We start from the raw sequence: 55,929 nt of genomic DNA, 5'->3' as shown, positions 1-55,929 counted from the left end.
CATCGCTGCCGACTTCGACGAGCTGTTCCAGCGGATGAACCAGCTGCTGGGAGGCGCGGCCGCTCCGGGCGAGCCGGCGTGGTCCCCCGCGGCCGACATGCGGGAGACCGACGACGCCTGTGTGCTCGAGGCCGATCTGCCCGGGATCAAGCGGGACGACATCGGCATCGAGATGAGCGAGCGGAAACTGCGCCTCACCGGGGAGTACAAGGAGCGGGAGCGTGAAGGCGTCCTGCGCCGCAGCACCCGCCGCACCGGCCGTTTCGAATACCAGGCCCTCCTCCCCGCCGATGTCAGGTCCGAGGAGGTCAGCGCGACCCTGCACGACGGCGTGCTGACCGTCACCGTGCCCAAGACACAGGCCACCAGGCCGCGGCACATCCAGATCACGGAGTCCTGACCCGGCTCGATACGCGCCGCGAATCCGTCGCCCGGCAGAGTCCGTCGTGCACGCGCGGCTCTGCTGTGCGACGGTGATGTGCCGGTGCGGGGAGCTGTGGACACGAAGATGTTGATGCCCACGTCAGGACGGTCGCCGCATTACTTCGTGCCTACCGGTCCGCATGGGCCCCTCTGCTACGGGATCCGGTGAGCCCGCTCATCTGTCGTCGGCTTGACGACGCTGTTTACACGCCCTGCGTCCTCATGGGACAACGCAACGCCGCCGAGCCGCGGCACAGGCGGAGCGCCTTCTGGCCCGGTCCTCCGCCCCCGTGGCAACGTACCGGACACGGGGGAAATCACCGCCTCCCGCGGAACCGATGCACTCCGGCAGTCGGAACTCGGAACGACCGCTGGGCGTCTTCTCCCGCCAGATCGTGCCGGCCGACACGCTGGACACCGAGAACATCAAGGCCGACTACGACGCCGCTGCTCGACCTGCACATCCCGATCGCCGAGCGCGCCAAGCCCCGCAAGATCGCCATCGGCGGGGGTACATCCCGCAAGGAGATCTCCGGCTGACGCCGGCGGCAGAGGCCGATCAGCGGCGGAGGACAGACGAAGCACCTGCAGCGGGTGCTCTTCCACATCGGGCGTCATCGAGCTCGCCGAATGCCTCCGCCGCACCATGGATGTGACTGCTGGTCAGAGAGTAGCGCTCCAGCCTCTGAACGTTCATCCGATCGCGCGAGGAGTAGTTCGTCGAACCCGTGCTTGCGATCCGCATGTTGATTCCTGAGCTGCGACCGCGGCGCGAACCGAGCTGTACCGCGGCGTCGCCAGCCTCTTCCTTCTCTGGCGTCGCGCGACGAGACTGACGGGCCCGTCATGTGCGTGACGGTGGTCGCGGAGGGACTCGGTAGATGGGGACCAACTCCCTTCCTTGTCGGGATGCGTCGGTCGTTGAACTGCTGGAACACCACGAGACTGCAGCTCGCCGACCCGTGGACGAGCTGCGGGCGGAGGCAGACCGGGCCCAGGCCGAGCCGACCACGGCCGAACCGGAGTGCCGAAAGCGGATGATCATCCGCAAGCCAGCAGATACGATGCCGGTTCGCCTCACCAACCGGCTCTGCCCAGCGCGGCGGACAGTTGAGGAGCGATCAGATCCGTTTCGGCCAGGGCGCCGATGTGGTCCTGGCCGTCGAGTTCGATGATCTCGAAGCCGAGGGCACGCAGTTCACCGGCGTGCTCGGAGATTCGGCGTGCGATGGCGGCGCCGCCGACGTAGTCATACACGCGGCATTCCCCAGTAGGCGTTGCCCGCGAGCAGCGGGAGACCGCCTGCCATCAGGCCCTTCGCGCGCTCCGTGAACGGAACGAGGGAACCGGCCATCGCAGCCATGCCGGAGTACCCGGCCAGGACGAAGTCGCCGACGCCCGCCGCATCCGCGACGGTGTGCAGGTCGGCGACTTCCCTGTCGATCGGGTAACTGGTCCAGGAGGCCGCGTCCCACCGGCCGCCCGCCTGGCCCTCCGGGCCCGCTGCCACATCCTCCTCCGACTCCGTCAACCCCACCGCGCGGCGCGGCAGGTAGCGGACGACGCGGCATTGACCAACCCAGGCACTGCTCGCCACCAAAGTCGACGGTGCCCGGGGCAGGGGTTCCACCCGGCCGGAGGAGCGGGCAAGATGAGGCGGCCATGACATGCCCGTACGGTGCTGCCCCGAAGGGAACCGCCTCGTGCTCCGTAAGCCAAGCGCCCTGCTCGCCGCCTCCGCCCTGCTCTCCCTCGGCACCGCGACGCAGGCCGCGGCCGACACGCCGCCCCCTGCCGCGCAGTCGGCCGCCTGCACCTACACGCCGGCCGTTCCCGCAGACAACTTCAAGGGGATACCGGTCTTCGACCCGGTGCAGGCCGCCAAGCCGTACAGCGCGACGCTGCGCACCAGCCAGGGCGCGATCACCTTTCGGGCACTGACCGACAAGGCTCCCTGCACCACGTACTCCTTCAAGTTCCTCGCCCAGCGCGCCTACTTCGACCGCTCGCACTGCCACCGGCTCACCACCGCGCACATCTACGTGCTTCAGTGCGGCGACCCGACCGGCACCGGGAGCGGCGGACCCGGTTACTCCTTCCCCGACGAGAACCTGACCGGGGCGACCTATCCTGCCGGGACGGTGGCGATGGCCAACGCCGGGCCCAACACCAACGGAAGCCAGTTCTTCTTCGTCTGGAAGGACACCAAACTCGCGCCCGCCTACACGCCGTTCGGCGAAGTCACCGCGGGCCTCGACGTGCTCCAGAAGATCGCGATGGGCGGCGAGGACGACCAGAACGGGCCGGGAGACGGCTTTCCGACGCTACCGGTGAACATCAAGCGCGTACAGATCAAGAACAGGTAGTACGGTCCTGCCCCGGCTCCGTCCTGTCGGCGACCTGATGGGTGGCGAGCAGGGTGATCTCGCAGGTCGGGCGGGGCATGCCTCTTCGGCCCCGAAATCATTCCTGACCTGTGAGAACGCATGCTGCCGCTCAGTGGATCTCACACTCGTGGATACGGACGGCCACGAGCCCGGTATGGGCAGGGCCATGAACGCGACTCCGGAGGAGAGCGCCGGTGCCTGCTGCACCGACGCTGCCGGGATCGGCACGCAGGCGCGCACACCGGGCTCTTTCGGGGCGCGCTCTGACGGCCGCCGGCCTGGTGAACTGCCCGACGAAGTGGTGGCACTGGTCTTTTGGCGACCGCTACTGGGCCTTGATCACAGAAGCGGCAGCGCCTGTTACGGGCCGAGCCAGCAGGACACGCACGAATGACGTTCTCGGCAGCGCGGCGATGACCCGTCAGGCTGTCGTAGTGAGGGGCGTCCGCCACGCACGGCGGCGGAACCTGACCAACGCGCGACTCACCCTTGCACCGGGTCCTCGCGAGCCGGGGCCGGTGCCTTGGCGAGCGCGCGGATGCCGCGCACCAGTGGGGCGAAGAAGTGGGGCAGTCTGCCCATGTTTCCGCTCGGCAATGGCGGGCCGGCCTCCACCGCCGACGACTGGCCGGCCGTCTGCCGAATGCTGCTGGCCGACGGGCTGTCGGCGGGCACCACTGCGGCGCACGTGATCCCAGCAACGAGTGCGATCACCATCCTGTTGACCCAGGTCGCAGCGATGGGTCCGGTACCCGCCCCAGTGATCAGGGAGTTCTGGCGGCACGCGGCTGACGCCTGATACACGCATCTCAGGCCCGTACCCTCACGGCGTGGGCCCAGCCGGTGGAGGCGCTGGTGGCTGAGTGCCGCCCCGACCGGCTGGTACCGCCGATGGCCGGTACCGCCGTGATCGGGGCGGTTGTGCAGCTGCCGGCCACCGCCATCGAGGAGAGCCGGGGCCCGTCCTCGATGAACGGCGTGCCGGCCGGCACCGCCTGCCGTCCACCGGCCCAGCGAAGGGGCCGGCCCGCGGCTAGCGCAAATGCCGGGCGAAGAACCCGGCCGCGTCCTCCCCTGCGAACTGCGGGACGCCCGTGTGCCCGCCCATATGGGCGTGCAGCGCCTTCTCCTTGGAGCCGAAGGCGTCGAACAGGTCCAGGGCCGCCTGCCGGTCGTTGCCTTCGTCGTCCCACTGCAGCAGGACGTGCAGCGGAATGGTGACCCGGCGGGCCTCCTCGAACATGACGGCGGGCACGAGACTCCCGGCGAACAAGCCCGCGGCCGCGATGCGCGGCTCGACCCCCGCCAACCGGATGCCGATGGAGATCACTCCCCCCGAGTACCCGACCGGGCCGCCGATCTCGGGCAGCGAGAGAAGGGCGTCCAGGGCGGCCTGCCATTCCGGCACCGACTTCTCGACGAGCGGGAGGACGAGGGCGTCGATGAGCTCGTCACCGACCGGCTCGCCGGCCTCCACGGCCCGGCGCAGGTCGGCGCGGGCCTGCTCGACGGCGGCCCACCGGGGCCGGTCACCGCTCCCGGGGAGCTCGATGGTGGCCGCGGCGAAGCCCGCCGCCGCGGCGTGCCGGGCCCGCCCCGCCAGCCGGGGGTACATCGTGCGCAGGCCGAGCGGGGGGTGGCCGAGCAGGATCAGCGGGACCGGTGCGGATACGGATGCGGGCGTCCACAGGATGCCAGGGATCTCGCCGAGCATGAACTCGCGTTCGCAGATGCCGTCGTCGAGGAGCTGTTCGGAAGTGAACTGCATGGTCGTGCCTTTCGGGAGTGCACACAACGGCGCTCCCGGACGACCTATCGCCCGACCGTGACCCTGGAGGAGAGCACCCACGTTGATACGTTCACGGGTACCACCTCCTCAATCTCTCGCACGGCCTCCGGAAGACTAGCAGTGGTCACCGTGCCCCGCCCAACGGGTTTCCGCGAAGGCTCCGCGGCGCTGCGGAAAGAGACATCGCCCACGGTGTGAGCGTTGATGAGGCGCATGGGCTTCATGCAACTGGTCTCACCGAAGAGGCGGCGGCCGGCCCCGACCGCCTGCTCCGAGCGATGACGGCCGGCAGTCCGAAGATGCAGGTGAGGACACGGGCGAGCTCGTGGCCGATGAAGTCGTGGATGTCCAGTGGCGGGCGCCGCATCCGTCGAACGCACTCAGTGCCATCAGGGTGACTCCGGGCCGCGCTACTCACTCATCGCGTCGATCAGTCAACGGGCCAGGTAGTCGGCGAACGAGGAGCGCGGGAAGAGCCGGTACGTCGGTGTGTCGTCCACCTGCCACGGCAGCACCGGAACGGGGCCCACCGTGGTCGACACTGCCTGGCCGGGGCCGAAGGCGCGGGGGTGCAGGTCCAGCCGGCAGCCCTTCTCCAGCACCCGCCGGGCGGACGGTCCGCTCAGCTTCAGTGTGGTGCGGTTCGCCGGGACGTCCACGACCCAGCCGGGGGCGCCCGCGAGTACCTCGCGCAACTCGGCGGTCACAGCGGTCGGTTCGGCCTGGGAGAGCACGAGCCACTCGTCGGGTCCGAGCCAGGCGCCCGTGTGCGGTCCGGAGGCGGTGGTATCGCCGCACTGCCGCGGGAGCGCTGCCGCCAGGGCCTTCTCGATGCGGTCGGCGGCTTCGGAGGCGGGGTCGACGCGCACGTTCACCATGGTGACGAACGGCCGCTCGGTCAGTGCGACGCCCCGGGCGCCGCTGACGGTGGCGGCGCGCATCCGTTCCTCCAGGTGCGCCAGGGGGCTGGTGCGCAGGGCTGCGGGGTCGGTGGCGGTCGGCTCAGCCATCTCGCTTGGTCCCTTCGAGGTCGTACAGGACGAAGTCGGTCACCTCGACGGACACCAGGTCCTCACCCACCGGGGCGAGCAGGGTCTCGCCGATCCTCGCCCGTCCGTCGGCGACGAGGGCGAGGGCGAAGGGACGGCCGAGGGCCGGGCTGTGGTAGCTGGAAGTGACGTGGCCGAGCATCGGCACGGGCCGGGGGACGTCCGTTTCCGACGTTCCGCTACGCGAGTACCCGCGGTCCGTCGCGCGAAGCGGGCACTCGGCGCACCGGCTTCAGCAGCGTGCCGGCGGCCGGCCCCGATGGCGGTGTCCCGCGACGGCGGCGACGAGCGCCCGCGCGAACTCGGCGCTCGCGGGGCCCGGTCCGGCGTCGGTCACCAGACCCGGTCGGCCACCAACCGACGGGACCGCGTGGACAGGCGGACCCCCTCGGGCCCCGGAACCGTCAGTACGTCCACTCCGTTGCCCAGCGCCGCCACCGGCTTGCCGTGGCGGTACGCGTCCCGTACGAGGCGCATCGCGTCCTGATCGCCGTTGAGCGGCGAGGTGTCCGTGGCATGACCGTGAGTTAATCCCTTGCGTGGAAGTCCTCCATCACCGTGGGCCCGCGCTCACCGACGGTCAGCGAGTCGTCGTGTGGCCCACCCGCACGGCCTGGGCCGTGGTGAGCGGCCCGGAAGCGGGGTCGGGGGCGGAAGGCATCAAGCTGTTCGCCCTTGCGGTCGGGGGTCGCGCTCACCGGCCTGTCTCCTCCTGCTCGAACACGTCCAGACAGGCCGCGCAGAACGCCTTGAGGTCGTCCGGCTTCCGGCTGGTGACCAGCTTGTTGGGCCCGTGGCCGCAGATCTTCACCTGCTCGTCAACCCAGGTGCCGCCGGCGTTGCGGATGTCGGTGCGCAGGCTCGGCCACGACGTCAGCACGCGACCCCGCACCACGTCCGCCTCGACGAGCGTCCACGGCGCGTGACAGATCGCGGCGACCGGGCGCCCCTGTTCGAAGAAGTCCTTCACGAACGCGACGGCCTTGTCGTTCATCCGCAGGAAGTCCGGATTGGCGACCCCGCCGGGCAGCACCAGGCCGCCGAAGGACTCCGCCGACGTGTCCCCGACGACCTCGTCCACGGTGAACGTGTCGGCCTTGTCGAGATGGTGGAAAGCCTGCACCTGGCCGGGGCCGGTCGACACCAGCACCGGATCAAGCCCGGCCGCCAGAGCCGCCTGCCAGGGCTCGGTCAACTCCACTTGTTCGACGCCCTCACGCGCTGTCAGAAACGCGATACGCATGATCCGTCAACTCTCCTTCCCGATGTTCCTCGTTCCGCGGTCGTCACGGTGGCGCGGTCACATGCCGGAGCCGAACTGCCGTGGAGATTCGGCGTCGGCGCCACCTTGGGCATCGAGGCCCCTCGATCGCCTGCGCCACCGCCGCGAACCCACCGATTCACCGTCGGCGTCCCACCGTTTCACCGTCGGCGTTCACGGCCGCATACCGAGCCGCCCTGGCACACACCCTGCGCGCAGCGTGGTCCATGTCTTCGTCCACGAGGACTGCGGCTGAACCCCCGGGGCACCGTCCTCGGCCACCAGCAACCGGCGGGGGTTGACTCCGTCTGCGATGACAGCGATCAGAACGCTGTCGCTGACCAGGCCGATCCGCTCGCTGTCGGCCACCACCAGGCCCCAGGCCGATGCCCCGGTCACACATCACCCGGGCCCCCACGTCACCCGCGCGGGCGCCCATGGCGGTCGGGGCGTCGCTCACGATGTCCCGCACATTCCATTGCAGCCCCCTGTTCAGGCTCTGGCCCGGCGCTGTCACCGCACTCCCCGCGCCGGGTACCCCACCGCTGCCGCTTTACCGCGCGCCGACGGCGCTCCCGCGGGGGCGGGGGCGCCGTCGGCGCGCTCTGCACACGCGGGCGCTCTCCCCTTGCCCCCGCATGAACCCGGCCCACCGGGGCATTCGGGCGTGGACGGGGCGTCGGGCCCCGGCATGTCCGGGCCGGATGCTCACGCGGGGCGGGCCCGAGCTCCGCGCTCGGTCCACGTCGTGTCCGGGCGCCAAGCCGGCAAGCGGGTCCGCACGGCAGGCTGGAGGGCTGCATTGGTGACGGACGGTGAGCGGCGGCGAGATCGGGACTCCACGGCCCGGGACGTACGAACCCGGATCACCGTTCTCGTCGCCCTCGCAGCCAATCTCGTGATCGCCGGGGCCAAAGCGGTCGCCGGGCTCTTTGTCGGGTCCCCCGCCCTGCTTTCGGAGGCGGCGCACTCGGTCGCGGACTGCCTCAACGAGGTGTTCCTGCTCATCGCCGTACGCCGCAGCAAGCGGCCCGCCGATGACCGTCATCCGTTCGGCTACGGCAAGGAACGCTACTTCTGGGCGCTACTGGCCGCGGTGGGGATCTTCGTCATGGGCGGCTGTTTCTCCGTGTACCAGGGATCTCAGGCCTTGCGGTCGGACCGCCAGGAGTCGACGACGGGCTACACGGCGGGGCTCGCGGTGCTCGGCGTCGCTCTGCTGGCCGACGGTGCCTCCCTTCTCCGGGCCCTGCACCAGGCGCGCCGGAAGCGTGACGGCGCGGCCGACCCGGCGCTGCGCACGGTGATCGCGGAGGACACCACAGCCGTGACCGGCGTGATCATCGCGGCGGTCGGTATCGCGCTGCACATGGCGACCGGGCGGGTCGCCTGGGAGGCGAGCGCGTCCATGGCGATCGGACTGCTCCTGCTGTGCGTGGCCTATCGGCTGGCCCGGGAGGCCCGCGACCGGCTGATCGGCGAGGCGCTCGACACGGAACTGCGCGACCCGATCGGTGACTTCCTCGGGTCCCAGAACGAGATCGACAAGGTCGCGGCGCTGCTGACCATGCGACTGGGGCTGGACTCGGCCCTCGTCGCCGCCCGCATCGATCTGGTACCGGGGCTCGACAGCGAGGAGGTCGAACTGGTCTGTGTGCGACTCAAACGACGGATCACCGCGAAGTGGCCGCAGGCCATCCACGTGTTCCTGGACATCACCGAGGCGCCCGGCCCCGGGGAAGACCCGCCTTCCTCGGCTCGGAGCAGCCCTTCGAAGGACAGCCGTTCTTCCCCCCTCGGCCGCGGCAGCCACCCCGGCCCCCGCCCCTGACATCCGGGAACCGTCCGGCTCCATCGTCAACCCGCCCATCCGGCAGACCCCGGCCGACCGGCTGGGAGCCGGACCACAGTCCCACGACTCCCCGGCCTTGGACCGCCGTCCGAGGAGCCGACCGGCCCGGCCCTCCTTGAGCGCGGCGACATCTCCACCGGCGAGATCTCACCCGTCGGCGCGGAGACACTTCCGTACGGCCGCCCGCATCTCCCCAAGCTCGCCGACTTCACCTTCACCGGGACCGCCCCCGCCTCGACGCCGCCCGGTCCCACGACGCCGACGGGCATCTGACGGTAGTCGGAGGCGTCCGTCGGCTGCGGGCCGCGGCTGCCGGCGTCGAAGCGCACACCCGGCGTCCAGCGGTACCGGCGTCAGCCCCAGGCCTGGGCCGAGGGAAACGATCAGGTCAGGTGTGCAGGAGGCTGTTACGGCCGTCGTGGCCGTCGGCGTCTTCCTCGTCGAACCAGCAGTCGTCGTGTGCGAGGTAGCGGAAGCCCAGCTGCTGGTCGACCGGCAGGGTGACCGTCACCGCGCGGCTCCCGTCGGGACGCGGCATCAGCGGGTGGGCGCCAGGCTGCCAGTCGTTGAAGTCACCCACCACGCTGGCCTCTCGTGCCGGATGGCCTGCGGGCAGGATGAAGGTGACCTTTGTGTGCTTCTTGTGCCGGGTGCGCTCGAGCATCGGGCTGATCACTCCTTGAGGGTTCGGTGAGGCGTCGTTGCCGATCATCGCGTGCGGGGCACCAGCCGCCACGTGGCGCTGGACCGACTCGGCCGCGCTGTCACCCGTCCAGCCGGGCCGTGTAAGGCGCCGCATACCAGGTACTCGGTACCGGACACCCGCCACCGACCTGACCCGACCGGACGGCCCACCTAGGAGATGAGACGGACATGACCAAGAATGCGCAAGCGTCATCGTCCGCGGCGACAGAGAAGCTGCTCCATCCCGTCGAAACGGTCACGGCCACGGTGAGCCATCTCCCGGGCGCGCCCGCGGTCAAAGACGCGTTCGACACCGTCCTTGACACGGTGGGCGTCGTCTCCCCGCGATCACGGCGCATGGCAGCGTACGCGGGGGTCGGACTGATGGGTGCCGTTGGTGTGATCGAGTGGCCGATGGCGGCCGCGGGCGCCGCGGTGGTCTGGCTGACGCAGTCGCGCTCCGGGCGTGCCGAGGGAGGGGGCGGGTCGCAGGCCGGTGGCCGCGCAGCCGGTACGCACCCTCCCAAGAAGACCCGCCGGTCGGCCGGCCGGTGAGTCCATCGGTTCCGCGAGGTGAGAGATGGTCCTTGGCGCGGTGAGCCGGCTTCCTGCTGCGGGGCTGAGCCTCTCGGTGAGGATGCCGGCGCAGGTCGCCGGCCGGTTCCTCCCGGGCGCGCGTGCTGCTGTCCGGCTGGCGGCCGCGGCAGCAGAAGCAGGGGGACGCGCCACCGAACGCGGTGCGGTGGCGGTGGCGGAGAGCGCTGTGCGGGTCGGCCGGGTCGGGCTGAACGCCATGGCTCCCGGCCAGGGATACTGGCGTGCCGGAACCCGGGTCCAGCTCCCCTTGCGCCCGCGTCCGGGAGAAACCGTGCGCAGTGTGGAGACAGCTGCCAGGCGCGTGGCATCCGGCCTGGCGAAGCATCCGGACGTGCTGGCCGCCTACTGGGACGGCGGGCTGGCGCGGCTGGTGATACAGACGACGCAGGACGCCGTCGCCGATCGCGTGGTGGACAGGGCGACAGAACTGGCGGGCCGGCAGAAGCTGGAGCGGCCGGAGGAGGATGTGCTGGAGCCGGCGCATCCGGGCCACACAGGGGGGATACGTTCCGGTGCGCTCGCACTGTTCTGCGACGCGGTCGGGATCAGCACCGCCGTCGTGGCGCGGACTGTCCGCCTGAGACAGGGACCGCACCTGCTGACCGCCGGGGTGGCACTGCTGCGTGAGGAGCCGCGGATACGGAGCGTGTTGCGGCGCCGTCTGGGCCGTTCGGCCACGGATCTGGTTCTGGCCGCCGTCAACGCGGCCGCCAACGGAATCGGGCAGTCGCCGACCGCCCTCGTCCTGGACGCCGCATTGCGGGCGGGCCAGCTGGCCGAGGCCGTGGCCCGGGCCGCTGCGTTCGACGCCGCGCACGACACTGTCTGCGCGCCGGAACGGCTGAGCCTCGCCGGCCGCGCGGTCGCCCGTCCGCCGCTTCACCCGTACCCGGGCGAGGAGTACCGGGGCCAGGCCGTCACCGGAGCCCTGCTCGGCGCGGCCGGAGCCCTCCTCTTCACCCGCGATGTCCACGAGGGGGCCGAGGCGCTGCTGGCCGGTAATCCCAAAGCCGCGCGCTACGGACCAGCAGCTTTCGCCGCGACCCTGTGCACCGAGCTGGCCTGCGAGGGCGTACTCGTCCGTAACCTGGACCGCCTGAGGCAGCTGGAGCTCGTCGACACGGTGGTCCTCCATCCCGAGGCGCTGCGCAGTACCCGGCGCACGGTCCTGGACGTCCACCCCAACGTGCCCGCATGGGACCACGACCATCTGTGGCAGGCCGCGGCGGCCGCCCTGCGGCCCGACGAGGAGAACGGGCTCGCACTGCGCCCGGTGCCCGACCAGGGAGAGTCGGACACCGGGTTGATGATCGCTTCGGAGCGGGGCCGGGACATCGGTACCGTTCTGGTCGGCTGGGAGATCGACCCACTGGCCGAGGCCGCGATGGACGCGGCCCGCCGGGCCGGTCTCCACGTGGTGGTGCGGGACGACGGATCGCTCGGCGACTTCGACGCTCTCGCGGACCAACTCGTCGGCCTGGACGTGCCGTTGGCCGACGTGGTGAAACAACTTCAGGACGAGGGCCGCGTCGTGCTCACCGTGGCCCACGTTCCCTGCGCCGGGGCCGATACGGAGGAAGAACTGGACCCGGAGAGCCGTGACGTGCTGGCGGGTCTGCTGCGCAGCGACATCGCCGTCTCCCTCACCGACGCCCGCAGCGCGGTGGTGTGGGGCGCGGATGTCCTGCTGCTGCACGGGCTGGAAGGCGCGTGGCGTCTGCTGGCAGCCGTTCCCGCCGCGCGGACCGTCAGCGAGCACTCCAAGCTCTTCGCCGAGGCGGGCGCCGCGCTGGCCGGTCTGCTGGTGGTGACCCGGGGCGCCCGCTCGAAACGCGTCACCCTCCCGCTGGGCCTGCGGATCGGTCCGGTGAACGCCGCCGCTGCCGCCTCCCTCGTATCCGGCTGGCGCGCAGCGCTCCAGGCGAGTGCCCACCGTGCGCCGCACCCACCGGCCCGAGTCCCCTGGCACGCGCTCCAGCCCCAGGAGGTGCTGGCGCGGCTCCGGACCGGCGCCCGGGCGGCGGAGCCGGACATGTTCGCGGGTCTCCGGGAGTCCGTCGGCAGGGCCGCCCGTCTTCCCGTGCTCGCTCCCGCTCGCCTGACGTTCCGTCTGGTCGGTGCCGTCCGCGCCGAACTGCACGACCCGCTCACTCCCCTGCTGCTCGTCGGCGCGACCGCGTCGGCTCTCCTGGGGGCGATGGTGGACGGGCTGATGGTGGGCGGCGCGCTGGGTGTCAACGCCCTGGTGGGAGGGCTCCAAAGGCTGCGCGCCGAGTACGCGCTGGCCGGGCTCAAGCTGGGGCAGCGTCAGGAGGCCCGTCGCATCGTCGACGTGGAGAGCGGGGAGACCCGGTCCGTGGACGCGCGGCGTCTGGCGCCGGGCGAGCTGATCGAGCTCTACACCGGAGACGTCGTACCGGCCGACGGACGGCTGATCGAGGCCGAGGACCTGGAGGTGGACGAGTCCTCGCTGACCGGCGAGTCGTTGCCGACGGCTAAGCAGGTGGACGCCACACCGCAGGCTCCGGTGGCCGACCGTCACTGCATGGTCTTCGCGGGCACCACCGTGGCCGCCGGTCACGGCCGTGCCGTCGTGGTGGGCACCGACGGCCAGACCGAGGCCGGGCGTGCGGCCCACCTCGCCGCACGCACCCGGCCGGCGCCCGGCGTCCAGGCCCGGCTGCACGAACTGACCGGCAGGATGCTGCCGTTCACGCTGCTGGGCGGCACAGCCGTGACCGGCCTGTCGCTGCTGCGCGGCCGACCGGTACGCGAGGCGGTCCGCGGTGGACTGGCCGTCGCGGTGGCCGCCGTCCCCGAGGGACTGCCGCTCGTGGCGACCGTCGCACAGCTGGCGGCGACTCGTCGGCTCAGCCGGATCGGTGTACTGGTCCGCACCCCACGTGCCCTTGAGGCCCTCGGCCGCATGGACACCATCTGCTTCGACAAGACCGGCACCCTCACCCAGAACCGGCTGCACGTGGTGCGCGTCGCCACGGCGGACGGCGACCAGCACCCGGCCGACGCCGCCGAGGCGGCACCCCTGTTGCGGTCGGCCGCACTGACCTGCCGCACCCCCGACCACGAGGCGGGCATCCACGCGCACTCCACGGACGAGGCCATCCTCGCCGCCGCCCCGGCCGGATCACGGCGCAAGCCCCTCGCGATCCAGCCGTTCGAGGCCAGCCGGGGCTACGCCGCCGCTGTCGGCACCACCGCGGACGATTCCCGCCTGCTGCTGGTGAAGGGCGCCCCCGAGGTCGTACTGCCCGGCTGCGCAGACAGCACCGACGACGTCGCGAAGTCCCTGGCCGCTGACGGCCTGCGGGTACTGGCGGTCGCCAGCCGCCCGCTGACGGGCACCGAAGAATCCACCGAGGCGCTCGACCGCCCTCTCGCGGATCTGGACCTGCTCGGCTACGTCGCCCTGGCCGACACCCCTCGCCCCAGCTCCGCGCCGCTGGTTTCCGATCTCCGGCAAGCCGGTGTGCGCCCCGTCATGCTCACCGGCGACCATCCGCAGACGGCCCGTGCGGTGGCCGTCCAACTCGGCTGGCCCGACGACGTGTCCGTGATCACGGGCGACCGTCTCGCCGAACAGGACCGCAGCGGCCGGGCGCGCCTGCTGGGCGACTGCGACGTGGTGGCCCGCGTCGCGCCGGAGCAGAAACTGCAGGTGATCGAGGCGCTCCAGGCGGCCGGACGAGTGGTCGCCATGGTCGGCGACGGTGCCAACGACGCCGCTGCCATCCGCGCCTCCGACATCGGAATCGGCATCGCGGTCCGCGGCTCGGCCGCGGCCCGGAACGCGGCGGACCTGGTGATCACCAGCGACGACCTGTCCATGCTCGTCGCAGCCGTCGCGAAGGCCGAGCGCTGTGGCGCAGCGTGGCGGATGCGATCAGCGTGCTGATCGGCGGCAACGCGGGTGAGATCAGTTTCTCGGTGCTCGGGACCCTGCTCTCCGGTGCCTCACCACTGTCCACACGGCAGATTCTGCTGGTCAACCTGCTCACCGACATGTTCCCGGCGATGGCGGTCGCGGTCACACCGCGGGACGAGACGACCGAGGACAGCCCGGACGGCGAATCGACGCTGACGGACAGCGTCCCGGTCGGCGTCGCGGCGCTCGGCGATCCGCTGACGCGCCAGATCCGCGAACGGGGCATCGTCACCACGCTGGGTGCGACCACGGCCTGGCTGATCGGCACCATCACTCCCGGCTCCGCGCGACGGACCAGCACGATGGCGCTGTGCGGGGTGGTCGGAGCCCAGCTCACCCAGACGGTGTCCGGTCGGCGGCACAGCCCGCTCGTGCTCATCACAGCCCTCGGTTCGGCAGCGGTGTTGGTCGGCCTCGTCGAGACGCCACTGCTCAGCCAGTTCTTCGGCTGCACACCGCTCGGTCCGGTGGCCTGGGCCGGAGTGGCCACCGCGATGGGCGTCGCGATCCTGGGCCCCCGGCTGGTACCGGAGATCGACGCACTCCTCCGACGACTCCGAGTCGCTGTCCGGCCATAGCCGACTCAGCCCTCGGTACAGCCGCCGTCAGCAGCCCCGTATCCGCTGCGGCTTCCCGTACCGCCTGCGATCCGAGGGCGTCTCACCGTGCGTGCGTGTGCGGCGAGTTCCGCGTTGTCGAAGCTCTGACCTCAGAGTTTGAGAAGAACTTCGGTTTTTGAGGGACTCCGAGGAGACCTGCGACGCCTGGCGGGCCTCCAAGCCGGAGAAAGCAGCGGCGCGCCGCCATGGCCCCGTACGTCGTGGAGCAGCGGGAAGGCTTCCACCCCGGCCGTGAAACTCGCCCTTCCCAGCGGTAGCCCCGGGTGAGCGGTGCCCTCGCACGCCGCCCCCGGTCGGCTGGCGGGACGGAGCCCACGCTTCTCATACCCCGCGACGGACGGAGTTCGACGGGCGCGGGACGGCATGAGTGCCTCGGCTCCGGGGACCCGGTGGGTATGGAAAGCACGCCTGTGACCGTCCAGCCGCCGGGCCCCGACGGTGGCCGGAAGGTCGCGATCCACGGCAAGGACGTCGGCACCGCGTACCACCTGCTCGACGTCGTGGAGTTTCTGCGCCGGGAGGGCCTCCCGGAGACCGACACGACGGTCGACGACTCGGACCTGATCGAATGGCGCGGCGGTGGACCGCGAGCCTGGACGTCGGGCGAGTGAGCCGAAGACGGACGCGGTCACCCTGATGATGGCGGATCCGCCGCCTCCGCGGGACCTCGTCCAGCGGTCGACAACCTCAGACGGACCTGCCAAGGGACAGCGCCGAGCAGACCACCCGCAAGCTCGACGACGCGGCCCGCACTCGCGCGCAATCACCGGCACCCACCGGCTGGACGAAGCACTGTTCACGACCCGTCGGCCCGACCCCACGGCTGAGTCCGCAGCACGCGGCACCACGACCGTCACCGTGCCCGCTGCAGCAAGCCCGACGGACGTCCCATACCGTCCCACGGGCTGCGTGCCCTATGCCGATCGGCAGTCGTTGAGCATGGTGTCGCGCCATCGACATCCGATCCCCGCGGATGCGTGAATCCTCGTGCCCGACAGCGACGTGTTGCCCCACCAGTTCGCAGTCCGCCCCGGGCGCCACACCGGCCACACGACGGCTCCCCCGGCTCACGGTCCGAACCAGAGGAGCCTGACCGGGCCAGTCCCCAGGGCCGCTGAACCCGGCCTGCACACCAGGTCCCCCCATCCGGCGCTTCTACGCACCCTGCCCCACACCAGACGGGACTCGTGCTGGATTCCGGTTTCGCTGGGTATCGCTGCTGGTAGCGGGGCGGGGGCTCGGTCATGGTGATGAGGGCACGGCCGGGCCGTGACGAGGGCGAGCAAGCGGTGGTCCACCGTCTGGCGTGGGCGAGAAAGGCGCCGTGGGATGTGGTGGAGCTGAGCTGGGACGGTAGCTGGTCCCGCAGATCGTCGACGAGCTGAGGTGTGGTCAGAAGACGGTGCGCCGGTGCCTGCACCGCTTCAACCGCTCGGGCTGGACGGCCTGGAGGCTCTGGGCGCGACCAGTTCAACTCATGCGCTCGCCCCTGGATGGGGCAGACCCGCACCACCCGCCAGGCACTTACGCAGCCGCTGTGTGTACTTCCTTTGAGGGATCCAGCACTAGGCGGCGTCCTGAAGCACCTCATCACGCAGCCGGTGGCAGGAGCGGCTGATCAGCCGTGAGACGTGCATCTGCGAGATCCCGAGCTGCTCGGCGATGCGGGCCTGGGTCATGTCCTGGAAGAAGCGCAGATACAGGATGGTGCGTTCACGCTCGGGCAGGGCCGCCAGGCGGGGCTTGACCGACTCGCGGTCCACGACCGTGTCCAGGGCCGGGTCGCAGGAGCCCAGCGTGTCGCCGATGGAGTAGCCGTCGTCGCTGCCCCGGGCCTCGGCGTCCAGGGACAGCGCGGCGTAACCCTCCAGCGCCTCGAGCCCGGCCCGGACGTCCTCCTCGCTCAGACCCGTGTACCCGGCAATCTCGCTCACGCTCGGCGAGTGATTCGAGACGGTCGGCGACAGGTCCCGCACAGCGCTCCGCACCCGGTTGCGCAGATCCTGTATGCGGCGCGGCACATGCACGCTCCACAGGTGGTCGCGGAAGTGCCGCTTGATCTCCCCCGCCACGGTCGGAACGGCATAACTCTCGAAGGCGTTGCCGCGTTCGGGATCGTACCGGTCTACGGCTTTGACCAGCGCGAGGGCCGCGACCTGCCGCAGGTCCTCGTAGCTCTCGCCCCGGCCGCGAAAGCGGCCCGCGATCCGTTCGGACATCGGCAGCCAGGCCTCGACCAGTTCCTCACGGAGTGCGTCGTGCTCGCTGCCCGGCGGCAGCGAAGCCAGCAGGCGAAACGCCTGTTCGGTTTCCGGGGCATCATCGTGGCGATGGTGTCGCGCGCCCGGTTGCGCGCTCGTAGGGGTTCGCATGGTGCACCGCACCTCTCATACGCGAGAGACGAGCGACGCTCACCATGAACGCGCGACGCGCTTCGGACAGCCCGCCCGGGCGACGGGAACGCCACTCCCACAGACATGCCTCATGTCCGAAACACACCTATTTTTCCGGTTCCCCGAACTGGGGCAGCCAAACACGACAGGCTGCAGCCTGCGGGCCGTGGATACGGCGACGACCTGGCTGTCCGTAGTGCCGCACACACCAATCAGCGTCTCGACCAGGCGTGTGGCCCATGTTTGCCCTGCGGCTCCGTCAAGGTCGGCACCAGGATGCTCCGCCGCGTGGTTCGGGTCCTTGTGGGACAAGCGGGCCGCACGTTCGCAGCGCATGCCTCAAGATCGAAGATGCAGAAGGCGGACGCGAGTTCAACTCGGCCCAGACCACGTTCGTCGTACGCCGACCTCCAGTGCGGGCCGGAATACCGCGGCCCGCCTGCAGTCCTTCACCGCAGGCGGCGCCGAAGTCGTTCCTTCGTACATCAGTCGTCAACGACCGAGGGCGTTCTCCAACTGCCGCTTGGTCATCGAGGAGCGACCGTGGATGTTGCGCTTCCTGGCTTCCTCGTAGAGCTGATCCTTCGTGGGGCCTTCCGCGCCGCTGTGCGATCGTTGCCCGCCGCGTTGGGACGCCGACTTCGGATCACGGATCGAGGCCTTGCTGGCGGTCTTCGACTCGCCCGACCGCGCCCGCTCCTTGTTGACCGTACGCGCGGCGATCTCCTCGGCCCGCCGCGTCGACTCGCCACGGTCCTCCGCGCTCTTCTTGATGTGCTCGTACTGTCGTTCCCGCTTGGAACTCGATCCGGACGGCATGAGGTCTCGCCTCCATCTTCCGTTACGGCCTCTTCAGTCCTGTGGGGCCGGCCGACAGGTCGACTCAGGGTGATCAGCCCGGCAGGCCGGAGGCACGCCGCCCCGCGCCATGAAGGTGACCCGCAGGCTCTTCGGACTGCGACTGCTGTGCCTCGATCTCGCCGCTGCGCCGCGATGCCTCGCAGCCCATTGTGGATGTGGCGCTACTCGGGGTGCCGAGGCCGCATCTTCAGCAGCCCTTTCGTGCCGGAGTTCGCTCTGGACGACGGGTTCCCCGACGCAGCTGTCCAACCCGTCGAAGAGGGCAGGCCCGGACGGCGTCCGATGAGCAACGCATGCTCGCACTCTCGGGTCCGCTGTGCCCCTCCGTCGGCCTGCGGACCGTCTCTGCGCCGGGCGGCCGGGCCCGGTGCCATGACCGACAGAGCGGACAAGCCGGTACCCGTGCCGAACGACGACTGCCCTCCGTGGGTGCTGAGGGAGTCGACCAGTGGCGTGTGTGGTGCGGGTACCCCGAGGACGGCACGCTGATCCGAGTGAGCCACCGGGTGACGGCCGACGCCGTGATCGAGTGGCGCGACGCGCTCGCGATGCCGGTGCCGTGGACCGGCTCGTGCTGCTGCGTCGGATGCGCATCGAAAAGGAGAGGCACGCCTACGGCTCGGTCTCGCCCCCCGGCTTCGGCGCGGGACGGGTGCGTGATCCCCGTCTTGAGGGCCATGTGTGGACAGCTGAAGCCGAAGTCCTGCGGCTGCGGCTCGACGGCGCGCACCAGGTAACGCGGCGCCCCGAGATCGGGCTGCGCGCTGCGTTCCGGCTGCGCGAGGGTGAGCAGCACCACCTCGTTCTGGAGTTGTCCGAGCGGGACAGCTTCGAGCCCCTGGATCCGGCGCAGTTGTGGACGCGCACCCAGGACGCCTGGCTGCAGGACGTACCCGACTGCTCCGGCCTGGCCGCGCCACGCGATGCCCGGCACGCCTGGGCCGTCCTGCGCGGTCTGACGAGTTCGTCCGGCGGTACGGTCGCGGCCGCCACCACCTCGTTGCCGGAGCGCGCGAACATCGGCCGAAGCCACGACGACCGATTCGTCTGGCTGCGCCACACAGAGCTGGGTGGGCCTCGCGGTCGCCGCGCACGGTCCGCACGACCTGCTCGACACCGCGGTGCTTTTCACCGCCGAACGCGTCCTCGCCGACATGAGGCGGCGCGAGCCGTCGCGGTCGATGCGGTGGAGCGCAGTTGGCGACGGCCGGCCGCCGGCCTGGTGCCGCCGGGTGGCATGACACAGCGGTGTGCGGACTCGCTGAGGCCGTATTCGTCGAGACCCGGCACCGTTGCCTGCGTGCCGACGGCCGGTGGCGCCGGGCCGCCGATGACGATGGGCCGGAGGCCGCGCTGCTCACGCCCCTGGCTCGATGCTGTCTGTCCGCCGACGATCCGAGCAGCGCGACCACCCACCACTTCATCGAGGGACGACCGTTCGTCCACGCACTCCAGTTGGAATGCGCCGTCCGCCTCAACGACGCCTCGACGCTTCCGCACTGATCCACGGGGCGTCGGCCCGCCAGGAGGGCACTCGGCCCCGGACACCGTTCCTGCACACGTGCCGGCGGATCACACGTGCAGACTGCGCCTTGCCGCCCTGGGAATTGGTCGAGTCGTGGCTCGGGCGGTGTGCGCCGAGACTTCCTGACTTCCGCGTCCAGAGGCACATGAAGTCCGAGAGGATCGATCGGTGTTTCGTGTCCATCGGTCCTGGTACTCGCTGAATCATGACGCGAATCGGATACACGATGATGAGCGAGCAGGCCGGTCCACGTGACCTCGTGGACCATCTTGTGCAGGCAGAATCGGCGGGTTTCGATTTCTCGGTCATATCTGACCACTATTTTCCGTGGTTGCCGTCGCAAGGACACTCCTCCTACGCTTGGAGCGTACTCGGAGCCGCGGCCCAGGCCACCTCACGCATTCCTTTGATGACGTATGTGACCTGTCCGACCATTCGATATCACCCGGCGGTCGTGGCGCAGAAGGCCGCCACTCTTCAACTGCTGTCCGAGGGCAGGTTCCGGCTCGGTCTGGGGGCCGGCGAGAATCTCAACGAGCACGTGGTGGGCTCTGGTTGGCCCTCGGTCGACGTGCGGCATGAAATGCTGGAGGAAGCAGTCTCGATCATCCGCGCGTTGTTCCGCGGCGGACATGTGACACGTCACGGCGCTCATTTCCGAGTTGACTCGGCGCGTCTGTGGGACCTTCCCGAGACGCCTCCGCCGATCGGAATCGCCGTCTCGGGCGACCAGTCGTGCGCGCTCGCGGGCCGTCTCGCCGACCTGGTCATAGCGACGGAGCCCAAGAAGGGGCTTCTGGAGGCGTTCGATCGGCACGGTGGTGCCGGCAAACCGCGTGTGGGGCAGCTTCCGGTCAGCTACGACCCCGACCACGAAACGGCCACCAGTCGCGCGCACGAACAGTTCCGCTGGTTCGGTCTGGGCTGGAAAGTGAATTCCGAGTTGCCGCACCCGGACTCCTTCACCTCGGCGACCGCATTTGTGACCACGGACGACGTCGCGGAATCCATTCCATGCGGCGACAACCCGGACGACTTCGTCCAAGCCGTACTCCCCTACGCAGGAGCCGGTTTCACCGAGGTCGCCCTGGTACAGATCGGCGGTGACTCTCAGCCGCAGTTCCTGGACTGGTCGAAAGGGACGCTCCTTCCCGCGCTCCGAGCGGCGTTGGGCTGACCGGCACGGGCACACCTCGACTCTGGCAGCGACAAGAGAGCGTCGCTTCACACTCTGTCATCGACCAGGCTGTCGGTGTGGTCATCGCGATGGGCGGGCTCCGCCCGGGCCAGGGCATCCACGTTCTCACCGCGATCGCCCGGCACACCGGCATAGAACTTCGCACGGTCACAGAACACCTGGTGGCCTGGGCGGCCTGTGAGCCGCCGGCGGACTGTCTACGCACCGCGCTCGAGACAGCACTGACAGCCACCGGGTCCTCGGCGAGGGATCACACCCTGCCGCAAGGAGGCGGTACCACGCACGGATGAGGTCGGCCGTGCGCGTCGGCGCTCTGCGACGTGCCCTGGTGGAGACGGCGGCTCGCGACTGGCGGGCGGGCGAGCCACCGCTCGACCACAGTGTCAGCCTGCTGCGGCTGGGCTCCTGGCAGGCCGCCCACGCGGGCCTGGACGAGTACCTGCTCGACCCGGCGACCATGCGGCCCCGGCCCGCCGCGGACGTGGTGCGCTCGCCGCTCGACCACATCGGCGACACCCTCGCCGAGAACGGTGACGCGCCCCGCGCCGAACACACGGTGGCCCGGCTGCTCGGCCGGGGCAACGGCGCCTGCGAACAGCGGCTGCTCCTGGAACGCACGGGCAGCCCGCGGGACGTGGCCACGGAGTCCGTACGGCCGGGCGGGACGTGAGGCGAGGGGTAGGCAGCACCGCGCTGGGTACTCGCACTCCCAGCAAGTCCGTCGGTCCCACGGAGGTGGCCGCGACATGGCACGCGCTGTGTGGAACGGAGTCCTCTCCTTCGGGCTGGTGTCCCTGCCGGTCCAGTTGTTCGCGGCTACCGACAGCCACACCATCCGGTTCCGTCAGCTTCAGCGGGGCACGTCCGACCGGGTGCGCAACAAGCGCGTGAACGAGCGCACCGGCGAGGAAGTACCACCGGACGAGATCGTCAAGGGCCTGGACGCCGGAGACGAGTACGTGATCCTGGAGCCCGGCGAACTGGACGAGATCGCCCCGGGCCGCTCCCGGGAGCTGGAGATCACCGGTTTCGTCGACCTCGCGGACGTCGAGCCGGTCTTCTTCGACAGGACGTACTACATGGGGCCCAAGGGCGAGCAGTACGAGAAGGTGTACGCCGTCCTGCAGAAGGCTCTGGAGCGTGCGGACAAGGCGGGGATCGCCACCTTCGTCATGCGGAACCGGGAGTACCTGGTCGCGGTGAAGTCCGAAGGCGGAATCCTGACCCTGCACACCCTGCACTGGGCGGACGAGATCAGGGATCCGCACGCGGAGATCGACGATCTTCCGCAGCGGGTCCGGCCCGCAGACCGCGAGTTGCGGATGGCCGAGCAGCTGATCGACTCGCTGGGCATGGACTGGGACCCGACCGACTTCCACGACACCTATCACGAGAAGGTACGGGAACTGGTCGAGGCCAAGAAGAAGGGCGCGAGCGTGGAGAAGGCCGAGCAGCCGGCCGAAGCCACGAACGTCATCGACCTCATGGACGCACTGCGAGCCAGCGTGGACCGCGCCACGTCACGGAACGGCCGGATGTCGGGGAGGACGCGCAGCGCGTCGAAGAAGGCGACCGCCGACCGCCGGACACGTCCAGGGACGAAATCTTCGCTCGACTCGCTCACCAAGGCACAGCTGTACGACCTGGCGGCCGAAGCCGACGTCAAGGGCCGCTCCTCCATGAGCCGCGAGGAGCTTGTCGAGGCGCTGTCGCACACCGGCAGGCGCGGACACGCTCGGGCGTCGTGACGCATCTCAGCATCCGACGAGGAGAGACACCGATGAAACGACGCCCGCAGCGCAGCGGCCCGCATCCCATCCCCAGGGATCTTCCCGACCAGCAGGCCGGGCACGGAGACGACCGATGGGAACCGCACACGGCCGACCGCCGCACGCAGGAGCGGAAGGGTGCAGGGGAACGGGAGGACACGGGCGACGTCCCCGACGTGGACGAGGCCGGCGCGGGGCCGCGCGGCGCCCCACGGCGCACCGGGGTCCATCCGGACCATCCCGTACCCGAGGAGCCGTCCGGCTAGTGCGGGGACTCGATCAGTGCTGGCAGTGCGTGCACCACACGGTGCGCCGGCCGGCGACACGCTGTGAACGCAGTCGTTCTCCGCAGCGGGGGCACACCGGTTCGCCGTCGTCGCGATGGCCGGTGAGCCAGGTTCGGCGCGGTGGTACGCGACCGGCACGTGTCGCGGTGGCGAGTACGCGGCGCATAGCCGTGAACACCTGGCGCGCCTCGGTGTCGTCGAGCCCCCGCGGTGGGCGCCCGGGGGCCACATGGGCGCGCCACAGGATCTCGTCGCTGAGCAGATTGCCGAGCCCGGCGATGAGGGACTGGTCCATGAGCACGGTTTTGACGGCGCCCCGCCGCGCGGCGAGCAGGTCCAGGAAGTCGGAGCGGCTGATTTCGAGGGCGTCGGGGCCGAGGCGGTCCAGCAGTCGCCGCAGGGCACGCTCATTCGGGGCCAGCCGTATGCCCTGGAGTTTGCGCTGGTCGCGGTAGCGCAACTGCCGATCGTCGGCGAAGGTCAGAACGACCCGGTCATGGGCGGCCGGCGGATCGTCCCCGCGGGCGCACACCAGCTCGCCGGTCATACCGAAGTGCCAGACGAGGGCCTGGCCGTCCCCGACGGGGACGATCAGCAACTTCCCGTGCCGCCACGGTCGGCCGAGCCGCCGCCCCTCCACCTCCCGCCGCAGGCGCCGCACGCCGACCCCGCGCAGTACGTCCGTGTCGTGCACGTCGACCCGCCGCACGCACCTGCCCCGGCCACAGCCGTTCAGCACGTCACGGAAGCCCTCGACCTCGGGCAACTCCGGCATGGTCACCTCCTGCGGCCCTCAGCGCGCCGATCGGTTCCGTCACCGTCGGCCAGGAGGCGGGACACGATGCGCAGATCTTCGACGAGGCCGTCGTAGACCCGCGTGCGGTCGGCGTCGTCGGCGCGCAGCACGGCGGACGGATGGATCGTCGCCACCAGCCCGCTGATGCCCTGCTCGGCTCCGTCCGCCCCGTCGCCGTCTCCGCCATTCCCGTCGAGGCCGGGCCAGGGCAGCACCGCGCCGCGTTGCTCGGTCACCCGGAAGGCTGAGCCCAGCAGGGCTTTGCCTGCCGTGCCGCCGAGCGCGACGACCACCTCCGGTGCCACGACTCTCAGCTCGGCCCTCAGCCAGGGCCGGCAGGCGGCCATCTCACGGAGTGTCGGGGCTTTGTGGATCCGGCGTTTACGACCCTCGGGAAGGGTGAACTTGAAGTGTTTGACCGCGTTGGTGACGTAGACCCCCTCCGGATCGATACCCGCATCCGCGAGGGCGCGTCTCAGCACCTTGCCCGCGGGGCCGACGAACGGCCGGCCCCGACGGTCCTCCTGATCCCCGGGCTGCTCACCGATGAGCAGGACACGCGCGGTCGTGTCGCCCTCGCCGAACACGGTCTGGGTCGCGTCTCGGTACAGCGGACAGCCCCGGCACAGCGCGGCCGCTTTCCGCAGCCCGGGCAGTCCCGCACGCCGTCCCGGCAGGTACGGCGTCGCGTCATGATCCCGGCCGAGTGCCCCGGCAGTCGTTCCCGCCATGGCCTGTCGTCCCTTCTCCTCCTGGCCCTGAGCCCTGCACAGGCCGTTACGGCTTCCGAGTACCCGGGTACTCGCGGGATGGACACCGACCCGCCGCCTGGAACAGAAGGAGAGGACGTTGCCATGAAAGCCAACCGCAACCGCAGGGGCGCCACCCAGCCCGACGAAAAGACACGAGAGCGGTCCGCGGAGGAACGGAAGATCGTGACTCCGACCCCACGGAACGTTCGGGCCAAGGCCGAGGGAGACGAGGGGAAGAACGACGAGAAGTCCGACCCTCCGGCGACCGACACCCGGTCCCTGTGACCGGCAGACCATCATGCCTTCGCAGAAGGCGTCACGCCGTCCCGCCAAGCTCGACGCGCAGCAGCTCCAGCAGCTGGGATCGGTGCCGGGCGGCGACGGGTTCGAACCGTCGCAGACCGCCGGTCCCGGTCCGGTGCTCGGATGCGGCCAGTACCTGTTGTGCCTGAACGGCAAGAGAGCGGCCGGACAGCAGGCACGGAGAACGACGGCAACACACTCGTCGTGACCGACATGATCAACACGTACGACCCCGAGCACGCCGAGCCGCCGGTGCCGGCCGCCGAGCGCGCCGTGCCCGTCCTGGCCGCGCCGCCAGGCCGAGCCCGGAAGGCGGACGTTCTGGTGATCTACGGGAACGACGACTTCGGACCGAGGCGCTCCCACCCCGGGGAGCTGCTGGAAGGCGGCGCCGGCTCGGCCGCACGCCGGCGTGGGCGCCCGGATCGCCACGCGAGCGCGCGGCCCGCGCCGGACAGTCCACGGCCCCCAGGGGGAATACGATCATGACTGAACACATCCGTGGCGCCACCCTCGACGCCCTGGCCGCGGCCCTGCGCGCCGAGGCCGACGCCGAGGTCCGGTTCGATGCCGGGAGCCGGGGGGCCTACGCCACCGACGGCTCCAACTACCGGCAGGTACCCCTCGGCGTGGTCGTCCCCCGGTCGGTCGAGGCGGCAGCCCACACGGTGGAGATCTGCGCCCGGTTCGACGCGCCGGTGCTGTCGCGCGGCGGAGGCACCAGCCTGGCCGGGCAGAGCACCAACACGGCCGTCGTGATCGACTGGACCAAGTACTGCGACCACCTCGTCGCCGTCGACCCCGAGGCCCGTACCTGTGTCGTCGAGCCGGGAATCGTCCTCGACGAACTCAACCGCCGACTCGCCGATCACCGGCTGCAGTTCGGCCCGAAGCCCTCGACGCACAGCCACTGTGCCCTGGGCGGCATGATCGGCAACAACTCGTGCGGCGCCTCCGCGCAGGCCTACGGCAAGACGGCCGACAACGTACGCCGACTGGAGGTCATGACCTACGACGGGCTGCGCATGTGGGTGGGACCCACCGGCCGGGCCGAGCGCGCGCGGATCGCCGCGGAGGGCGGACGGCGGGCGGAGATCTACGACGGCCTGGACCGGATCGCCGGTACCTACCTGGCCGACATCCGGCGCGGCTACCCGAAGATCCCGCGCCGGGTCTCCGGCTACAACCTCGACTCGTTGCTCCCGGAGAACGGCTTCGACGTCGCACGGACCCTGGTGGGTAGCGAAGGCACCCTGGTGACCGTCCTGCACGCCGAACTCGGTCTCGTCCCGGTGCCCCCCTGCCAGTCGCTGCTCGTGCTCGGGTACGCCGACATCTGCCGGGCCGCGGATGACGTGCCTCATCTGCTGGAGCACTGTGCCCCCGCCCAACTGGAGGCTCTGGACGGCCGGATGGCCCAGCTGATGCGCGAGGAGCACGCCTATCTCGACTCGCTCGCCGCGCTCCCCGAGGGCGACAGCTGGCTGCTCACGCAGTTCTCCGGGGACAGCCAGGAGGACGTGGACGAACAGGCCCACGCCCTGCTGCAAGCGATCGGCCGCGCCGAGCGGGACCCCTCGGTCGCCTTCTCCGACCAACCCTCGCGCGAGCAGAAGATGCTCAGGGCCCGGGAGGCCGGCCTCGGGGTGACGGCACGCCCACCGGACGACCGGGAGACCTGGGAGGGCTGGGAGGACTCGGCCGTACCGCCGGAACGGCTGGGTGACTATCTGCGGGACCTGAAGCGCCTGTTCGACGAGTTCGACTACGACGACCCCTCCCTGTACGGCCACTTCGGGCAAGGTTGTGTGCACACCCGCATCCCGTTCGGGCTGCGGACCGCGCAGGGCGTTGCGGACTTCCGCCGGTTCGTGGAGCGGGCCGCCGATCTCGTCGCTTCCTACGGCGGCTCGCTGTCGGGTGAACACGGCGACGGTCAGGCCCGTGGTGAGCTGCTGACCCGGATGTTCGGCCGACGGCTGGTGACCGCCTTCGGCGAGCTGAAGTCCCTGTTCGACCCGGACGACCGGATGAATCCGGGCAAGGTCGTCGACCCGAATCCCGTCGACAGCAGGCTGCGTCTCGGCGCCGACTGGCGTCCCGCCGACCCGGAGACCCGCTTCGGGTACCCCGACGACGACCACTCCTTCACCCGGGCGGTGCTGCGCTGTGTGGGCATCGGCAACTGCCGCAGCCGGCGTGGCGGCGTGATGTGTCCCTCCTACCGGGCCACCCGGGAGGAGGAGCACTCCACCCGGGGCCGGGCGCGGCTGCTGTTCGAGATGCTCGACGGGCACCCGGACTCCGCGGTCACCGACGGGTGGCACTCGACCGAGGTGCGCGACGCCCTGGACCTGTGCCTGGCCTGCAAGGGATGCAAGTCCGACTGCCCGACCGGCGTGGACATGGCCACGTACAAGGCGGAGTTCCTCTCCCACCACTACGCCGGCCGGCTCCGCCCCGCCGCCCACTACTCGCTGGGCTGGCTGCCGCTGTGGGCCCAACTTGCCTCTCACGTACCGTGGTTGGCGAACGATGTGCTGGACGCCCCGGGCCTCGGCCGGGCCGGACGGTGGCTCGCCGGTGTCGAACCGGACAGGACGGCTCCGCTCTTCGCCGAGCGGTCGTTCGTGCGCTGGTGGCAGGAGAACGGCGGGCAGCGGCCGGACCCGGCCGATCCGGCGACGGTACTCCTGTGGCCGGACACCTTCAGCAACCACTTCCATCCGTCGGTGGCCATCTCCGCGGCACGGCTTCTCGAAGACGCCGGATTCCGCGTCGCCGTACCCGACGCACCCCTGTGCTGCGGGCTGACGTGGATCTCCACCGGCCAACTCGCCACGGCCCAGCGGGCGTTGCACCGCACCACGCGGGCACTGCGTCCCTATCTCGACGCGGGAACCCCCGTCATCGGCCTGGAGCCGTCCTGCACGGCCGTGTTCCGCTCCGACGCCCCCGAACTGCTCCCCGGCGACGAGGACGTGCGGCGGCTGGCGAAGCAGACGCGCACCTTCGCCGAGCAACTGGTCGAGCACGCGCCCGCCACATGGCGTCCGCCCCGGCTGGCCAGGCAGGCGACCGTGCAGATCCACTGCCACCAGCACGCGGTCATGAAGTTCGACGCCGATCGTGAGCTGATGCGCCGCGCCGGCCTGGACGCCGATGTCCTGGACGAGGGCTGCTGCGGCCTGGCCGGCAACTTCGGCTTCGAACGGGGCCATCACGACGTGTCCCTGGCGATAGGCGAGCTGGGGGTCCTGCCGGCCGTCCGCGCGGCTGCGCCCAGCGCCCTCGTGCTCGCCGACGGGTTCAGTTGCCGCACCCAGATCGAGCAGGGCGGCGCCGGGCGCCGGGCCCTGCACCTGGCCGAGGCGCTGGCTCTCGGTCTCGCCGGCAACCTGCCCGCCGAGCAACCCGAACGCCTGGCCGCCCGCCCCGAGCCACCGTCCGCCGGAGCCCGTTGGGCGACAGCGGCCGGCACCGCCGTACTCCTCGCGACGGCCGGTCCGCTCGCCGTACGAACGCTGCGCCGCCGGTCACCGTAACCGCACCCCCGCCGGAAAGGATCGCGAACCATGTCGACGAATGTCTCCGACTACATCCTCCAGCGCCTGCGCGAGTGGGACGTGGAGCATGTCTTCGCCTATCCCGGCGACGGGATCAACGGTCTCCTCGCCGCCTGGGGGCGAGCCGAGAACAACCCCCGCTTCGTCCAGTCCCGCCACGAGGAGATGTCCGCTTTCGAGGCCGTGGGATACGCCAAGTTCTCCGGCCGGGTCGGTGTCTGCGCCGCGACCTCCGGCCCCGGCGCCATCCACCTCCTCAACGGCCTGTACGACGCCAAGCTCGACCACGTGCCCGTGGTCGCGATCGTCGGGCAGACCAACCGCAGCGCCATGGGCGGCTCGTACCAGCAGGAAGTCGACCTCATCAGCCTGTACAAGGACGTCGCCTCGGACTTCTGCGAGATGGTCACCGTCCCCGAGCAGCTCCCGAACGTCCTCGACCGCGCGCTGCGCACGGCGCTGGCGCGCCGCTCGGTGACGGCCCTGATCGTCCCCGCCGACGTCCAGGAACTGGACTACTCGCCGCCCGAGCACGCCTTCAAGATGGTCCCCTCCAGCCTCGGCATGCCGCACTCCACGGCGGTGCCGGACGACGAGGACCTGCGACGTGCCGCCGATGTACTCAACTCGGATGGGAAGACGGCGGTTTTGATCGGCCAGGGCGCGCGCGGCGCGCGAACGGAGGTCACGGAGGTCGCCGAGCGGCTCGGCGCCGGGGTCGCCAAGGCCCTGCTGGGCAAGGACGCCCTGGACGACGACCTGCCCTACGTCACCGGCGCCATCGGGCTGCTGGGCACCCGGCCGTCGTACGAGATGATGCGCGACTGCGACACACTGCTCGTGATCGGTTCGTCCTTCCCCTACACGCAGTTCCTGCCGGAGTTCGGCCAGGCACGGGCCGTACAGATCGACATCGACCCGCACATGGTCGGGCTGCGCTACCCGTTCGAGGTCAACCTCGTCGGCGACGCCGCACGCACGCTGCGCAGGCTGCTGCCGCTGCTGGAGCAGACCGAGGACCGGGCGTGGCAGAAGACGATCGAGGACAACGTGGCACGCTGGTGGGAGGTGATGGAGCGACGGGCCGCCGTCGAGGCCGACCCCGTCAACCCGGAGTATGTCACCCACGCGCTCAGCGGACTGCTCCCGGACGACGTCATCCTGTCCTCCGACTCGGGCTCGGCGGCCAACTGGTACGCCCGGCACCTGAGGCTGCGCGGCGCGATGCGCGGTTCGCTGTCGGGGACGCTGGCCACCATGGGGCCCGGCGTGCCGTACGCCATCGGCGCGAAGTTCGCGCACGGCGACCGGCCGGCGATCGCCCTGGTCGGTGACGGGGCGATGCAGATGAACGGCATGGCCGAGCTGATCACCGTCGCCAAGTACTGGCGGGACTGGGCCGATCCGCGACTGATCGTCGCCGTCTTCAACAACCGGGACCTCAACCAGGTGACCTGGGAGATGCGCGCGATGGAGGGCGCCCCGCAGTTCCTGCCCTCGCAGTCGATCCCCGACGTCGGGTACGCCGATTTCGCCCGCTCGCTCGGCCTGGCCGGCATGCGGGTCGAAAAGCCCGACGGTGTGACGGGTGCCTGGGAGGCCGCCCTCGCGGCCGACCGCCCCTGTGTGCTCGACTTCGTGACCGACCCCGCCGTACCACCGATCCCGCCGCACGCCACGCTCGACCAGATCGAAGCAGCCGCGGCATCCGTCCTCAAGGGCGACAGCGACCGGGCCGCCATGATCCGGCAGGGCTTCAGGGCCAAGGTTCAGGAGTTCCTGCCCGGAGGCCACCGGTGACGGTCGCCCGGCCGGTGGAACGCCTGGCCGGCGAGGTCTACACCGTCCCCACCGACACGCCCGAGGCGGACGGCACCCTCGCCTGGGACAGCACCACCCTGGTCCTGGCCACGGTCCACTGCGGGACGGTCACCGGCCTCGGCTACACGTACGCCCCACCCGCCGCGGCCCGCGTCATCGACGGCCTGCTCGCGGACGTCGTCACCGGCATCTCCGTTCTCGACGTGCCCCGCGCGAACGAGGCCATGGCCCGCGCCGTACGCAACGCGGGTCTGCCCGGTGTCGCGGCACAGGCCCTCTCCGCCGTCGACATCGCCCTGTGGGACGCCAAGGCACGTGTGCTCGGTCTTCCTCTGGTCCAGCTCCTCGGAGCGGCCCGCGACGATGTGCCCGTCTACGGCAGCGGCGGCTTCACCACCTACGGCGACAGCCGTCTGGAGCGGCAGTTGCGCGACTGGGTGGAGACGGAGGGCATACCGCGCGTCAAGATCAAGATCGGGGAGTCGTGGGGCCGATGCGAGGACCGGGACCTGCGCCGCGTCACCCAGGCGCGCGCCGTCGTCGGCCCGAAGACCGGGCTGTACGTGGACGCCAACGGCGGCTACGGCATGAAGCAGGCGGTCCGTGTGGCCGCGGGCCTCGCCGACGAAGGAGTCGTGTGGTTCGAGGAACCTGTCTCCTCCGACCATCCCGATGCCCTGGCCGCCGTCCGCGCCCAGGTCACTCCCGACGTCACGGCCGGAGAGTACGGCTACACGCTGTCGTACTTCCGGCACATGCTCGCCGCCCGCGCCGTCGACTGCCTCCAGGCCGACGTCACCCGGTGCGGCGGCATCACGGTCTGGCTACGGGTCGCGGCTCTGGCCCAGAGCCACGGCCTGGAGATCTCGGGCCACTGCGCCCCGCACGCACACGTGCACGCTGCGGCCGCGGTGCCCAATCTGCGTCATCTGGAATGGTTCCACGACCACGTCAGGATCGAGCGGCTGCTCTTCGACGGCACCTTGGACGCCGACGGCGGCTCCCTCGGCGTCGGCCAGACACAGGCACCCGGACTGGGCCTGAGCATCGCCGGCGAGCGAGCAGCCCCGTACCGAACCGGTTGACGGGACGCGTACGCCTTTCCGCGAAAAGGAGTAATTCACACAGAACGGGAACTCGGAAAAATATTGAATTATCCGGAAGGAGGTGGCCCGATGTCCACCGGCACACTTCTGGCCATCGTCATTCCCGTCGCGGTGGTCGTCGTGCTGATCGCCGTGGGCCTGGCTCTCTTCATGCGGCACCGGGCCCTGCAGAAGCGCTACGGCCCCGAGTACGAACGGACGGTCGACGCCGCCGACAGCAGGCTCGCCGCCGAGCGCGAGCTCAGCGCGCGCGAGAAGCGACACGACAAACTCGACATCAAGCCCCTGCCCGACCGTCTCCGCGAGCGCTACACACGGGACTGGGACCACGTGCAGCACGAGTTCGTGGACCGGCCGGAGGACGCCGTGCACGACGCGGACCGACTGGTCACCTCCGTCATGCAGGAACGCGGCTACCCCACCGAAGGCTACGACCAGCAGCTCAAGGATCTTTCCGTGGAACACAGCCGCACCCTCGAGCACTACAGGGCCGCCCACGAGATCGACACGCTCAGCGAAGGCCACAAGGCCACCACCGAACAGCTGCGCAGCGCCATGGTCCACTACCGGGCACTGTTCGACGAACTTCTCTCCGACGGCGGCCAGACCCGCCACGTCCCGGCGTGACATCCCGACAGCCGGGACCGACGGACACGGAGCAGTTATGCAACGCGACGACACACCGCACACCACCGACAGCGGACTGTCCACCGAAGACCTCGCCCAGCCCCGCGAGACCGACGCAGCCCCGAGCACCGCCCCGACTCCCCCGGTCTACCCGGGCGAGGGCGAGGATGCCAAAGGGGCGGACGCGTCCGACGACACCACGTTCCGCGAGACGAAAGCCCCCGCGGCCGCCGATGCGGCGAAGGTACGGACCGGGGACGCGGACGAGATGCCGCAATTGTTGACGGCCGAGGCCGAGGACGACTTCCGCAATCGCTGGGAGAAGATCCAGACCACCTTCGTCGACGATCCCCGTGACGCGGTGCAAGCCGCGGACAGCCTGGTCGCCGACCTCATGCAGACGCTCGCCACAACGTTCGACGAGCACAAGAAGACACTCGAAGAACAGTGGAGCCGGGGCGGGCAGGCCGACACCGAAGCCCTGCGTATGGCCCTGCGGCACTACCGCTCTTTCTTCAACCGCCTGCTCACCACCTGAGAAACACACCAGCCGGAGAGAAAGAAGAGCGCCATGATCGCACTCGGCGTCATCCTGCTCATCGTCGGGTTCGTCCTGAACATCGGCATCCTGTGGACGATCGGAATCATCCTGCTCGTCGTCGGCGTCATCCTGTTCCTCCTCGGGTCCGTCGGCCACGCCGTCGGCGGCCGACGCCACTACTGGTAGACACACCCGGTTCCACAAGGCGGCCCGCTCGCGGAGGACGATCGCGGCACGAGGAGTCCCGTCGGTGGGCGCGTCCATGCCGCCCACCGACGGGACCACGCCTGCCACAGCCGACATCCGATGGCGTGGGTACCCGCGTCCGCACACGATGCTCCATCGCGGTGATGCTCGGCCCGAGGGGTCGCTCTCCCCGGCGTGCGCAGGGCATGGCGGTGGCGGCGCACGGTACACGTTGCTGGTCCACGACGGCTGTGGGTGAGGAGGGGTGATGCGCAAGGCACCGGCGGCACTCGGCGAGGTACTGGCCTGGTGGGCGGTGCTGGTCGTCGTCAACGTCCTGTTCATCAGCACCGTCTCGCCCCTCGAACTCGTCGTCGTCGCGGGCGGATCGCTGATCGCGGCGGTCGCCGCACGGGCCGTCCACACCGCGTCCGGTGCCCGGTTGGGCGGCACCCGGCGATGGGGGGCGGCCACGCTCGCGTGGCCCGGCGCGGTCCTCACCGACCTGAGCAGACTGTGCCGGGCCACCACGCGTGCCCTCGGCGGCCGTTCCTCGCAAGGGAGCCTGAAGATGATGACGCTTTCCCCCGGAACGGGTGCCGCGTGGGCCTGCGCTCTGCTGTCGTCCACCCCCGGCGCATACGTCGTCGACGTACACGTACGCGAACCACGGAGGACGGGGCGAGCCTCGCAGACAGCCGTCGCCCACTTTCTCTCCGATGACCGTACGAGTCTGGAGGATCTGCTCACCGAGGGGATGCGCCGGTGAACGCCTGGCTGCTCGCGATCGCAGTCATGCTGACCCTGGGTATGCCGCCGTGCGTCTGGGCCGCCGGCCGGGACTCGGCGGTCGAGAGGCTCGCGGGTCTCAGCCTGGCGACCTCCGTCGTCACCGCAGTTCTGCTGCTGACGGCTCAGGGGTTCGGCCGTAGTTCCTTCGCCGACCTCGGCCTCGTCCTCGCCGTGCTGGGACCCACCGGAACGCTGGTCTTCTCCCGTTTCCTCGGCGGCCGGTCGATCGAGGCCCCCGGTGCCCGGACTCATGGGAACCCGTGACATGGCTGCCCGTCATGTGTGCGCACTCGTCCTGCTCATCGCCGGTACCGGTGCGCTGGTACTGTCCGCCGTCGGCCTGGTGGCCCTCCCCCGGCCGTACCAGAGACTGCATGCCCTCACCCCCGCCTCCACCGTCGGCACTCCGCTCGTCGCGCTCGCCCTGGCAGTCGAGAACGGCCCCGGGCGCGCCGCCGTCAAGCTGGTCGTCGTCGCGGTGGTCGTGGCGGTCGGCGGGACGGTCACGACGATGGCGATCGGCAGGGCGACGGCCCAGCACGAACACCTGCTGCGAAGGGACTCCCCGGAGTGAGCACCGCCGTTGTCCAGGAGTATCTGATCGCCGGCGCGCTGCTGCTGGTCGCGGCGAGCGCCACAGCCGCGGCGCTGGCTCGCGACCCGGTGCGGCAGGCTGTCCTACTGGCCGTCCTCGGTCTGTGCCTCACCGTCCTGTTCACCTTTCTCCAGGCACCCGATGTGGCCCTCTCCCAGTTGGCCGTCGGTACGGCGGTCACCCCGCTGCTCATCCTGCTGACGGTCCGCAAGGTGCGCCGCTCGACGGCTTCGCGCCACGACGGGGACGAGCGCGGGCAGGAGGGCGGCGATGAGTCGTAGCGCGCGCATCCGGCTGTTCTGGGCCACTGCCGTCGTCTTCGCCGCGGTGTACACGCTCGCCTGCACCGGACTGCCGCACTTCGGGACGGCGGTGCACCCTTACGGCACCCGCGCGGTGGCCACGTCCCTGCGGCAGCGCACCGCCAACGTGGTCTCCTCGGTCAACTTCGACCAGCGCGCCCTGGACACCCTCGGAGAGGAGTCGATCCTGTTCGCCTCGGTACTCGGGACGCTCGTACTGCTGCGCCGTGCCCGCGACGAGCGCGTCGGCCCGCCGCAGGCAGGGCGAGTCCTGCCCAGCACCCGGCTGCTGGGCCTGGTGATGGTGCCGATCACGCTCCTGACCGGCGTGTACATCGTGGCGCACGGCCAGTTGTCGCCGGGCGGAGGATTCCAGGGCGGTGTCATTCTCGCCACCGGGCTGCACATGGCGTATGTGGCCGCCGACTACCGCGTGCTCAAACGCATCCGCCCGCTGGCCGTGCTCGACCTGGCCGACGCGCTCGGCGCGGGCGCCTTCGTGGCTCTGGGGTTCGCCGGGCTGATCGCCGGCGGGGCCTACCTCCAGAACGTGCTGCCGCTCGGCACCTTCGGCCAGCTCTCCTCCGGCGGCCTGGTGCCGTTGCTGAACGCGGCGGTCGGCGTCGAGGTCGGCTCGGGCATCATCGTCCTGCTCGCCTCCTTCCTCGACCAGGCCGTCGAGGTGAGACCGGCGCGGAACTCGGGCTCGGGAGGCGGCACATGACGATGCTGCCCTTCCTCGCCGCCGGATGGATCTTCCTCGCCGGCGTGTACGGCATGGTCACCAGCCGCGACATCATCCACGCCGTCGGCTGTCTCGCGGTGACCCAGTCGTCGACGTACGTGCTGCTGCTCACCGTCGGGTACCGGCGCGGCGGCATCGCGCCCTACTTCACCGACACCCCGCTGCGCACCCGCACCGTCGACCCGGTCGTGCAGGCGCTCGCGCTCACCGACGTCGTGGTGGGAGCCACGGTGACGGCGCTGCTGCTCGCGCTCGCCATCCAGATCCGCAAGCGTCACGGCACGGTCGACCCGGACGCCCTGACCGGGCTGAAGGGCTAGCGGGCCGGGCATGGTGCCTACCACCGATCTGCTGCCGCTCGCGATCGCCGTACCGCTGCTGGGCGCCGTGGTCCTGGTGGTCGTCGGTCGGTGGCTGCCGCGGCCGGCCATCGATGCGCTGGTCACCGTCTGGGCGGTGCTGGAGGTCGGCTGCCTCGCCTGGCTGTGGCTGCGTACCGGCGACGGGCACAGCGTCTCGTGGCTGGGCGGCTGGTCCCCGGTGCGCGGTGAGAGCGTCGGCATCGTTCTCGTCGGCGACCGGATCGGCGTCGGTCTCGCACTGCTCACCGGCGCGCTCGTCCTCGCGGTCGTCGTCTACTCCTGGCGTTACTTCGACGAGCCGCCCGAGGCGCACGCGGGCACCTTCCCCGCACTCATCCTCCTGTTCGAGGCGGGCATGGTCGGCTTCGCGCTGACCGGTGACCTGTTCGACGCGTTCGTCTTCTTCGAGCTGATGGGCGCGGTCGCCTACGCCCTGACGGGCTATCGCATCGAAGACCCACGGCCGGTGCAGGGTGCCCTGGTCTTCGGTGTCGTCAACTCTCTGGGCGCATACTGCTCGTTGCTCGGCATCGGGCTGGTCTACGCCCGCACCGGTGAGCTCGGTCTCGCGCAGATCGGTGTGCAACTCGCCCGGCACCGCCCCGATGTCCTGCTGTCCGCGGCCTTCGTGCTGATCGTCACCGGCCTGCTGGTCAAGGCGGCGGTGGTGCCCCTGCACTTCTGGCTTCCGGACGCCCATTCCGTCGCGCCGACCCCGGTGTGCATGCTGCTCTCCGGCGTCATGGTGGAACTCGGCGTCTACGGCACCGCACGCGTCTACTGGGTCGTCTTCTCCGGACCGCACGGCATCACGCACGCGCACCTGCGCGCCGTGTTCGTGGCCGCCGGGGTGCTGACGGCACTGGTGGGGGCCGTGATGTGCTGGCAGCAGCGCCACCTCAAGCGGCTGCTCGCCTTCTCCACCGTCGGGCACGTCGGCCTCTTCCTCGCCGGGACGGCACTGCTCACCCCCGCCGCGACGGCCGGCACCGCGCTGTACGTCGCCGCCCACGCCGGGGTCAAGGCGGCGCTGTTCGCCACGACCGGTGTCCTGCTGGACCGGTACGGCTCCGTCGACGAGCACGGGCTGTACCGGCGCGGCCGCGATCTGCCGTTCGTCGGCGCGCTGTTCGCCGTGGGCGGTCTCGGGCTCGCCGGTCTGCCACCGTTCGGGACAGCCCTCGGCAAAGCTGTCGCCGAGCATGCAGGCGAGGACGAATTCCCTTGGCTGCCCGCGGTGTTCGTGCTGGTCTCGGCGCTCACCGGCGGAGCCGTGCTGCGGGCCGCCACCCGGATCTTCGCCGGCGCCGGGCCCCGGCCGCGCGACCAGTACGCCGGTACGGAGACCACCGGCGGCGGTGAGGAACCGGAGATCCGCGATCCGCAACGCCGGGTTCCCGTCCCCATGCTCGTCGTGCCCGCCGTACTGCTCGCCGCCGCGCTCGCCGTCGGGCTGCTCCCCGGCCTCGGCGCCGCCCTCGCGCATGCCGCCCGGCAGTTCACCGACCGCACCGCCTATACGACGGCGGCGATCCACGGCCACACCGTCGCGCCGTCCACGCCGGTGCCGGACGTCGGCTGGAGCGCCGAAGGCGTGCTCCTCGCGCTTGCCTCGACCGTCCTGGCTGTGCTTCTCGCCATGGCCGCCGTCTGGGGGCCCGCGCTGCGGTCACCGGCGGTGGGCCGGGCCACGGCCGTCTGTGACGGCGTGGGACGGCGCGTGATCGTGCCCCTGCGCCGACTGCACTCGGGACACCTCGGTGACTACGTCGCCTGGCTCGCCGTCGGGATGGCGGTGCTGCTCGTCGTCATGGCCGTGTAGCGCACTGTCACCGAGTCCTACGCGCCGCATGGTGTCCGGTCCGTCGGGCACTCGGAAGAGGTGACCACCAGTTCACCCGGCGGAAGGGGTGCATGAGGATGTCCGTCTCCGCATCGCTCTCGCGGAACCGGCCCGGAGACAACCCGAGGAAGGCCTCATGAATACCAGGACGAGGACCCGGGAGGAGATACGGGTCGGCAGCCGCACTGTGCCGCTGTCGAACCCGGACAAGGAGCTGTTCCCGGACGACGGCATCACCAAGGCCGAGCTGATCGACTACTACCGCGGCATCGCGCCCCTGATGCTGAGCCACCTCAGGGGCCGCCCGCTGGTGATGGAGCGCTATCCGGACGGTTACGAGGGAAATTCGTTCTACCACAAGGACGTTCCCGACTACTTCCCCGACTGGATCCGCACGGTGCGCGTGCCCAAGGAGGGTGGCCATCTCACCATGGCCGTCTGTGACGACACGGCCACCCTTGTCTACCTTGCCAACCAGGCGTGTATCACCCCGCATCCCTGGCTGAGCCCCGCGGACTGCCTGGACTGCCCCGACCGGCTGGTCTTCGACCTCGACCCGCCTGACAGCGCACGCGACGGCTTCGAGAGCGTCCGGTGGGGCGCGCGCCGGCTGGGCGACCTGCTGACCGAGCTGGGGCTGCGCCCCGCGCTGATGACGACGGGATCACGCGGCCTGCACCTCCTGGTGCCGCTCGACCGGCGCACGGACTTCGACACCGCTCGGCACTTCGCCCGGCGCGTCGCCGACCTGCTCGCGGCGCGTCACAGCGACCGCCTGACGACCGAAGTCCGCAAGAACAAACGCCGGGGCCGCCTCTACCTGGACACCCAGCGCAACGCCTACGCCCAGACTTCGGTCGCCCCCTACGCCGTCCGCGCCCGCCCGCACGCCCCGGTCGCCACCCCGCTGGCGTGGACGGAACTCGACGACCCGGAGCTGGGCCCACGGCGCTGGACCCTGCGCACCCTCCCCGAACGCCTGGACAAGCACGAAAACCCGTGGAAGGACCTGAGCCGCTGCCGGCGCTCCCTCGACAGGGCACGACACCACTTGAACGACCTCGCGTGACCCGACAGGACGTGTGCGGGTCGGGACGAGTCGCCCGCCAGGGCCAGGGCGTGCACCATGCAACGGATCCGGCACCGAACGCGCTGCGCGGTCGTCTGCTCGTTTCGGCGCCACCTGCACACACTGCGTGCTCATGGGCCATCACAACGTCGCCGACGCCGCAGTCCGCGCGGAACGCCGCCTGGCCGCGTCCCCCGGCCTCACCGACCGCGGGCCGGACCGGGCTCTGACGTCCAGGAACCACGCGCCCCAGGCCGACATGCACCTGTGTCGGCAGGTGCATCGGCCCTGGCCGGCACCATCGTGCAGGTGTGACCTCGGCCGGCTGCGGGAGGTTTTCGGACGCACCTGGGGGTTACTCCGCAAGTGCACGACTGTCCCTGTTCCGGCGGTCCCGCCACAAGGGTGCGCACCGCTCGTCAGACCCGTTCAGGGACGAGAAACGGAGGCCGCAGCCATGTTCCAACGGTCCGGTCATGGGTCGCACAGCCCACGGGTCGTCGTGGTCACCGGAGCCAGCGGGGGCGTCGGCCGGGCCACAGCCCGAGCGTTCGCCGCACGGGGCGACCGCGTGGCGCTCGTGGCACGGGGCCGAAACGGGCTGGACGCCGCAGCCGACGAGATACGCCGCGCCGGCGGAACCGCGCTGCCGCTGGAGGCGGACGTGGCCGATCCCCGCGCCGTGGAGGACGTGGCAGCACGGGTCGAACGTGAACTCGGCCCGATCGACGTCTGGGTCAACGACGCCTTCGCCACGGTGTTCGCGGAGTTCACCGACATCGAGCCGGACGAGTTCCGCCGGGTCACCGAGGTCTGCTACCTCGGTTACGTGTACGGCACGCAGGCAGCCCTGCGCCGGATGCTGCCGCGCGATCACGGCGTCGTCGTACAGGTCGGCTCGGCGCTCGCCTACCGCGGCATCCCCCTGCAGTCCGCCTACTGCGGCGCCAAGCACGCGATCCAAGGCTGGAACGAGGCAGTGCGCTGCGAACTCCTGCACCACCGCAGCGGGGTGGCGGTCACCATGGTCCAGCTGCCGGCCCTCAACACCCCCCAGTTCGACTGGTCGTTGAGCCGGATGCCGTACCGTCCACAGCCCGTTCCACCGATCTACCAACCCGAACTCGCCGCCCGTGCCGTCGTGTACGCCGCCGGCCGTCCGCGCAGGCGTGAGTACTGGGTCGGCGCGAGCACCGTGGGCACACTGCTGGCGAACGCCGTCGCGCCCGGCCTGCTCGACCGCTACCTGGCCCGAACCGGCTACGACTCGCAGATGACTGACGAGCCGAGGCCGCCCGGCAGCCGCGACAATCTCTGGCAGCCGCTGGACGGCATCGACGGGAGGGACTTCGGCGCGCACGGCCGCTTCGGCGAACGGGCGGCATCGCGCGCCCCGCAGCCATGGGCCTCACGTCATCACGACGCGCTCGCCTTGGCCGGAGCCGCCGCGGCCACGGCTGCGGCCGGTTTGGCGATGCGCCACCGCCCTCGGCGACGCGCTGGGCGCACCGGATCCGGCCCTCGACACCGTCGTGGATCGCGCTCTTCGCTGGGAGAGGCAACCGTGCCGGTCCGGTCAACCAGTGCTGAGCTGGGCAGCAGAGACAGCGCACGGAGCCGGGGTTGATGCACGAGGGGCACCGGCACCGCGGCAATCACGGACGGCGAGCTGCCCGACACCACCGCGCCGCTCTACCAGACCTCACCGCCCAAGCGCGCCTCAAGGCCGTCTGCGCCACCGGCCCGCGGCACGCTCCTTCCGGCCGGAGAGACCGCGGGCCCAAGGTCGTTACGGAGCTGTCAGGACACGAACCACTTCTGGTTGTTGCCGTAGTTCGCGGTCCACACCTGGAGGCGACCGGTGCTGACGTCCATGTCCAGTACCAGGTTGGTGTTACCGCCGTTGACGAGCTCGTAGGCGCTGCCTTCCGGCCACCCGTACCACGCGTAGTCGCCACCGGTTACGTTGCCGCACGGCCCGGAGACGACGACCGGAGACCCGACAGTCGTCCAGTTGGGGACCAGACACCCGGAGTTGGGGAGCCATTCGAAGACGTACCAGGCCCCGCCCCGGGAGTCGGTACCGCTGATGGGTATGGCCTGCCAATTGGAGGAGCTGCCGTTGCACGGGACTGCCCGAACGGTCGCCCCCCAGGAACCTGACTGAGGTGCGAAGCACGGCGCACCGCTGGCCACAACCCGAAGGTTTTTATACATTCCATCAGAAATAGCCGCCTGCGCCGGCACAGCCTGTGCCACGAATGCCGCAGCAGCAGCACCCGCCACCATCAGTATCCGACGAAGCCTCTTCGTCATCACGATCCCCCATCCTCGTTGCCGACAGCAGTCGACCCCAGTGGGCCAGCCGTCAGTGGTCACTTCAGGTATCACCAATCCTGGCCTGCCAACGCATCGTGTGGAGTGCCCAGTTGCACAGTGAAGGGGTGGTTCCGGTGTCATAGTGCACAGCGAGCCGGAAAGTTGCATGCAGCGGCTGCGCAGGGGTCGGCCCCGGCGGTAGTGACCTTGCCCTCGGTGGCGGACGGACCGCACTTCGTGCCCACCCTGCTGGCCGACAAGATCGGCGGTCTGACGATCGTCCAGGCGGTGCTCGGCGCCCCGGTCCACCGGTCGAACGGCGGCGAGGGCAGCACATCGAGGTGCCGATGGCCGATGTGATGATGGCCTTCAACCTGGTCGAGCACCTGAGCGAGGCGGTCTTCGACCCCGACGGCCGCTACGGCGCGCCGCGCTCGCTCAGCCCGCCCGCCGGGTCCAGCACACCGCCGACGGCTGGATGTGCATCCTGCCGCACAACAACCGCACCTGCCGCGAGTTCCGCACCTTCGCCGGACGCCCCGAGCCGGCCGACGACCCGCGGTTCGCCACTTGCGCCCTGCGCGCCCGCAACACGGACGGCGGCTACGACCGGTGCATACCCGAGGCAAGGAGCGAACCCACCCATGGCGTAACAGAACGCGGTCCTGGGCGGCAGGTGCCGGCACGGCAGGAGTTCACGCCCCGATCCGTGCGGATCGCCGGCGCGGTGGGGCCCGGGGGGCGGTGACGCTGCACGGGAACTCCGGCTCCCGTTCGATCAGGGACTCGCCTGAGCGGTACGACGATGGATTCTCAAGCGTCGGGGTGCGCCGGCAGCGCGAGCCAGTCCGACCAGGAGATCTCCCGGCCGATGAAGCGTGGCTGCTGGAACGGCCAGTCGGCGGCGATCCACTGTGGCACCAGCGCGTCCAGAGCCTGCTCGACCTTGCTGCCCACCAGCTCGTCCACCACCCACCACGAGATCTCGCCGTCCGCGCCGGCCTTCTCCGGCGGATCGATGTAGACGCAGCCGAACAGGGCCGTCTCCCCCGCGTCGAACAGCGCGTAGTTGAAGGACTGGTGTGCGGTGATCTCCTTCTCGTGCCGCAACAGGTCGGCCTGGTCGGCCTCGTAGGTCATGGTGGCCACGGGCCACCCCCAGGCCGGGCCGAAGATGGTCCACAGCCGCTCGCGCGAGCCCATGACGGCCGGATAGTCGAGAGGTGTGTCCGCCTCACGGATCGGCCGCAGGTGATGGCCGCCGTCCGGCAGTGGTACCCGGACGGGGTGGACGAAGTCATGGGGCAGCCAGCTCATGACGCCCGACCGTAGCACCGTGCGGGCGTCCGCTCCCCTGGATTTTCTCGGCACCGACGCGCGGACCGCCATGCCGTCTCTCCCATGGGAACAGTGGCCGCTGTTCAGACCGGAGCGGAGCACCGTCATGCTCGCTTGGCGCGTACGTACTCCAGCCGTGCAGGTATGGGCGCAGGCTCTCTGGTGCGAACGCCGGAAGTTCCGGCAGTCCTGGGCTCTGGAGCACCGGGGCGATGCAGTGGGCGCGGCACCGTGCCAAGGCGATCCACGCAGTGACGTCCTCGGCCGCGCCACACGTGCAGGTCCCCCATGTCGGGTGCGGTCGGCTTTTTCAGCGGCGCCGCACCGTGGAGGGCAGGGGGAGAGCGGGGCCGGATGCCGCGCGGTGGGCGCGGCGCCACGGGCCGGGGTCCGCACCCAGCGCCTGCACGATGTCCGACAACAACTCCACGTCCATGCGCCGTCGCCCCGTACGGAAACAGTCGTACACCGTGATCCGGCCCGGGGCACGCTCTTCCGCCGGCACACCGCGGGCAGCTCTGGCTGCACCGATCCGCCGGGTGATCGTCGTGTAGGAGGGGCTTCCGGCGTCCTGTCTGAGCAGCGTCAGGCGCTCGGCCAGTCCATCCAGGGTGCATACGCCTGCGAGGTCGGGAATCACCGAGGGGCGGATTGCGGTTGCCTGACACCTTCGCACTGCCCCCGCAGTCACCTGTGACGTGGCCACATCCAACCTCCGTTGCCTCGAACCGACTTCGGTGCCAGTCACGTAGTGTCGCCACCCCAGCGACGAGCGTCAACTCAGATGAATGATCACTGGCTTTTTCATACACATCTGCTACCAGCACTCGTTCGGGAACGTTCGGAATGCTCCCGACCCCACTGCCCACATCGCCAACATGACGGAGCACGCTTCGCTGACGCTCGGCAGAAGGGAAATCAAACCTGTGAGGCACATCTGGAAGATGGTCTCGGCCCTGGCGATCGCGCTCGGCCTGGGACTGACCCTGTGCTCCGTGTCCGCACAGGCGGACCCGGTCAACCCCCAGCCCTACGCCTACGGCTTCCTCGCCGCTCTCTACAAGCCGCCCTCCAACAACGGGACTTACTTCTGCATGGACGAGTACCGGCAGATCAACGGCCAAGGCCGTCCGGTCGTACTCAAACCGTGTGACGGCTCCTGGAACCAGTTCTGGTTCGTCGACCAGAACGGCCTGATCCACAGCACCAATGACGGTCAGTGCCTGTGGGGTCACGTCGCGAACGGGCCTTCCGACGGACCTGACACGATCGCCGTCCCGTGCAACTCCGGTGACGTGCACCAGCGTTGGACGTTCGACAGCAACCACAGCGTGTGCAACGCCGCCAACGCCTGCCTGAACTCCACCGGCATGCCCGGACCGCGCGGTTCGTACCACCTCATGGGCGCGGGAAAGGGACCGGACCCCAACATCAACCAGCAGTTTGACTGGCACCACTCCGACAGCAGCACGCCCATCAACCCCAACCTCTGACCGTCGCAGCCTCGGCATGACCTGACAGCCACACGTGTGCGGCCGGAGGGGGGCGCGCAACCGGCCAGGTCAACTCACCGGGGAACGAAGCCGGTCTCCAGCCTCGTGGGCCCCTGTTTCGGGGGCTCGCGAGGCAGGCCGGGCGCGTCTGGAGGCTGCCGCCGCCATTAGCTATCGTTGTGGGCCAAGGTATCCGTCGTCAATTCAGGCTGAAACCCGCACAAGACGAAGAAGAAGGTGTGACGTGGTGGACTCGGCCCGGAAGGGAGAGCCGGCCGAGCCGGCCGGGCTTGCGGCCAAGATCGAGGCGCTGTTCGAGACGGTCCGCCGGCCCGACCGTGAGCAGTACAGCAACGAGGAGGTGGCGAGTGCCTGTCGTGAGGCGACGGGCGAGTCCTTCTCCACGACCTACCTGTGGCAACTGCGCACCGGCCGCCGCGACAACCCCACCAAGCGCCATCTGGAGGCGCTCGCGCAGTTCTTCCAGGTCCCGCCCGCCTATTTCTTCGACGAGCAGGAGGGCCGGGAGATCGCCAGGGAACTGGCGCTGCTGGGCGCGATGCGCGATGCCGGTGTGCGCAGCGTGGCCCTGCGCGCGGTCAATCTCTCGCCAGAGGGGCTGGACACGGTGAGCGAGTTGATCGACGTCATCGCGCGACGGGACGCGGCCCGCAACAGGCCGACGTCCTGACAGCGCGGCAACGGCTCCGGCCGACCGGTACAGGAATCGTTGAGTGAGGTGGGACAGCGATGCGTCGAGGCCAGGACGAGCCCACGGTGCGGCGATGCAGAAAGATGGCCGAACAGCTCGAACTGCCCGAGCCGTTCGACGCCGCGGAGTTACTCACCCGGCTCGGCCGTCAACGCGGTCGGGCCATCGAGCTGGTGCCGGTGTCCTCCAGCCCCAACCTTCCCTGCGGCCTGCTGGTGTCCACCAGCGGCACCGACTACATCCTCTACGCAGCCGACACCAGCCCCCTGCACCGACAGCACATCCTCGTCCACGAGGCAGCCCACCTGCTGTTCGACCACACGGGCACCACACCGCTCTCTCCGGTCACGTCCCGGACACTTCTCCCCCACCTGTCCTCCGACCTGGTACGACGGGTACTCGGACGCACCGGCTACGACGAACCACAGGAGCGGGAGGCCGAGCTGCTGGCATCGCTGATCATGAGCAGGGCGGCCCGAGCCGACGCGGCATCGCTGCACCGCGAGCGGTTCCTGAGCCTCAACGTCTTCTTCGCCCCGGCACCGGACGAGGACGGCCGTGACTGACGTCGCCCTCTATCTGATCGCCGCGGTCTTCCTGCTCAGCGCCTGCTACCTCCGCCGCGTCCGCTGGGAGGGCCTCGCGGCCGCTACCCGGTACGGCACTCTCGCGGCGGCCGCACTGGGCGCCAAGCTGAGCCTGCTCGATCCCTTGACCATCGAGAGTGCCGCGCGCCTACGGCTGGTCCTGCTGCCGGTGCTGCTGGGCTCGGGCCTGTATGTGTGCGCGGCGTGTGCGTTCCGGCTGCTCGCTCTCGCCCTGCACACCGCGGAACCGCCACGATGTGCCGTCCGCCGGGAACTGGTCCTGGTAGGAGGGGCCCTGCTGACCTCACTCGCACTCGAACTCCTCGCTCGTCCGCGGCTGGTGAGCGGAGATCTGGTCACCAGCCCGTCGCACCGGTGGTACCTCGTCGGGTACGACGCGATCATCACGCTGTATCTCGGCTACTGCCTGGCCGCATTGGTCCGCCCGCTGGCCCGGCGTGCCCGCCTGGCCGGACCCGGCGTCCTGCGCACCGCGATGAGGATGTTCACCCTCGGCACCCTGGCCGGCCTGGCGTGGGATGCCTGGGGAGTCGACGACATGATCCGCGAGGCGACGACCAGCACCCAGGACAGCGGGGACGACACCTTGTCCGCCGTGCTGGGCGCGTTGTGCATCGGGCTGCTCGCGGCCGGGGTCGGCACCACGGTGTGGGCGCCGGTCTCCACCGCCGTGCGCGGTTGGTTCGGCACCTATCGCCGCTACCGGGCACTCACCCCGCTATGGGGCGAACTGCACGCCGTGCTGCCCGAGATCACGCTCACCCCGCCGCGAGGACAGTTCGGGCCGTCCCAGGTGCACTTCGCGCTCTACCGGAGAGTCATCGAGATCCAGGACGCGCGTATGATCCTCCGCCACTACACGGACCCCCGCACCTTCGACTGGCTTGCCGAGGCAACCCGTCGGTTCCCCCCGGCCGCAGAGCAGGTCCCGCTCATCGCCGAAGCCGCGTCCCTGGCCGGCGCACTCGAACGCGCGGCCGTAGGCGCCCTCCCGACTCCTCCCGACGCCGATGCCACCGGCACGGACGCACTCCATCAGCCCCTGGAGGCCGAGGCCGACTCGCTCGCGCGACTCGGCGACGTCTTCGCCACCTCACCCGTCATCGCCCACGTCCGAGCCACAGCCCGCGAGCGCACCGCTCCGGCGGTGGGCCGCTGAGGTTGGACCGCCCAGCCCCGCATGGCCAGCTGTTACCGGTCACCGGATGCCATGATCGGGACGGGTCTCGTCGTCTGCGCGCCGTGCGACGACGACCCCACCGCACCATTGCAGCTCCGCCATCTTGAAGTGGCTGGGCGGTTCTGCCGATGAGTTCACCGTCCTCGAACGGTCTGCCCGGCGACACAACCGTTCTCGACAGGAGTGCCATGTCCACCATCCAGCCAGTGATCATCACTGCCGACCAGGATGTCCTGCTCGACTTCTATACGAAATTGTTCGGCGCCGAGGTGATCTTCCGGGTACCGGCGGAAGGCCCGGCCTTCTACCGCGGCTTGCGCATCGGCGACACCGACCTCGGGCTGGTGACCAAGACGGACCCGGGGACCGGGGCGGCACCACGGATCCTGCTCAGCATCGGTGTCGACGACGTCGACGCGACTCTCGGCCGGGTGACGGCCCTGGGCGGCTCGGTCCGCAGCGGCCCCAACGACATGCCGTGGGGACAGCGCGTCGCCCACATCCAGGACCCCGACGGCAACCCGGTGAACCTCACCCAGCCGACCCCGGCCCGGTGACGCTGTTCCGGGGGCATGTGCTGATCGTGGGCTACCTACGGTAGAGGCCATCCGCAGCGGGACGCTCTCCGGCACACCCTGGCCCGATCATGTCCAGCCCGGTCAGCTCTGCGCCGGCCACCGCGCCCGTGCCGCCGGACTCGATCTCGGCAACCCGGTGCCGCAACCGGGTCGCCTGCTCGAGGCCGGCGACGGCGTGGGCGTGTCGGCTGCTCCCGGCGCCTCGTCGAGCCGTGCCTGGCTGCCCGCCGCGTACATCGAAGTGTCGTGGACCATCACTCGTTGCTCGTCGCCCATGCATACGGTCCGGGCGGTGGTGTCGATCGCGGTCGCACGAGCGACGACCGGTTGGACCGGCGTGCCGCTGAGCTGTTGGCGCAACGGCAGTACCGCCAGTCGCTGCCCTGCGGCGAGTTGACGGAGCCGGACCGTTCGTTCCACGAACCAGGCATCGGGGTCAGGCCGCGGATCTGGCCACGGCGATGGCCCAGACGACGTACAGGACGTTCACCACCAGTCGGGCCGCGGCCCCGGCCGGCCGCTCCAGCAGCCGGGTCCGGTCGGGCCGCGCATGTCGCACCGCGTCAACGTGGGACACCTGATAGCAGGTGATCAGGAAGGCGGCCATCCAGCCTCCGACCGGTCTGCTGCCCGCAACCAGCACCAGCGCACCCACGACGACCTCCACGACCCCGGTGACGGCCACGAGGAGCCGCTCCCTGCCAAGCCATGCCGGTACCAGCGTGCGGAAGTATTCGGGAGCCAGAAAGTGCATGACGCCCGTGACGGCCATGAACACCGCCAACCCGATGGCAGCGATAGCGTGCATGGCATGATGATGCGTTCGCCCCGGACCTGGGAGCTTGAACAAAACGATCGCCGCATCGTCTTCGCCGCAGGCACCGAGGCGACGATGTTCGCCGAGTCCCGGCCCTTCCGCGTCTCCGAACATCGGCTGCCCGCATGGAAGGCCGTGCTGCCGATCGGCGGCCACGCCGAACTCCTGCAGCCGGGACAGCGCATGGTGGCCGCGCCCGGGCTGATCGTTCCACCTCAGTTGTCCCACGCCTATGCGGCCACATCGCCCTACGTCGCCTTGTTCATCGACTCCTGGCTGCTGCCCTCCGGCCCGGGACCGACACGACTCGAGGCAGGCGAGGTCCGCCGGCTGCTCGCCGCGCTCGACGCGGCCGGCTCCGAGGGGCCTGGCACCCACGTGGATCTGGCCGCCGGATACACCGAGTTGCGCGCAGTCGCAGGGCACCCGGCACCGCTCGATCCGAGAGTCGCCCACGCCGTTCACATGTGCACGCTGTGCGATCCGGACATACCCGTCGCTTCCATCGCCGACGAGGTCCGCCTGTCGGCACCGCGGTTGCGGGCCTTGGTCCGGCAGGAGGTGGGCATCCCGCTCGCCCGCTTGCGGCGATGGGGCCGGCTCCGTACCGCGATCGCCGACCTGCCGACCGGGGCTGTGGCCCTGGCTGCGGCCGCCGCGGGCTTCGCCGACCAGGCCCACCTCACCCGTACGGCACGGGACTTCATCGGCCGTACGCCCGCCTCCCTGCGACCCAGCGGGTCCGCCTGACCGTGCCGCCAGGCGCCCGATCCGATACCGGGACAACGGGAATGACGCGTGCTCAGCCGGCGAGGGCTGATCACCTGCGTACGCACCGCTGCGTGCGGTCCTCCACGCCGAGGCGACTCCTCGCCCTGCCTCTGAACGGCGACGCGTTCGAGGACGACCTGGGCGCCTGGCTTGCCCGGTACGCCACCGGCCCGGTCGATGAATCCGATGACACGCTGGTCGGCCACTGTCGACGCGAAGTCTGTGCGAGGCTCCCGCACCGGTGGCGCAGCCGTCCACCTGCGCAGCGTCGTCGGCAACCGCCGGCACTGTGCGCAGCCGGCGCGCCCGCTCCACGCTCGTCGTCACCGCTTGCGGCCGCAGCCTCCTGGTGGTCAAGCGGAGCCGTAGGAAGCTCCGCAAGCAGTCTTGAGCCGTAGGCCCATGAGTTCATCGTTCGTCGGACGTAGGTCCCTGGCCTCATGCGCGCTTTGGGCATGCTGGATAGCGTCAGCACTCATGAACACCACGGGGAACGTTCGTCGCCGGGCGGCGGAGCGTAGGCGAGACACATTTGAACGGCTTGTCACCGAACGGGAAGTATGGGTGTCAACGTCTCATCCTGATCACGGGCCGCACCAGGTGCCGCTGTGGTTCTTGTGGGATGGACGAGCGGTGTGGATGTGCACCGGTGCCACCTCCGTGACCGCACGCAACGTCCGCAAAGAGCCCCGCGTGCGCCTGGCGCTTCCGGATACCTTCGACGTGGTGCTTCTCCAGGGTGAGGCGGAGTGTTTCCCGGACCAGGATGTGCCCGGTGACGCAGCGGAAGCGTTCGCCGCCAAGTTCGGATGGGACCCGCGCGGGGAGGAGGGTTCCTTTCTGTACATACGCATGGCACCGAAGACTGTGCGCGCCTGGCGCGGCGAGCCAGAGCTTCGCGGAAGAGTCATCATGCGCGACGGATCGTGGCTGGAACAGTAGCCCTCCCTGACCGGCTTTCCCGATCCCGGTCCGGGTCGCCGCCGCGAGGCGTACGCGACCCTTCGTAGTCGGCGACGGACGCGGGACGATGGCCGGTCCCCCTCGTGAGTACATACAAGGATGCGGGCACATGCGCACGGTAGTGATCGATTCTCAGGGGACATTCCAGCTGAAGCGACGTCCAGAGCCGGTCGCGGGGCCGGGGGCCGTGGTGGTCCGGGTTCGGGCTGCCGGCCTCAACGCCGCTGACCTGCAACAGGCACGGGGGGACTACCCGGCGCCACCGGGCTGGCCGGCCGACGTGCCCGGTCTGGAAGTCGCCGGCGAGGTGGAGCAGGTCGGCCCCGGTGTCGTGGAGGTCACGCCGGGAGATCGGGTGATGGCGCTGGTCGGCGGTGGCGGCCACGCCGAGCGGATCGCGATCCCCGCGGACCTTCTCCTGCCGGTGCCCGAGTACCTGTCATGGGAGGAGGCCGCCGGTTTCCCGGAGGCGTTCAGCACCGCCTGGGACGCCCTGGTCACCCAGGCCGGGATCCGAGCCGGCGATCGAGTACTGGTCAGCGGCGCGGCAGGCGGGGTGGGCACGGCCATGGTGCAGGTCGCCGCGGTCTCCGGAGCACATATCGTGGCCAGCGTGCGCCGCCCCGAACTCCACTGCCGGGTGAGGGCACTTACCCCCGACCGGCAGGTGGATGTCGTCACCCCCGACGAGGAATCCGCCTACGCGCCGTACGACGTCATCGTGGAACTGGTCGGCGGCGAGAACTGCCTGCGGCGAGTAGCTCTGCTCCGCAGCCAGGGCAAGGTCCTCGTCGTCGGAGTCCAGGCCGGCGCCACGGCGCCGCTTCGGATGTTCGACCTCATGCTCGCACGGGCCCAGCTGATCGGCACGACCATCCGCGGGCGCTCACACGCCGAGAAGGCGATCCTCGCCGCCACCGTGCGCACGTCCGTGACGCCGTTGCTGGCGCAGGCAAGGCTGCGCGTACCCATCGACACGGTCTTCCCACTGGACCGGTTCACCGACGCCTACGACCGCCTGGCCGGTCCGGGCAAGTTCGGCAAGGTCATCCTGGTGCCCTGAGGGTGGATCGCCATGCAGCCGCGGAGTGTCCGGGGAGGTGCGGGACGGTCGGCGCGCGCCCAGGTCGATGCCGAAACACCCGTGAGACGACCATGAACCGACGCGGCCGGTACCGCCAACGCTCCGTGACGGTCACCGGGGGGAGAGAACAGGCCGGTGTGCCCGGCGACAGCCTGCCGCAACCGACATGACCGGTCGGGCAAACGCCTGGACGGCTCACTCGTACGCCCATGCTTCGACCATGAGGGCGTCAGGTGTCGGGAGCAGACGGTTGCGCTCGCCGTTGTGGTCGAGGATGCACAGATATGCAGCCGGCCCCTCGCCTGGCGGATCCCGTGGGCAGGGTCACATCCAGAATCCGAGGGGCCCCTCATGTTAGCCTGGGTGCATGAATCGCCAGCCTGTTCCGCCTGCGCCTCCAGTGCCGGCCAAGCCGTTGCGCCGCGACGCGCAGCGCAACAGGGACGCGATCGTGGCCGCCGCTCGCAAGGCCTTCGCCGAGCAGGGGCTGGAGGCTTCCCTGGAGGGTGTGGCCCGCGAGGCAGGCGTCGCGATCGGGACGCTCTACCGGCACTTCCCCCGCAGGCTCGACCTGATCGAAGAGCTCTTCACCGCGAAGTTCGCGGACCTGCTCGCCGCCGCCGAAGAGGCGGCGGCCATGGACGACGCCTGGGAAGGCTTCTGTCACTACCTGGAGAAGCTCTGTGAACTTCAGGCCTGCGACTGCGCCTTCAACGACCTGGTCTCGGCCCGGCTGCCCGTTCACGCGTTCGGCAGGGGAATGTACGAGCGCACGAAAGAACGGGCCGCTCAGATCTTCCACGACGCCCAGGAGCAGGGCGCCCTCCGTGCGGATGTCACTCCGGCCGACCTCGCTTTCGTCATCTGGTCCCAGGCCGGGATCATCGAGGCCACGCGTGCCGTCGCCCCCGACGCCTGGCGCCGCCACCTGCACCTGCTGCTTGACGCCTTCCGCGCCGAGCGCGCCCACGAACTGCCCGAGCCCCCGCTGACCCCGCAGCAGTTCGACCAGACCCTCACCACTGTCGAGTGCCCCGAAGAGGAATGCGGCGAGTGCTACGAGGAGGCGTGAGTCGCGGCGCATGAGATCGCCGGGGGCGGGACATGCGGCGAGCCCGGTGCCGTGGCCGGCATCCGGACCCTCACCCACGCGGGAGCCTCGCCGTCCGGCGAGGCGTTCAGTTTTCCGCCAGCAGCTGGGCCAGCTCGGCATCCAGGTCGAGTCGGCTGGATTCGGCCCCTGGCGGCACCACGGACCATGTCTCGCGCAGGAAGGATTCCACGCCCTGCGCCGGGAACTCGAGCAACGCCGATCCCGCGGGCGAGCGGAGAACGACGTACACCACGTCGCGTCCCGATTCGCCGGCAGGCCACATGCACACGTCTCCGCGCCCGGTGTGCTCGCTCAGAGCCTGAGCCAGCATGTCGCGACTGAAGAACCACTCGACCGTTCCACCCTCGCCCTGGGGGTCGAAGACGGCACGGACGGCATAGGGGTCATCCGCCTCGTACCGCAGTGCCACACGCATCGACACCATCAGGTCGTGCGACACGACAAGCCGCACAGGCAGCTCGAAAGCCACGGTTCTGACCGATCTCACTGTCCCTCACTCCCACATTCCGCACGCCCGGCACTCCGGTCGCTCCCCACGTGCTTCGGGGCACGGGGCATGGTGTCGCCGACGCGGCCGGAGGTATCGGAGGGCGGGAGCAACACACGCGGATCTCACGTGTCGGCCCCGCTCGGCCAGGAAGCTGTGTCATCGGACCGGGCCTGATACCGGCTCGGCTCGCGGTCGGTCTGGCGAGCCGGAACGACGCGATCCCCGTCCGCGGGACGGCTCGCCAGACCGACCGTGGCGGCCTGCGGCCGCATCAGTGCTGGTGCAGATACCAGGCGACCTGGTCCAGGTACCAGCGGTCGCCGCCGACGCCGAACCACGTCGTCGCCTCATCCCAACGGTGCCCGTCCCAGACGGACAGGTGGCGGCCGTCCCATCGCTCTTCCCACCCGCGGTCGTGGCGCCTCTCGTCGTGGTGGCCTTGGCGGTCGTCGTTCGAGTACCAGCCTCGGGGTGCGCCAGAGCCGTCGCCCTGTCCCCCGTGGTAACCGCCTGCGTACGCATCCTCGCGCTGGCCGTCACGGTCACCGCCGGTAGCGAAGGCGGCGATCGTGGACTGCGTGTGCTCGGCGCGCTGCGGGGCCGTCGCCGCTGAGGCCGAGCCACCGGCTCCGAGAAGGGCTCCGCCTGCCAGTGCCGTGGAAGCGACAGCGATCGAGACGCGCCTGATCCACCTGTTCATAGTCATTTCCTTGTGATGTGCCGCGATTCCGCCGACTCGGCGGTCGCTGTCATGTCCGTGTTCTGTGACCCAGAAATCCCGGATCAGCCGGGTGTCGAGCAGCGGGGGAATCCTGAGGGGTCCCTCATGTTCGGCCCCGCCCAGCGTACCCGAGGGGGGCCTCATGTTCGCGGTGAGGACCATCACAGCGGAGCGGCCCATCCAGTACGGGGCTCAACCGCAGCGACATCGACGCCGTCCGTACACACCGGCAACTGCTGGGCGGCCGCCAAGAGCGGAGGAGTCGCGCGGCAGCTGGCGGCAGACCTCCTTCTCTCGATCACGCTGAAGACGTCCCGCACGGAGTGGACCCGGCACCGCCGCCAGGCCGCGCCGAGAAGAACGGTGCGGATGGCGCCGCCGGCCCACTGTGGCTGTCGGCCATCACCAGCTGGACATCCTCCACGCCACGGGCCCGGTCACCCATCATCAGCCCCCATGCAGTTGGACACCGGCGCGTACGCGGGGCCGTCGGCTGCTGGGGGCCGCAGTCGGCAGCGCGACCGCACTGACGAGAACAGCGGCGAACGCGCCGGCGGCGGTTGAAGCGCGGTGGCACGGGACGCTGCCGCGCCGGCGCCTCCCGCACGCCGGCGGCGTCGGCTGGTGGATGAGTGTGAGTCCGGTGTCGGCCAGGCAGCCGCCGATCAGGTCGGGGCGGAGCTGGATGTGGCGTAGGCCCCGGCGGAGGGTGCGTTCGAGATGTTCGTCGTCGGTGAGGGCGGTGTTGGCCAACGGGCCGCGCCGTAACGGCGACCAGACGCCCACGCCCGGTTCAAGTCCGGTACTTCTGAGGGAAGTTGGATGAACTTGTGGGCCGGGGCTTCGATCAGCGGACGAGTCGGTGCGGCCGGGCTGCCAGAGGTCCCGTCGCGGACGATGGGGTCGTTGCCGTGGCCGCAGCAACGGGTCCGTATCCCATGCCGGTGGGGAAGATCCCGCTGTAGGCGTCCGTGGAGTTCTGCGGTGCGTTGTCGTTGGTCTCCACGAACAGCGGCCGTACGGCAAAGGGGCTGTCGGCGGCGAGACCCTCGTAGTCGCCGAGGAAGTGCCCCCCGGCGGAGGGGGCCCGAAGCCAGTCGAAGACGCGTGAGATGCGGCGTTCGGTCGGGTGCTCCTCGGCCCCACGCGGGAAAGTGAGCAGCCAGGCTGCGGCGGGCAGGGTCGTGGTGTTCCCTGCGGTGAGGTAGCGCAGGTCGTAGTAGGTGAGCGCGACCGTACCGCGGGCGTCCACGCTGATGGAAGGTGTGAAGGCGGGGGCGGAGGCGACCTGGTTGACCCGCTTCGGGGCCGACCAGGTACGACCGCCGTCGACGGAGTGCGTCAGCTCGACGGAGTTGTAGGCACCCGCGCTGAAGTCCGAGCCCTCGTAAGCGACGTACAGCTCACCGGTGTGCGGATCGATGGCCACGCTCGGGAGATCGCCGCCTGCCCGCAGGGACTTGGTGGAGTCGGTGGGAGCATTGGGATCGACCTCGGGTACGGACGTGTCCTTGGCGATCGTGACCGGCTTGCTCCACGTGCGGCCCTGGTCGGTGGACCTGACCACGGCGAAGTGGAGGTCGGTGGGCGTGAAAGTGCCGGTCGTGTAGTCGATGTCGTAGGTCTGCCAGTCGAAGACGTCGTAGAGGGTGTCGGTGCGCGGGTCGACGACGATGACGTTCCCGATGGTCTGTGAGTGGGGGACGACCGAGGTGTCCACGAACGGACGGGCCGTCGACCAGTGCCGTCCGCCGTCGCGGGTGATGGAGATGTAGGAGGGGCCGTCGTAGACCTTGGCGGCGTCGTCCTCGTCGATTCGGTCCCAGACCTGGTAGGCGACACCGGGGTGGACGGGGTCCGCGGTGACGGAGTTCTTGTCGTCGGAGAACTGGGCCTGCGTGTCCTCGATCAGGGATGTCGTGTGCGTCCAGGTGCGCCCGCCATCGTACGAAGTCGAGGCCGCCACGCCGTTGCGTGCGTCGGTGGCGTCGAGCACGAGGCCGCTGGCGTAGACCGTGCCGTCGGGACCGGTGCTCACCCATCCGTCCGACGCTCTCTGGTAGTTCAGCCCGCCCGGCGCGCAGTGAGAGAACGGCAACGGAGTCTCGGTGAAGTGCCGCCCGTCGTGCGTGTACGTGGCGGTCAGGCCGCGGGCGCCGCCGTTGGACCAACGGTCCTGCTGGAAGATGCCGACCGCGTCGCGCGGATCACGAGGGGACACGGTGACGTACGGCTCGTCCTCCGCCGAGGCGTAGTTGGTACCGGTCCCGTCGCCGCTGGTGTCACAGGAGGCATAGGGATCGCCGGGCGATACGAGACCGACCGGCTGGCCGTCGCCCGTGGCAGCGGAACTGCCCGCAGTGGCGACGAGCAGGAACGCGGCCGCGGTGGCCACGAGAGACGCTCTTGTGCGTGTGCGCATGGCGATTCCCCCAACTCTGCGGAGATCATTCCGTCTTGGGTGGTGCGGGCGCAGGTACGGCCCCGGTGCAGCGGGACGCGATTCGCCCGGTGAGGCTAACCCCGCATCAGGTGTGCAGAGTTGAGAGATGCGGTCAAGGACACGTCAATAATCGCTTGGCAGTGTGATCTCTGTTGGCCTGTCGGGAGCGGCCGAAGACGAGCACGGCGGCAGCCGGGGCGAGGACCGCGGTGCCGCACACCAGCAACGGGACGTGCTCGTCGGAAGCCGGGCAAGCCCAGCCCACACACCGGCAAGGAGGGCCGCAGCGCTGGCGAGCCAGGGGTGGAGGCGGCCGAGGGCCATGCCCTGCTCGGGGCGCGTTCCAGCGGACACCCCCGTCCCGCCCGGTCGCACGGCATTGCGCGACGGCCGTATTACTCGCTTTGTGCTGCATCGCCGGCCGGGGGCTGTCGTGGACCACGGAGTCAGCCGTGCCGAAGTCTGAGCCGGAAAAGGAACCGGTCGTCTCTGCAGTACGACGTCCGCCACGCAGTACGACACCCGGCCGGATCATTCCCTGCCCTGTCTCGCGCCACGCGCGACATCTGACCGGGCCTCCTCCACCGCGGCCACGGCGCGTACCACCGCACCATCGCGGCCTTCGACACCGCGCGTAGCCCCAAACCCGTCGTCGGCAGCCGCTCGGCGGACCATGGCCGGCGCTTGGGCGGATGCCAATCGATTACCTGCTCGACCACGGCCGGAAGCCCCAGGACCGCATGCTGGAGATCAGCTGCCGGAATCTGCCCAGAAGGAGGTTCCGAGGCATGGCGCACCCTCGTGCCGCGGCGGGCTGACCGCCCGATTCATGGACGACTCGGAACGGCGTCCGCACTGCCGATCGAAGATCCAGCTCTCGCAGCGACGGCGGTGTAGCGGCGTCTCCCGGCGGCGGTCATGGGAAAGCTACTGGTGAGAGGCCAGTAAGAGCAGTCACTGACGGCCCCCGAGCGCTGCCGTCGGCGGCGGTCGACCAGGCACACTGGCGACGCCGACCGCCCCAGAGGAAGCCCCACCATGGACAGCACAAGACACCGGCTCGCGATCCTGCACCCCCGCCGCAGCCTGGGCACGGTGTTCGCCCTCTCCTTCGCCTGCGTCACCGCCGCCACCACCCTCCTCGGCGGCGTCCTCAGCTACAACGCGGCGGCCCGGATGGTGCGTGTCGATCAGGACGACGTCTTCCGCGGCGTCGTCAACGACCTGCACCAGCAGGTCGCCCAGCAGCGCCTC

General features: G+C 70.2%; 56 protein-coding genes and 8 pseudogenes (1 of these 64 cut by a window edge). 42 read left to right on the top strand and 22 right to left on the bottom strand.

Going from position 1 to position 55,929, the window contains the following annotated elements; genetic code table 11:
• Positions 1-34: 34 nt before the first annotated feature.
• From BIV23_RS08685 to BIV23_RS45885, 3 genes and pseudogenes are all read left to right on the top strand, one after another.
• Positions 35-400, top strand: coding sequence for an Hsp20 family protein (locus BIV23_RS08685; protein WP_107471117.1), 366 nt, complete (start codon positions 35-37; stop codon positions 398-400).
• A 128-nt stretch (positions 401-528) separates the two neighbouring features.
• Positions 529-657 (top strand): annotated as a pseudogene (locus tag BIV23_RS53905) (DUF5133 domain-containing protein); the annotation flags it as partial.
• 125 nt (positions 658-782) lie between these two features.
• Positions 783-963, top strand: a pseudogene (locus BIV23_RS45885) (Hsp20/alpha crystallin family protein); the annotation flags it as partial.
• A gap of 537 nt (positions 964-1,500) precedes the next feature.
• Here BIV23_RS45885 and BIV23_RS50210 read toward each other — a convergent pair.
• Together BIV23_RS50210 and BIV23_RS48460 are read right to left on the bottom strand one after the other, a co-directional pair.
• Positions 1,501-1,680, bottom strand: coding sequence for a hypothetical protein (locus BIV23_RS50210; RefSeq protein ID WP_071380170.1), 180 nt, complete (start codon positions 1,678-1,680; stop codon positions 1,501-1,503).
• A complete protein-coding gene (locus BIV23_RS48460) occupies positions 1,673-1,933 on the bottom strand; it encodes a hypothetical protein (protein WP_071380169.1) in 261 nt (86 codons plus the stop codon). Before BIV23_RS48460 ends, BIV23_RS50210 begins: the two co-directional genes overlap by 8 nt.
• A gap of 193 nt (positions 1,934-2,126) precedes the next feature.
• Here BIV23_RS48460 and BIV23_RS08670 point away from each other — a divergent pair, with 193 nt between their 5' ends.
• The 3 genes and pseudogenes from BIV23_RS08670 to BIV23_RS08665 all read left to right on the top strand — a co-directional run bounded on the left by BIV23_RS08670 (position 2,127) and on the right by BIV23_RS08665 (position 3,609).
• Complete coding sequence (locus BIV23_RS08670) at positions 2,127-2,789, top strand: peptidylprolyl isomerase (RefSeq protein ID WP_245790457.1); 663 nt, start codon at positions 2,127-2,129, stop codon at positions 2,787-2,789.
• A gap of 130 nt (positions 2,790-2,919) precedes the next feature.
• Positions 2,920-3,190 (top strand): annotated as a pseudogene (locus BIV23_RS51705) (M15 family metallopeptidase domain-containing protein); the annotation flags it as partial.
• A 200-nt stretch (positions 3,191-3,390) separates the two neighbouring features.
• Complete coding sequence (locus BIV23_RS08665; RefSeq protein WP_143079062.1) at positions 3,391-3,609, top strand: hypothetical protein; 219 nt, start codon at positions 3,391-3,393, stop codon at positions 3,607-3,609.
• 234 nt (positions 3,610-3,843) lie between these two features.
• Here the strand turns inward: BIV23_RS08665 and BIV23_RS08655 are convergent, their stop codons facing one another.
• The 6 genes and pseudogenes from BIV23_RS08655 to BIV23_RS49545 all read right to left on the bottom strand — a co-directional run bounded on the left by BIV23_RS08655 (position 3,844) and on the right by BIV23_RS49545 (position 7,308).
• Positions 3,844-4,578, bottom strand: coding sequence for a dienelactone hydrolase family protein (locus BIV23_RS08655; RefSeq protein WP_071380165.1), 735 nt, complete (start codon positions 4,576-4,578; stop codon positions 3,844-3,846).
• Positions 4,579-5,033: 455 nt separating this feature from the next.
• Complete coding sequence (locus BIV23_RS08650; RefSeq protein WP_071380164.1) at positions 5,034-5,609, bottom strand: sarcosine oxidase subunit gamma; 576 nt, start codon at positions 5,607-5,609, stop codon at positions 5,034-5,036.
• A pseudogene (locus BIV23_RS08645) lies at positions 5,602-5,799 on the bottom strand (glycine cleavage T C-terminal barrel domain-containing protein); the annotation flags it as partial. The pseudogene BIV23_RS08645 and the gene BIV23_RS08650, both read right to left, overlap by 8 nt.
• A 182-nt stretch (positions 5,800-5,981) precedes the next feature.
• Positions 5,982-6,125, bottom strand: coding sequence for a hypothetical protein (locus tag BIV23_RS51700; RefSeq protein ID WP_245790455.1), 144 nt, complete (start codon positions 6,123-6,125; stop codon positions 5,982-5,984).
• Positions 6,126-6,342: 217 nt separating this feature from the next.
• Complete coding sequence (locus BIV23_RS08640) at positions 6,343-6,891, bottom strand: type 1 glutamine amidotransferase domain-containing protein (protein ID WP_071380162.1); 549 nt, start codon at positions 6,889-6,891, stop codon at positions 6,343-6,345.
• A 192-nt stretch (positions 6,892-7,083) separates the two neighbouring features.
• Complete coding sequence (locus BIV23_RS49545) at positions 7,084-7,308, bottom strand: hypothetical protein (RefSeq protein WP_143079061.1); 225 nt, start codon at positions 7,306-7,308, stop codon at positions 7,084-7,086.
• A gap of 466 nt (positions 7,309-7,774) precedes the next feature.
• On the opposite strand from BIV23_RS49545, the gene BIV23_RS08635 reads away from it, so the two are divergent.
• On the top strand, positions 7,775-8,740 hold the full coding sequence (locus tag BIV23_RS08635; RefSeq protein ID WP_425443469.1) for a cation diffusion facilitator family transporter: 966 nt from the start codon (positions 7,775-7,777) through the stop codon (positions 8,738-8,740).
• 409 nt (positions 8,741-9,149) lie between these two features.
• Here the strand turns inward: BIV23_RS08635 and BIV23_RS08630 are convergent, their stop codons facing one another.
• Entirely contained in the window at positions 9,150-9,560 is a 411-nt protein-coding gene (locus tag BIV23_RS08630; RefSeq protein ID WP_342746355.1) for an isoamylase early set domain-containing protein, read from the bottom strand.
• Between the two features lie 465 nt (positions 9,561-10,025).
• On the opposite strand from BIV23_RS08630, the pseudogene BIV23_RS08620 reads away from it, so the two are divergent.
• Together BIV23_RS08620 and BIV23_RS08615 are read left to right on the top strand one after the other, a co-directional pair.
• Positions 10,026-14,563 (top strand): annotated as a pseudogene (locus BIV23_RS08620) (cation-translocating P-type ATPase).
• 437 nt (positions 14,564-15,000) lie between these two features.
• Positions 15,001-15,216, top strand: coding sequence for a hypothetical protein (locus BIV23_RS08615; protein ID WP_177239790.1), 216 nt, complete (start codon positions 15,001-15,003; stop codon positions 15,214-15,216).
• Positions 15,217-16,170: 954 nt separating this feature from the next.
• On the opposite strand, the gene BIV23_RS08610 is transcribed toward BIV23_RS08615, so the two are convergent.
• Both BIV23_RS08610 and BIV23_RS08605 read right to left on the bottom strand, forming a co-directional pair.
• Positions 16,171-16,977, bottom strand: a complete 807-nt coding sequence (locus BIV23_RS08610) for an RNA polymerase sigma factor SigF (RefSeq protein WP_071380158.1) — start codon at positions 16,975-16,977, stop codon at positions 16,171-16,173.
• Positions 16,978-17,490: 513 nt separating this feature from the next.
• Positions 17,491-17,817 (bottom strand): plasmid stabilization protein, encoded by a 327-nt coding sequence (locus BIV23_RS08605; RefSeq protein ID WP_071380157.1) that lies wholly within the window; start codon positions 17,815-17,817, stop codon positions 17,491-17,493.
• Positions 17,818-19,107: 1,290 nt separating this feature from the next.
• Between BIV23_RS08605 and BIV23_RS08600 the strand changes: the two genes are divergently transcribed.
• The 6 genes from BIV23_RS08600 (at position 19,108) to BIV23_RS08580 (ending at position 22,617) form a co-directional block, all read left to right on the top strand.
• Positions 19,108-19,362, top strand: coding sequence for a hypothetical protein (locus BIV23_RS08600; protein WP_071380156.1), 255 nt, complete (start codon positions 19,108-19,110; stop codon positions 19,360-19,362).
• Between the two features lie 227 nt (positions 19,363-19,589).
• The gene (locus BIV23_RS08595) at positions 19,590-20,561 is read left to right on the top strand and encodes an LLM class F420-dependent oxidoreductase (protein WP_071380155.1); all 972 of its coding nucleotides are present in this window, start codon (positions 19,590-19,592) and stop codon (positions 20,559-20,561) included.
• A complete protein-coding gene (locus BIV23_RS53900) occupies positions 20,513-20,872 on the top strand; it encodes an ANTAR domain-containing protein (RefSeq protein WP_079173028.1) in 360 nt (119 codons plus the stop codon). Before BIV23_RS08595 ends, BIV23_RS53900 begins: the two co-directional genes overlap by 49 nt.
• Positions 20,869-21,252, top strand: a complete 384-nt coding sequence (locus BIV23_RS08590; protein WP_071380154.1) for a glutamate-cysteine ligase family protein — start codon at positions 20,869-20,871, stop codon at positions 21,250-21,252. Before BIV23_RS53900 ends, BIV23_RS08590 begins: the two co-directional genes overlap by 4 nt.
• Before the next feature lie 76 nt (positions 21,253-21,328).
• A complete protein-coding gene (gene ku, locus BIV23_RS08585) occupies positions 21,329-22,330 on the top strand; it encodes a non-homologous end joining protein Ku (RefSeq protein WP_071380153.1) in 1,002 nt (333 codons plus the stop codon).
• 32 nt (positions 22,331-22,362) lie between these two features.
• Positions 22,363-22,617 (top strand): hypothetical protein, encoded by a 255-nt coding sequence (locus BIV23_RS08580; RefSeq protein WP_071380152.1) that lies wholly within the window; start codon positions 22,363-22,365, stop codon positions 22,615-22,617.
• Between the two features lie 13 nt (positions 22,618-22,630).
• On the opposite strand, the gene BIV23_RS08575 is transcribed toward BIV23_RS08580, so the two are convergent.
• Both BIV23_RS08575 and BIV23_RS08570 read right to left on the bottom strand, forming a co-directional pair.
• Complete coding sequence (locus tag BIV23_RS08575; RefSeq protein ID WP_071380151.1) at positions 22,631-23,413, bottom strand: Fpg/Nei family DNA glycosylase; 783 nt, start codon at positions 23,411-23,413, stop codon at positions 22,631-22,633.
• A 2-nt stretch (positions 23,414-23,415) separates the two neighbouring features.
• Positions 23,416-24,165, bottom strand: coding sequence for a UdgX family uracil-DNA binding protein (locus tag BIV23_RS08570; protein WP_071380150.1), 750 nt, complete (start codon positions 24,163-24,165; stop codon positions 23,416-23,418).
• An 809-nt stretch (positions 24,166-24,974) separates the two neighbouring features.
• Here BIV23_RS08570 and BIV23_RS08560 point away from each other — a divergent pair.
• From BIV23_RS08560 to BIV23_RS08495, 15 genes are all read left to right on the top strand, one after another.
• Positions 24,975-28,034, top strand: a complete 3,060-nt coding sequence (locus tag BIV23_RS08560; RefSeq protein ID WP_071380148.1) for an FAD-binding and (Fe-S)-binding domain-containing protein — start codon at positions 24,975-24,977, stop codon at positions 28,032-28,034.
• Between the two features lie 30 nt (positions 28,035-28,064).
• Positions 28,065-29,855, top strand: a complete 1,791-nt coding sequence (locus BIV23_RS08555) for a thiamine pyrophosphate-requiring protein (protein WP_071380147.1) — start codon at positions 28,065-28,067, stop codon at positions 29,853-29,855.
• Entirely contained in the window at positions 29,852-30,961 is a 1,110-nt protein-coding gene (locus BIV23_RS08550) for an enolase C-terminal domain-like protein (protein WP_177239788.1), read from the top strand. Before BIV23_RS08555 ends, BIV23_RS08550 begins: the two co-directional genes overlap by 4 nt.
• A 90-nt stretch (positions 30,962-31,051) precedes the next feature.
• Complete coding sequence (locus BIV23_RS08545; protein WP_071380146.1) at positions 31,052-31,609, top strand: hypothetical protein; 558 nt, start codon at positions 31,052-31,054, stop codon at positions 31,607-31,609.
• 37 nt (positions 31,610-31,646) lie between these two features.
• Positions 31,647-32,147 carry a hypothetical protein gene (locus BIV23_RS08540; RefSeq protein ID WP_071380145.1) on the top strand — a complete coding sequence of 167 codons (501 nt, stop codon included), beginning with the start codon at positions 31,647-31,649 and terminating at the stop codon, positions 32,145-32,147.
• A gap of 33 nt (positions 32,148-32,180) precedes the next feature.
• Positions 32,181-32,336, top strand: a complete 156-nt coding sequence (locus BIV23_RS50195) for a DUF6131 family protein (protein ID WP_177239786.1) — start codon at positions 32,181-32,183, stop codon at positions 32,334-32,336.
• A gap of 268 nt (positions 32,337-32,604) precedes the next feature.
• Complete coding sequence (locus BIV23_RS08535) at positions 32,605-33,105, top strand: hypothetical protein (RefSeq protein ID WP_071380144.1); 501 nt, start codon at positions 32,605-32,607, stop codon at positions 33,103-33,105.
• Positions 33,102-33,392 carry an MrpF/PhaF family protein gene (locus tag BIV23_RS08530; RefSeq protein WP_071380143.1) on the top strand — a complete coding sequence of 97 codons (291 nt, stop codon included), beginning with the start codon at positions 33,102-33,104 and terminating at the stop codon, positions 33,390-33,392. The genes BIV23_RS08535 and BIV23_RS08530 overlap by 4 nt, the downstream gene beginning before the upstream one ends.
• Position 33,393: 1 nt before the next feature.
• Entirely contained in the window at positions 33,394-33,702 is a 309-nt protein-coding gene (locus BIV23_RS08525; RefSeq protein ID WP_177239785.1) for a cation:proton antiporter, read from the top strand.
• Positions 33,699-34,004 carry a Na(+)/H(+) antiporter subunit B gene (locus tag BIV23_RS08520; protein WP_071380141.1) on the top strand — a complete coding sequence of 102 codons (306 nt, stop codon included), beginning with the start codon at positions 33,699-33,701 and terminating at the stop codon, positions 34,002-34,004. Before BIV23_RS08525 ends, BIV23_RS08520 begins: the two co-directional genes overlap by 4 nt.
• Entirely contained in the window at positions 33,994-34,749 is a 756-nt protein-coding gene (locus BIV23_RS08515; RefSeq protein WP_071380140.1) for an MnhB domain-containing protein, read from the top strand. The genes BIV23_RS08520 and BIV23_RS08515 overlap by 11 nt, the downstream gene beginning before the upstream one ends.
• The gene (locus tag BIV23_RS08510) at positions 34,746-35,090 is read left to right on the top strand and encodes a sodium:proton antiporter (protein ID WP_071380139.1); all 345 of its coding nucleotides are present in this window, start codon (positions 34,746-34,748) and stop codon (positions 35,088-35,090) included. Before BIV23_RS08515 ends, BIV23_RS08510 begins: the two co-directional genes overlap by 4 nt.
• A 10-nt stretch (positions 35,091-35,100) precedes the next feature.
• Positions 35,101-36,954, top strand: a complete 1,854-nt coding sequence (locus tag BIV23_RS08505) for a complex I subunit 5 family protein (RefSeq protein WP_071380138.1) — start codon at positions 35,101-35,103, stop codon at positions 36,952-36,954.
• A 157-nt stretch (positions 36,955-37,111) separates the two neighbouring features.
• On the top strand, positions 37,112-38,044 hold the full coding sequence (ligD, locus tag BIV23_RS08500; protein ID WP_071380137.1) for a non-homologous end-joining DNA ligase: 933 nt from the start codon (positions 37,112-37,114) through the stop codon (positions 38,042-38,044).
• A gap of 457 nt (positions 38,045-38,501) precedes the next feature.
• Entirely contained in the window at positions 38,502-39,671 is a 1,170-nt protein-coding gene (locus BIV23_RS08495) for an SDR family oxidoreductase (protein ID WP_079173027.1), read from the top strand.
• A gap of 173 nt (positions 39,672-39,844) precedes the next feature.
• Here the strand turns inward: BIV23_RS08495 and BIV23_RS08490 are convergent, their stop codons facing one another.
• A complete protein-coding gene (locus BIV23_RS08490; RefSeq protein WP_143079059.1) occupies positions 39,845-40,360 on the bottom strand; it encodes an RICIN domain-containing protein in 516 nt (171 codons plus the stop codon).
• 219 nt (positions 40,361-40,579) lie between these two features.
• Between BIV23_RS08490 and BIV23_RS50190 the strand changes: the two genes are divergently transcribed.
• Entirely contained in the window at positions 40,580-40,723 is a 144-nt protein-coding gene (locus BIV23_RS50190; protein WP_177239783.1) for a hypothetical protein, read from the top strand.
• A gap of 73 nt (positions 40,724-40,796) precedes the next feature.
• Positions 40,797-41,111 (top strand): annotated as a pseudogene (locus tag BIV23_RS53895) (CoA transferase); the annotation flags it as partial.
• 65 nt (positions 41,112-41,176) lie between these two features.
• On the opposite strand, the gene BIV23_RS08485 reads toward BIV23_RS53895, so the two are convergent.
• Positions 41,177-41,680 (bottom strand): GNAT family N-acetyltransferase, encoded by a 504-nt coding sequence (locus tag BIV23_RS08485; RefSeq protein WP_071380135.1) that lies wholly within the window; start codon positions 41,678-41,680, stop codon positions 41,177-41,179.
• Between the two features lie 331 nt (positions 41,681-42,011).
• Entirely contained in the window at positions 42,012-42,341 is a 330-nt protein-coding gene (locus BIV23_RS08480; RefSeq protein WP_177239781.1) for a hypothetical protein, read from the bottom strand.
• A gap of 286 nt (positions 42,342-42,627) precedes the next feature.
• Between BIV23_RS08480 and BIV23_RS08475 the strand changes: the two genes are divergently transcribed.
• From BIV23_RS08475 to BIV23_RS08455, 5 genes are all read left to right on the top strand, one after another.
• Entirely contained in the window at positions 42,628-43,194 is a 567-nt protein-coding gene (locus BIV23_RS08475; RefSeq protein WP_071380134.1) for a ricin-type beta-trefoil lectin domain protein, read from the top strand.
• Positions 43,195-43,441: 247 nt separating this feature from the next.
• Positions 43,442-43,885 (top strand): XRE family transcriptional regulator, encoded by a 444-nt coding sequence (locus tag BIV23_RS08470; protein WP_245790452.1) that lies wholly within the window; start codon positions 43,442-43,444, stop codon positions 43,883-43,885.
• Between the two features lie 104 nt (positions 43,886-43,989).
• Positions 43,990-44,472: a ParH-like protein gene (locus BIV23_RS08465; RefSeq protein WP_079173026.1), complete on the top strand. Its 483-nt coding sequence runs from the start codon at positions 43,990-43,992 to the stop codon at positions 44,470-44,472.
• Complete coding sequence (locus BIV23_RS08460; RefSeq protein ID WP_071380131.1) at positions 44,465-45,673, top strand: MAB_1171c family putative transporter; 1,209 nt, start codon at positions 44,465-44,467, stop codon at positions 45,671-45,673. The genes BIV23_RS08465 and BIV23_RS08460 overlap by 8 nt, the downstream gene beginning before the upstream one ends.
• Before the next feature lie 209 nt (positions 45,674-45,882).
• A complete protein-coding gene (locus BIV23_RS08455) occupies positions 45,883-46,251 on the top strand; it encodes a VOC family protein (protein WP_071380130.1) in 369 nt (122 codons plus the stop codon).
• A gap of 457 nt (positions 46,252-46,708) precedes the next feature.
• Here the strand turns inward: BIV23_RS08455 and BIV23_RS08450 are convergent, their stop codons facing one another.
• Positions 46,709-47,080, bottom strand: coding sequence for a DoxX family protein (locus tag BIV23_RS08450; protein ID WP_071380129.1), 372 nt, complete (start codon positions 47,078-47,080; stop codon positions 46,709-46,711).
• Positions 47,081-47,083: 3 nt separating this feature from the next.
• On the opposite strand from BIV23_RS08450, the gene BIV23_RS51695 reads away from it, so the two are divergent.
• From BIV23_RS51695 to BIV23_RS08430, 4 genes are all read left to right on the top strand, one after another.
• Positions 47,084-47,839: a helix-turn-helix domain-containing protein gene (locus BIV23_RS51695; RefSeq protein ID WP_245790450.1), complete on the top strand. Its 756-nt coding sequence runs from the start codon at positions 47,084-47,086 to the stop codon at positions 47,837-47,839.
• A gap of 498 nt (positions 47,840-48,337) precedes the next feature.
• Positions 48,338-48,802 carry a pyridoxamine 5'-phosphate oxidase family protein gene (locus tag BIV23_RS08440; protein ID WP_071380128.1) on the top strand — a complete coding sequence of 155 codons (465 nt, stop codon included), beginning with the start codon at positions 48,338-48,340 and terminating at the stop codon, positions 48,800-48,802.
• Between the two features lie 88 nt (positions 48,803-48,890).
• Positions 48,891-49,886, top strand: a complete 996-nt coding sequence (locus tag BIV23_RS08435) for an alcohol dehydrogenase catalytic domain-containing protein (protein ID WP_342746354.1) — start codon at positions 48,891-48,893, stop codon at positions 49,884-49,886.
• Positions 49,887-50,274: 388 nt separating this feature from the next.
• Complete coding sequence (locus BIV23_RS08430) at positions 50,275-50,979, top strand: TetR/AcrR family transcriptional regulator (protein WP_071380126.1); 705 nt, start codon at positions 50,275-50,277, stop codon at positions 50,977-50,979.
• Positions 50,980-51,085: 106 nt separating this feature from the next.
• On the opposite strand, the gene BIV23_RS08425 is transcribed toward BIV23_RS08430, so the two are convergent.
• The 5 genes and pseudogenes from BIV23_RS08425 to BIV23_RS08410 form a co-directional block, all read right to left on the bottom strand.
• Entirely contained in the window at positions 51,086-51,490 is a 405-nt protein-coding gene (locus BIV23_RS08425; RefSeq protein WP_245790448.1) for an SsgA family sporulation/cell division regulator, read from the bottom strand.
• 292 nt (positions 51,491-51,782) lie between these two features.
• Positions 51,783-52,211 carry a hypothetical protein gene (locus tag BIV23_RS08420; protein WP_143079058.1) on the bottom strand — a complete coding sequence of 143 codons (429 nt, stop codon included), beginning with the start codon at positions 52,209-52,211 and terminating at the stop codon, positions 51,783-51,785.
• A 311-nt stretch (positions 52,212-52,522) separates the two neighbouring features.
• A pseudogene (locus tag BIV23_RS53890) lies at positions 52,523-52,686 on the bottom strand (transposase); the annotation flags it as partial.
• 170 nt (positions 52,687-52,856) lie between these two features.
• Positions 52,857-53,056, bottom strand: a pseudogene (locus tag BIV23_RS51690) (IS630 family transposase); the annotation flags it as partial.
• Positions 53,057-53,079: 23 nt separating this feature from the next.
• Positions 53,080-54,654 (bottom strand): sialidase family protein, encoded by a 1,575-nt coding sequence (locus BIV23_RS08410; RefSeq protein ID WP_107471109.1) that lies wholly within the window; start codon positions 54,652-54,654, stop codon positions 53,080-53,082.
• Positions 54,655-55,713: 1,059 nt separating this feature from the next.
• Between BIV23_RS08410 and BIV23_RS08405 the strand changes: the two genes are divergently transcribed.
• Positions 55,714-55,929, top strand: the beginning of a protein-coding gene (locus tag BIV23_RS08405; RefSeq protein WP_071380122.1) for a sensor histidine kinase. Its footprint extends 1,239 nt past the window's final position; 216 of the gene's 1,455 nt are visible here — the first part of the coding sequence; its start codon is at positions 55,714-55,716; its stop codon lies beyond the right edge, outside the window.

This window comes from Streptomyces monashensis (assembly GCF_001866665.1).
GTDB classification, from domain to species: domain Bacteria; phylum Actinomycetota; class Actinomycetes; order Streptomycetales; family Streptomycetaceae; genus Streptomyces; species Streptomyces monashensis.
This window is presented reverse-complemented; position numbering and strand designations above follow the sequence as displayed.

Bases quoted from the DNA above. Each gene is read 5' to 3' on its own strand.
- BIV23_RS08505 (WP_071380138.1), top strand. From the start codon at position 35,101: ATGGTGCCTACCACCGATCTGCTGCCGCTCGCGATCGCCGTACCGCTG.
- BIV23_RS08615 (WP_177239790.1), top strand. From the start codon at position 15,001: ATGGAAAGCACGCCTGTGACCGTCCAGCCGCCGGGCCCCGACGGTGGC.
- BIV23_RS08590 (WP_071380154.1), top strand. From the start codon at position 20,869: ATGAGGTCGGCCGTGCGCGTCGGCGCTCTGCGACGTGCCCTGGTGGAG.
- BIV23_RS08630 (WP_342746355.1), bottom strand. From the start codon at position 9,560: ATGCGGCGCCTTACACGGCCCGGCTGGACGGGTGACAGCGCGGCCGAG.
- BIV23_RS08485 (WP_071380135.1), bottom strand. From the start codon at position 41,680: ATGAGCTGGCTGCCCCATGACTTCGTCCACCCCGTCCGGGTACCACTG.
- BIV23_RS08685 (WP_107471117.1), top strand. From the start codon at position 35: ATGAACCAGCTGCTGGGAGGCGCGGCCGCTCCGGGCGAGCCGGCGTGG.
- BIV23_RS08650 (WP_071380164.1), bottom strand. From the start codon at position 5,609: ATGGCTGAGCCGACCGCCACCGACCCCGCAGCCCTGCGCACCAGCCCC.
- ligD (WP_071380137.1), top strand. From the start codon at position 37,112: ATGAATACCAGGACGAGGACCCGGGAGGAGATACGGGTCGGCAGCCGC.
- BIV23_RS08595 (WP_071380155.1), top strand. From the start codon at position 19,590: ATGACGCGAATCGGATACACGATGATGAGCGAGCAGGCCGGTCCACGT.
- BIV23_RS08510 (WP_071380139.1), top strand. From the start codon at position 34,746: ATGACGATGCTGCCCTTCCTCGCCGCCGGATGGATCTTCCTCGCCGGC.
- BIV23_RS08450 (WP_071380129.1), bottom strand. From the start codon at position 47,080: ATGCACGCTATCGCTGCCATCGGGTTGGCGGTGTTCATGGCCGTCACG.
- BIV23_RS08535 (WP_071380144.1), top strand. From the start codon at position 32,605: ATGCGCAAGGCACCGGCGGCACTCGGCGAGGTACTGGCCTGGTGGGCG.
- BIV23_RS08640 (WP_071380162.1), bottom strand. From the start codon at position 6,891: ATGCGTATCGCGTTTCTGACAGCGCGTGAGGGCGTCGAACAAGTGGAG.
- BIV23_RS51695 (WP_245790450.1), top strand. From the start codon at position 47,084: ATGATGATGCGTTCGCCCCGGACCTGGGAGCTTGAACAAAACGATCGC.
- BIV23_RS08440 (WP_071380128.1), top strand. From the start codon at position 48,338: ATGAACACCACGGGGAACGTTCGTCGCCGGGCGGCGGAGCGTAGGCGA.
- BIV23_RS08655 (WP_071380165.1), bottom strand. From the start codon at position 4,578: ATGCAGTTCACTTCCGAACAGCTCCTCGACGACGGCATCTGCGAACGC.
- BIV23_RS50195 (WP_177239786.1), top strand. From the start codon at position 32,181: ATGATCGCACTCGGCGTCATCCTGCTCATCGTCGGGTTCGTCCTGAAC.
- BIV23_RS08420 (WP_143079058.1), bottom strand. From the start codon at position 52,211: ATGAACAGGTGGATCAGGCGCGTCTCGATCGCTGTCGCTTCCACGGCA.
- BIV23_RS08575 (WP_071380151.1), bottom strand. From the start codon at position 23,413: ATGCCGGAGTTGCCCGAGGTCGAGGGCTTCCGTGACGTGCTGAACGGC.
- BIV23_RS08515 (WP_071380140.1), top strand. From the start codon at position 33,994: ATGAGTCGTAGCGCGCGCATCCGGCTGTTCTGGGCCACTGCCGTCGTC.
- BIV23_RS08610 (WP_071380158.1), bottom strand. From the start codon at position 16,977: ATGCGAACCCCTACGAGCGCGCAACCGGGCGCGCGACACCATCGCCAC.
- BIV23_RS08545 (WP_071380146.1), top strand. From the start codon at position 31,052: ATGTCCACCGGCACACTTCTGGCCATCGTCATTCCCGTCGCGGTGGTC.
- BIV23_RS51700 (WP_245790455.1), bottom strand. From the start codon at position 6,125: ATGCGCCTCGTACGGGACGCGTACCGCCACGGCAAGCCGGTGGCGGCG.
- BIV23_RS08430 (WP_071380126.1), top strand. From the start codon at position 50,275: ATGAATCGCCAGCCTGTTCCGCCTGCGCCTCCAGTGCCGGCCAAGCCG.
- BIV23_RS08490 (WP_143079059.1), bottom strand. From the start codon at position 40,360: ATGACGAAGAGGCTTCGTCGGATACTGATGGTGGCGGGTGCTGCTGCT.
- ku (WP_071380153.1), top strand. From the start codon at position 21,329: ATGGCACGCGCTGTGTGGAACGGAGTCCTCTCCTTCGGGCTGGTGTCC.
- BIV23_RS08410 (WP_107471109.1), bottom strand. From the start codon at position 54,654: ATGCGCACACGCACAAGAGCGTCTCTCGTGGCCACCGCGGCCGCGTTC.
- BIV23_RS08570 (WP_071380150.1), bottom strand. From the start codon at position 24,165: ATGGCGGGAACGACTGCCGGGGCACTCGGCCGGGATCATGACGCGACG.
- BIV23_RS08580 (WP_071380152.1), top strand. From the start codon at position 22,363: ATGAAACGACGCCCGCAGCGCAGCGGCCCGCATCCCATCCCCAGGGAT.
- BIV23_RS08540 (WP_071380145.1), top strand. From the start codon at position 31,647: ATGCAACGCGACGACACACCGCACACCACCGACAGCGGACTGTCCACC.
- BIV23_RS08495 (WP_079173027.1), top strand. From the start codon at position 38,502: ATGTTCCAACGGTCCGGTCATGGGTCGCACAGCCCACGGGTCGTCGTG.
- BIV23_RS08555 (WP_071380147.1), top strand. From the start codon at position 28,065: ATGTCGACGAATGTCTCCGACTACATCCTCCAGCGCCTGCGCGAGTGG.
- BIV23_RS08455 (WP_071380130.1), top strand. From the start codon at position 45,883: ATGTCCACCATCCAGCCAGTGATCATCACTGCCGACCAGGATGTCCTG.
- BIV23_RS08560 (WP_071380148.1), top strand. From the start codon at position 24,975: ATGACTGAACACATCCGTGGCGCCACCCTCGACGCCCTGGCCGCGGCC.
- BIV23_RS08435 (WP_342746354.1), top strand. From the start codon at position 48,891: ATGGCCGGTCCCCCTCGTGAGTACATACAAGGATGCGGGCACATGCGC.
- BIV23_RS08525 (WP_177239785.1), top strand. From the start codon at position 33,394: ATGGCTGCCCGTCATGTGTGCGCACTCGTCCTGCTCATCGCCGGTACC.
- BIV23_RS08605 (WP_071380157.1), bottom strand. From the start codon at position 17,817: ATGCCGTCCGGATCGAGTTCCAAGCGGGAACGACAGTACGAGCACATC.
- BIV23_RS08465 (WP_079173026.1), top strand. From the start codon at position 43,990: ATGGCCGAACAGCTCGAACTGCCCGAGCCGTTCGACGCCGCGGAGTTA.
- BIV23_RS08665 (WP_143079062.1), top strand. From the start codon at position 3,391: ATGTTTCCGCTCGGCAATGGCGGGCCGGCCTCCACCGCCGACGACTGG.